Source organism: Streptomyces sp. NPDC059743 (assembly GCF_042732975.1).
Classification (GTDB): Bacteria; Actinomycetota; Actinomycetes; order Streptomycetales; family Streptomycetaceae; genus Streptomyces.
The window spans coordinates 1-55,308 of the sequence record NZ_JBHWGS010000030.1 but is presented as its reverse complement, the minus strand read 5'-3'; the positions used below and the strand labels follow the sequence as shown (position 1 = coordinate 55,308).

The window sequence follows — 55,308 nt, the reverse complement described above, 5'->3', positions numbered from 1 at the left end:
GGTCACACTGGCGCAGAAAACACCAAGCCACAGCACAACGATCCCACTACAACCGAAGAACCAGCCCAGGACACGAAATCCCGCTGGAGTACTAAGGCAGCACCACATCAGCCGTCATCGGGATTCTTCTTGATTCTTCTTGCGACGGTGCGACGGATCGAGGCAGGTAACACCAACCAGCGGATCGTTTCCGGTTCGCCGTGGCTTATTGCAGAACGGGGAGGTTGGCGGAGGTGTACTCGTCCGCGATGTCGAAAACGCTGGCGCAGCGCGGGCATTCGGCCTTGCCGAAGAGATAGGTGATTCCGTCGGCGAGCGTTCCTTGCCCGTCTCGGACGGCGGTCTCGTACATCCATCGGCCGGTGCCGGACAGTTCATCGGGGGCTGCACGCCGCAGGTCGCGCCGGTCGATGTCTCCCAGGTTCCAGTTCCGGATCGCCGAATAGCGTCCGTAGTCTCCGATGGCGATCGTCACGTCCACGGCACAGTGAGGGCAGGGCAGGTGGTAAAAGTCGTCAGTGAAGTCCCCCAGGACGGCTGCCCAGTGGTACTGCTCCGCGACCGCGAGCAGCGCGAGAAACGTCTCCAGGTAGTCGATCGGCCGTGATCGCAGGTATCGGTCCAGCAGCGCACGAAACTCCGTGATTGCACTGGCGCAGTTCGCCAGCAGGTGGTCGCAGCCGTGGTGCCCTGCCGCGCGTCGGATGATCGAGCCGGCCAGCCCGCGGGCCCGCGAGCTTCTCGCCGCGAGACGTACCAGGTGGGGCAGGGAGGCAAAGCTTGCGGGGAACACCAGGTCCTGTTCGAGGACCAGCCGGTAGTCCAGCTCATCCCACGCTTCGGCGTCGTCCTCGCGCTTCACCCGCTCCAGAAGCTCAGGGACGCGACCGACTTCCATGCGGCAGTCGTGCATCGGTGTCACGGAAACCTCAAGGGGGCCGTCGGAGGGACAGAGGACGGGCTGGGCGCGGAGGGCCCCGGGGGCGGGTCCTGGACGTCGTGGCCCCAAGCGCGCAGACCGTCGATCACGCATGTCCTGTGCCGGTGGTCGGTACTCGTGGCGAGGAGCTTGTGTGCAAGCGGTACAAGCTCAACCCGGACATCTTCGAGGGCGGGGTCCTCCGCGAGGGGTATGGCGGCGGCCAGAGCGGCGTGGCGCACGTCGGGGTTCTCATCGTGGAGGAATACGGCCACGGCACGGAAGAGCGCAGGGCGCATGGCGCGCACGCGTTCCATGTGCGGGTCTTCGAAGCCGTAACGCCTGGTGACCTCCAGGCACTCGTCGTTGGTGTCGAGCGCAAGGAGATGCAGCCAGTCCAGCAGCGCTGCGCGTAGCGGAAGTTGCCGTGTCTCCCGGCGGTGGCGCTGCTGGAGCTCGTATGTGCCGACCTCGGTGGTTCTCGGGTCGGACAAGATCGCGGCGATGTACAGGGCAGCAGGTGGCGTTGCCGGGTAAATGGTGTTCTGGTGGCGCACTGGCTCCAGACCGTGCTCAAGGGCCCGGGCTCGGACTGAAGGATCCGGGTGATGGAGTGCGGCCAGCGCGGCAGGGATGTCCTCGGCGGCCCCTCTTGCATGATCCAGAACGGCCCAATCGGTGTCGCGGAGCAGCGCCTCGGGCTCGGGTAGGTCGGCCACAGCCGAATCGCCCGGATGATTTTTTCCGATTGCCACCGACGAAGGCTACGCCGACCGCCGAAACTCGGGCCGACCAACTGCCGATCGAGGCTCTCCGAGGCTCTCCGAGGCCAGAGCGGATCGCATGAGCCGGGACACTCGCTGTCCGGTCTCGGATAAGTCCGGGTGAGGCATGGCCGCTGAGCTGCGGTGCCCGGACTTGAGTGAGACCGGTCTCGCAAGGTCGTCTCACTCAAGTCTGGGCAAACGGTCTTCTCGGTCAGATGTGGAGTTCGGACGGGAAGCCGGTCCAGCGCAGGTCTGTGGGCAGGTGCCGCATGTCGTTGCAGAACAAGAACCAACCTCTTCTGCTCTCACGCCGGAATGACCGCCTCGCCCAGCTCCCTCCCAAGGAAGCCGTCGGGAACATCATCAGTAGTCCAGAGCGTGCGAGATCCGTTTGCCCCGCTCGTCCTCCAAGAACAGCCACAACGGCTGCGACAGCAACCCCATCACCTGCGGCGTGAAGTCGAGCAGCATCGCGTGATCCCGCTCCAACCAGGACTCGAACCCCACGTGCCCACCGGTCGTCGACGACCAATACAACCCAGGGAAATGCCGCTGCCCGCGATAGGACGGGAAGCCGCGGACCGGCCGCCCGGCCTCGAACGGCACCGAGACCGCATCCGCCAACGGCAGCCGATGCTCACCCTCGTCATCCCGCCACCCGACCTCGAACCGGTCCACCGTGGGCAATGCCTGCTGGATCGTTCCCGCCATAGGAACCACTGTGCAGAAGCAGTGGGACCGAGAAGGAAGAACGGGACCAAACCCCTCATCCAGGTGATCGACCGGAGAACCTCACGCGGAGCACGTGGAGATGCCTGACGCCTCAGGACAAGCTGAGTATCTGCTCAGCTGCGACGTGACCTGTCTGCATGGAGGGCCCGGCGGAGCGCCTCCAACGGGTACGGAGTCTCCCTGTTCTCGTCCTGGATCTTGACGTAGAAGTCCGTCATCACTGCGGCGAGCGGTGCATGGCGGGAGAGGATTGCCCTGGCCTCTTGCGGCCCGTCCGGCGGGTCCTCTCCTTCCGCGCATGCGCGGATAAGTGCCTCGCGGTCTTTCCGGTCGTATCCGTATAGCTTCGTGATCAGCCTGTTCACCAGCCAGCTGCGCGTGTAGCAGCGGTCGTAGCTCCTGTGCAGTTCGAAGAAGCTGGTCTCGGACGGTGACAGATCGAATCGGGACGAGATGGCGAGGCCGTAGTCGGCGAAGTAAAGGCGTCGGCCGTCGACCAGGATGTTCTGAAAATGGGCGTCGAAGTGCAGAAGCCCACGAGCGTTCATGAAGGACGTGCCGGCCTCCAACTCGCCCTCCACCAGGGAACAAGCCCGGTTGGCGGACTCTTCACCAGTCTGTACCTGCTCGGTAAGCCACTCGTCGAGCGTCTGAGGGATGTACTCCAGGAACAGCGCGAGGCTCGCAGAGGACTGCTCAAGGGCCTCGATGCGACGGCGCACCTCCGGCCTGCCTCCCCAATAGGCCACGACCTGCTCCACGTCCGCGAGTTCCTCGGGAAGCGCGGCCGTGTCCGGCAGCACGCGCCAGTGGTACATCATCGGGAACCCTTGGTACTGCCCCCCGAGCACCCAGTTCGTCGTCATCGTGTGAACGGCGAGCTCCCGCCATGCCCCGAAACCAGGCCCCCCACCGACGCCGTACTGGCAGAAGGTAGGAATCCCGAACAGGTTGGCCGTGGATCGTGCGTGCTCCGGCAGCCGCTCCATATCCGTGAGCGGCACCCGCTTCACGAAGACCGGCTTCCCGTCAACCTCCAGTAGCGCAGACCTGCCGCCGATACCGGAGCCGAGGGGTGTGGCGGCGTCAACGAGCTCGCCCAGTCGACGATCACTTTGCAGGGCGAGGGACGTGGAGACTGTGCTGTAGGCGGCCAAGCGTGCGCTTTCCGGCATATCGAGATGCACGGCCGCTGCCTGCATTGGGATGCCGACCTCGTTTCCACCATGCACGCGAGTGCCCACCGGCTGCTGCCTGCGCACTGTACGCGAAGGCTGACAGGCCGGGCAGGGAGTGCCTTCGCCGAGCGACGTCCGTAGGGCAACCTGCGAGAGACCTCACTGTGCAGAACGACTGGGACCCGATCACTTCACCGAGCAGATCCACCGGGAAACCTGCACAAGTACTGGGAACGGACAATCACAGAGTGTCCTGTCCCAGATAATTGTAGGCAGGGCGAGGCTGTGACCAGCGGTGCTTACGGTTGGGTGGGACGTGGGTGCCTCCTTCTGTCCCGCCCAACCGTAAGCAGCCGTCACCTTGCCGAGTTTTTCCTGAGGTCAGGCCGCGATTCCTGCGAAGAAGACGAAGACGCCGCCGAGTGCGGCGAGCAGGAACGAGAGCTGGACGAAGCGATGCTTCTGCCAGGCGATTCGACTGGTGACAACAAGTTGGCGGGCCAAGACGGGTAGAACGTCTTCTTGTTGCAGGGCCTGCTCCAGGGTGGAGGCGTCCCAGAACTGCAGGTGGCCGAAGTAGACGAAGTTCTGCCCGGCTTCTGGTTCAACCTTTGATTTCCGGAGTCGCGGAACGACAACCAGGATCGCGAGAACGGCGCCGGCCAGGATCAACAGGGTGCCGATCCACAGCAGTGAGCGCGCGCCGTAGCCCTTGAGGCTGCCGAAGAGGTGATCTTTGTCGGAGAGTGCGACGATCCCGGCGAGTGCTGCGGATTCCAGGGTGAGCGCGAAGGATGCCTTCGCGTCCACTCTGGCGGTCCACTCCCCGATTGCCGTGTGGATCCGCCAGGCCGTTTCGCGGGACTCTGGGGTCGAAGTCATGGCTTCCAGTGCCAGGTTGACCGGTAGACGGACATGTCCTCGCCGCCCACCTTGAGGGTGGCGGGTCCGTCCCACATCAGTTTCTTGTCCTCGCCGCCGTACTTGGACTTGTCGTTCAAACTGTCGAAGACCGCCTTGGTGATGTAGGTCCGGTAGGCAGAGCGCACGTCGCTCAGCTTCGCTGCCACATTTGGTGAACGGCCGATCGAGACGAGGTCGTTGTGGCCGCGGACTCCACCTCGGACGACCAGCGCCTTGCCTGAGTCGATGCCCACGCAGTGCTTGACCACGAACCCTTTGTTCTTGATCGCGGGAAGGTTCGCTTCCACTTTGGGGCGGACGATCTGGTTGACCACGTAGTGGATCTGGAGGCCGCACTTCGCGGCCTCCGAGTTCTTGGAGTCTCCGACGAAGATGGCCATGACACGGTCACCGTCGAAGCTGCGGATCTCGCCGCCGCGCGCCCGGATGACCCGGCAGGTCGCGTCGAGGTAGGCGCGGATGACTTTCGCGGCTGTCTTCTTGGTGAAGTCGCGGGCGAGGCCGGTGGAATCGGCCAGGTCGGCATACAGGTAGACGGCGTCAAGTTCGACAGCGCCGTTCTTCAGTTTGACGTCGTCTGTGCCTGGGACGACTGTGCCGGTGCGCACGTCCCAGTCCGAGCACACCACATCCGTGACAGCAGTGCTGATGTCATCGGCAAGCCCCATCAAAGGCTCCGTTTCTTCGTGTTGCTAGAGGAACACCACGCTAGCAACGAGGTCTGACAATCGGCTCAGACCGAACTGTTCACCCTGCGCCACCCTGACATGGACCGCTGTCCTCGCCCTCGGCCTGCGGATCGGCCAGTCGGTCTGGACGGGGATCCAACAGGGCTTCGATATGCCTGGCTGTGGCCTCAAGGGTCGTGCTGAGCCAGGAGCGACTGGTGCCCCGTAGGGGTGCCTGCATCGGGAAGCGGCGGTGGAATTCAGCGAGGGCCTGTGTGACGACGAGGAGGTCGTCGCTGAGGATCGACCGTCGCCAATGGACCGATGCGAACAGGCTGATCAGGGTGACGTGTTCGGGGTATCCCGCTGCGATCAGCCATGGGGTTGCCTTGTCCGGTTCGGCTGCCGGTGCCTTGAACCGGACCATGTCGTGGAGGAGTTCGGCTCGGCGGGTGAGCCGGTAGTGGCGGTGGGCCAGACCGCTCCAGAGCTTGCCGGTCGCGTCGTAACAGGCACCGATGACGGTCGGACCGTAGCGCCTCTGGAGTCGCCGGCAGTGGCGTTGGGCGCGGATGACGTCGGGGGTTCGGGACAAGTCAAACTGCTGTTCGGGGGCGAAGACGTTCTTGCCAATCCAGAGGTTGTGGCGGAGGCAGACGTTGTCGTGGACGGAAGCCCAGACCTGGGCGGGGAGCGTCGAACCGGTGCGTGCAGGGACGCAGCGGCGGCAGGCCCAGCGGACCACGTGGTCGGGGGCCGGGGCGTGGGTTTTCCTCGTGGGCGAGACGTTCTCCGCGCGGAGGCCGGGGATGGCTCTGGCCAGGCTCTGCCGGGACTGGCCGCTGAGGATGCAGAGGGCATCGAGGTTGGTGAGGCGGGAGTTGAGCCAGAGCGAGGGAGAGCGCAGGCGGGCCAGGGGGACGCGGTTCGCGAGGGCCAGACGGTTCCAGTAAGACGATTCGCACTCGCCGGGGAACGGCGGCAGGGTGATGGGCAGCGGGCGGATGAGTGCCGGGTGGAATCCCATGGTTCAGCCGGTGCGGGTCAGAGAGTCGGTGCGTCCGCGGGCGGAGGACTCGCTGCTGTGGTCGATGCGGATGTTCTTGACCGTGGTCCGGGTGATGCGCTCGCTCCCGTCCAGGATCGCGGAGATTGACGACGCCCGGATGAGGTGGGAGAGGCTTCCGATCATGCCTCCGGTGCGCTGGTGTAGGTATTTAGCCATCTTCACCAGGGTGTTCGGCTCGTGCCGGTGCAGGCGGAGGGTGTTCTCCATGGAGGCGATCAGGGACCGCCACTCGGTGTTGAGGGGGAAGGGGCTGGTGCGGATGAGGACGCAGCGTCCGGCGAGCTGCTTGCCGCGGATGCCGGTGAACAGCCCGGACTGTTCGACGTTGATGCCGGCATAGACGAAGGTCGCGGGCAGGTGCTCGGTGAAGTATTTGAGGTGGTCGGAGAGGTCTTCCCCGGCGATGGTGGCGTGGTTGAGCAGGTGGATCTCGTCGACCAGGACCAGGTCCGTGCGGGCCTCGATCAGCACCTGGCAGACGGCGCTGGTGACGTCGATGGTGTTGTGCCTCGGGCCGATCACGGGCAGGCCGAGGAACCGGGCGAACTCCATGGCGAGTTTGCGCGGGGAGCCTTTGGGCGGGGCGGTGATGTAGACGACCGGGATGCGGTCGCTTCCCGGGTAGCGCTGCCGGACGCGCAGTTCGTGCAGGCGGCCGAGCTGCTTGAGCGCGGTGGTCTTCCCGGTGGTCCATTCCCCGGAGACGATGAGTCCGCGGCGGGCGCCGTGCTCACGCTGGTTGAGCAGGGTCAGCAGCCGTCCCTGGTGGGCGATGTCCTTGACCGTGGACGTGCGCACGACCTGGAGTTCGGAGTGGTAGGCGATGCGGGCCTCGTCGTAGGCATCCCGCATTGGCGGACTTAGGGCCTGCCACTGCTCATCGGGCAGCAGCTCGAAGACGGCCGGGTCCTCTTCGACGAACCGGCGCCAGCCCTCCAGGCGCGTGGACGGGTCCGTGCGGTCCTCGCCGGGCTCCAGCATGTCCTCGCCGTCCGGCTCCGGGGTGTTCACCACCACCGTTCGGCCTCCTTGCGTGCGTCGAATATCTCCAGCGGGATCACATCGGCGAGTTCGTCCTCGTCCGTCTGCACCGGTTCGGCGGCGGGCTCTTCGGCCGGCTCGTCGGGCCGGGGCCAGGAAGGCTCGGCGGTGGCCCGGGTCCGGGCGGCGACCTTGCGTCCCCGGCGCGATGCGCGGGACGCTTTCGCGGGTTTGTCCTCCGGGCCGTCGGTGGCGCGATCCAGCAGGGCGACGGCGGCCTGGGCGATCTCGTCCTCGGTCGCCGGGTCGGTGCCGCGCTGGGCCAGGATGCGGCGAGCGTGGTCCCAGGCGAGTTCGCCCATCGGTGTCGGGGCGGTGCGAAGGTGCCGCCAGACGGCGGTGATCCAGCCGCCGTCGTGGTGGTTGCGCACCCAGACGCGGGAGATGTCGTAGGGGTCGTAGTGGACCTCCCAGCTCCGCCCGTCCGGGCCGGTGCCGGACGGCTGGCGGCGGAACGGGTTCAACTCCGCGCTGTCGTAGGTGCGGTGGCCCAGACGGACACCGTAGGAGTTGATGCGCCGCCGGCAGCGGGACAGCAGCTCGATGTACTCGTCCGGGCTGAGCGCGACCGGGACATGTCCGGCCGCCGCGACCAGAGCGGCGTACTTCTCGTTCGGAGTCAACGCCGTGCCGGGCATCAGCGGGTCCCGCAGCCCGTCGTGCGGCCGGTTCTGCCAGTGGACGATCCACTCCTGCAACAACTCCTGGAGCTGATGGATCGTCCAGACCGCCTCCGCGGCCGGATCACTGCCGCGGTGTTCGGTGCTGCGTCCCTTGTGGCCGGGCAGATGCTGGACGAACATCGAGGCCACCGAGCCCAGCGTCCGCTCGACATGCGGCTTGTCCGTCGGGGTGTCAGGGTGGGCAGGCTGGAAGGAGATCCCCAGCGCCTGACAGGCCGAGCGGAACGTGTCGGAGATATAGGCCTTGCCCCGGTCACAGACGATCGTCTCCGGCGTGATCACCGGAACGGCCGCCGCCTGGGCCAGCCGTTCGTCCAGCGCCATGAGCGAAGCGTGCGGCAGCACCGAGCGGGACATCCGCAAAGCGTCTGCCCAGCCCGGCCGGATCGGCTCCGGCGTCATCGCCCGCGCCAGCAGCAGCGCGGCATCCACGGCCTTCGTCGACGGCCGCAGCACCGCTGCGGCCAGCGTGCGGGTCGCGATGTCCACGATGCCGGTCAGTTCGACGGTGTCCACCGTGCCGTCGTCGTGCACGACCAGCACATCCAGCGGAGTCGAGTCGATCTCCATCACCTCGCCCGGCCGGGCCGCGGTCAGCTGGCCGAACATGCCGTCCGGCTGCTTGGCCAGCGAACGGCGGGTGCGGGCCGAACCCAGCGTGTGACGGCCGGAGGCGAGCGTCTTCAGCAGCCGGTAGAAGGCTGTGCGCGACGGCAACGGCACCACCCCGGGCCCGTGCTCAGACTCCAACTCGCGTTCCATCCGACGCCGCAGCACCTGTGCGGAGACCGTGGAACGGCCCGTCTGCTCGTCCACGACCCTGCGCAGGGCCTCGACCACCCGCCGGTCCGCGCGGCCCGTTCCGTCCGAGACGGCCCGCAGCCGCGGGTCGACCAGCCCCAGCACCCCCTCATCCTCGAAGCGGCGCCTCATCCTCTGGATCAGCGCCAGCGATGTGGCATGCCCGGCCGCAGCCAGTTCGGCAGCCTTGGTCAGCTCCCGCTGCCGCAGCGATTTCACCGAAGGGTCGTAATCGGCCCGCACCGTCCCCTGCGGATCGTCCAGCGGGCGGCCCGTGAGCATCTCCACCAGGTGCCGCTGCCACCACTCGGCTCGCTCGACCGCCTTGGCCGGAAGTCCCTCCAGCACCCCGGCGGCCGGGACCACCGTCCGCGCCGAGGCGGGGGTGACCACCTCGAAGCCGGTGGAGGACAGCAGATGGGCCAGCATCACCACGCTCGCCGACTGTGCCTCGTCAACCAGCCGGACCGCGGTCCCCTCCAGCGCCACCACCGTGTGCACACGTCCGTCGAACCGGACCAGGTCACCTGCTCGCAGCAGCCGCGGACGTGACGCCATTCCCGCTCCCTTCCTCTGCCATGCCGAGCCGGACACGCGAGTGAGCCGACAACAGCCCGGCCTCCAGATCCACGGCCAGGACCCGACGCCAGAGCAGGTGGAACAGCACCGGCAGCACCCCGATCTGATCACCCACCCGCCGGGCACCGGCCAGCAGCCCGCCGCCGTCGGCGAACACCTCCACCAGGCGGGCAGCGACCTGCGGGCGGTGCACTCGCGGATGCCGGTAGCCGCCCAGCCACCGCACGTTCGCCATCAGCACCGCCTCCGGCGTGCCCACCCGTTGGAAGTCCCAGCCCACCGCTCGGCAAGCCGCCGCCGTCACGGCGAACTTCGCCGCGTCATCCGGCTCGATCCGCTCATCCGGACGCACATCCACCACCAGGCCCGTGCCGTCGGCGCGGCGGACGAAGAAATCCGGCGTATGCCGCACCCGCTTCCCATCCGTGCTGGTCCACGACAGCCGGAACGGCTGCGACGCCATGCCCGTCACCAGCGGATCGAAGTCGAGCAGCATCAGACGGTCGCGCTCCAGCCACGACTCATAGCCCACATGCCCGCCGCAGGTCGCCGACCAGTACCAGCCGCACCAGTTGCCCTGGCGTCGGAAAGCCGGGAACCGGCGCTCGGGCTGTACCGACTCGAACCGCACCGGCCACAACCGGCTCAAAGGCCCCCGTTCGCGGACCCCGGCTGTGCTGACGTACTCCAGCTCGATGTCCTCCGCCGACAACTCATCCGCATCCATCCCGGGCCTCCGGTACGACATCGACCAGCCACTTCGACCGTAGAAGCGGGGTGACCGCCGTACCTACACAAGACCGGAACACTCCAGAACTTGCCCACACATGACCGGGACGCAACCGCACATGCCTACGGAAGAGCAGGACTGCCCACACATCGCGGAGACAGGACACAGAGACAGGACAACTGGCTCAGTCACAGTTGCGTGGAACACTATTGCAAGCATGCGCTTGCAATAGTTAGCGGGCGGGCGCAGTATGGGGGTATGGCATCACTCAACGTCGGCAATCTCGGTGAGTATCTGCGTGAGCAGCGGCGCAGTGCGCAGTTGTCGTTGCGGCAGCTTGCCGATGCCGCCGGGGTGTCCAATCCGTATCTGAGCCAGATCGAGCGCGGGCTGCGCAAGCCGAGTGCGGATATTTTGCAGCAGCTCGCGAAGGCGCTGCGGATCTCCGCCGAGACGCTGTATGTGCAGGCCGGGATGTTGGACGAGCGAGGGCGGGAGGAGCTGGAGACGCGTGCCGTCATCCTCGCCGATCCCTCGATAAACGAGCGGCAGAAGCAGGTGCTGCTCCAGATCTACGAGTCGTTCCGCAAGGAGAACGCGCTCGACGCGGAGAGCGCAGAAGGTACGGAGAGTACGGACGGTACGGAGACCACGGAGCGGGCGGCCGGTGCGGATGTCGCCGCTGCCGGGGGTCCCACGGCCGACGGCAGTGCTGCCACTCCACCCGCAAAACCCTCACACTGAACTGATCCGGGAGGACACCAGTCATGGCCATCGTGGATGACCTGCGCAAGACCCTCACCGACCCGACGCCTCTCTACTTCGCGGCCGGCACCGCCGACATCGCCGTGGAGCAGGCCAAGAAGGTGCCGGGCCTGATCGAGCAGTTCCGGGCCGAGGCTCCGGGGCGGCTGGAGGCCGTACGCAACTCCGACCCCAAGGCCGTGCAGGACAAGGTCACCATCCAGGCCCGGGAGGCCCAGGCGACCGTGCAGGCCAAGGTCAGCGAGGTGTTCGGCTCGCTGGACACCGATCTGAAGAAGCTGGGCGAGAGCGCCCAGGACCTGGCGATGCGGAGCCTGGGCATGGCCGCCGAGTACGCCGTACGGGCGCGGGAGACGTACGAGAAGGTCGCCGAGCGCGGCGAGCAGACCGTACGGACCTGGCGTGGCGAGAGCGCCGAGCAGATCACCGAGATCGCCGTCGCCGTCGAGCCCGAGCCGAAGCGCGAGCCCAGGACGCACGAGTCCAGGACGCAGTCGAAGGCCACGTCCCGGCCGGCGCCGAAGAGTGAGCCGAAGGCCGCGCCGAGGCACAGCGAGACCAAGGCCGCGCCCAAGCCCGCCACGGCCAAGAGCACCACCGCCGCCAAGCCGGTCACGACCACGGCCGCGGCCAAGAAGACCGCCCCGCGCAAGACGACGACGGCCAAGAAGAGCACTCCGCCGTCCGCCAAGTGAGCCGAGCGGCAGCGCCGGCGGCCGGCAGCCCCGGCCGAACAGCGGCCGGCGGTCCCGAAGCGTAACGGGCCGGGCACCTCACGGGTGTCCGGTCCGTTGTCCAGGTACCTTGGCGTACGGGCCGCGAGATATCTCATCCACCCACGGGGTCATCCACCTACCAGGCAGGCGGTGTCAGCATGTTGCTCTCGGGTTTCGGCACATTCCTCTGGCTGCTCAATCTGGCGATGCTCGCCCTCGCCGTCGTCGCGCTGTTCCTCTCCGCGACGGCCCGTGAGGACGCCTACCGGGCCGCCGACAAGCAGACCAAGAAGTTCTGGCTCATCATCCTGGGGATCACGGTCGCCGTGAACCTCCTCGTGCCGATGCTGTTCCTCCAGATCGCCGGGCTGGTCGCCACGATCGTCTTCATGGTCGACGTACGGCCCGCCATCCACCAGATCTCCGGCGGCGGACGCCGTGGCGGCGGTTCCAGCAGCGACGGTCCTTACGGTCCGTACAACGGCGGGCGCTGAGACGGCAAACGCTGAGGCAGCAAAGAGGGAAAATCGTTGATCCCGGCGGATCCCCGGTGGATCGATCACGCGCCGCCGCGGCCCAGCAGCAGCACCGCCACATCGTCGGTCAGTTCGCCGCCGTTCAGCTCCCGCGCCTGAGCGACCGCCGACTCCAGCAGATCGTCGCCGGTCAGCCCGCGCGCGAGCTGCGCGTTGATCATCTCGACCATGCCGTCCTGGCCGAGACGCCGCGTGGCGCCGGGCGCCGCCCGGCCCTCGATCAGGCCGTCCGTGTACAGCATCAGTCCCCATGACGCGCCCAGCTCCACCTGCCTGCGCGGCCAGCGCGCCCGCGGCAGCAGTCCCAGCGCCGGGCCGCCCTCCTCCTCGTACGGGAGCAAGTGCGCCGCCCGCCCGTTCCGGGTGATCAGCGGCGAGGGATGACCGGCCAGACAGAGCCCGGCCCGCCGCCCGTCCGGCGTGATGTCGACCGTACAGAGCGTCGCGAAGATCTCCTCGCTCTCCCGCTCGTGCTCCAGCACCTGCTGGAGCGTGGAGAGCAGCCGGTCGCCGCAGAGTCCCGCCAGCGTCAGCGCGCGCCAGGCGATCCGCAGCTCCACGCCGAGCGCCGCCTCGTCGGGCCCATGGCCGCAGACGTCGCCGATCATCACATGTACGGTGCCGTCCGGCGTGCGGACCGTGTCGTAGAAGTCGCCGCCGAGCAGGGCCCGCGATCTGCCGGGCCGGTAGTGGGCGGCGAAGGTCAGATCCGAGCCCTGGAGCAGCGGAGTGGGCAGCAGACCACGCTCCAGCCGCGCGTTCTCCTGTGCGCGCAGCCGGGACTCGGTGAGCTGGCGCTGTGCGATGTCCGCCCGCTTGCGCTCGACCGCGTACCGGATGGCACGGCTCAGCAGCCGCCCGTCCAGTTCGCCGCGGAAGAGATAGTCCTGCGCACCGGCCCGTACGGCGCCCGCCGCGCGCTCGACATCGCCCTCCGCCGCCAGCGCGAGCACGGCATGGCGAGGCGCGAGCCGCAGTACGCGTTTGAGCGGGGCCAGATCGTCGCTGTCGCCGGAGCCGGGAAGGGCGAGGTCCACGAGGATGCAGTCGATGTCGTCCGTGAGCAGCCGCTCGGCCTCGGTGAGATTACGGGCCGTACGGATCCGGACGCGGGTGCCGGCGCCCTCCGGCAGCTCCGGAGCCGTGAACGTGCCCGCCGGGTCGTCGTCGATCACCAGCAGCGTGAGATCGCCGCCCTCGGTGGTCTTGCCGCCCTTGGCGCCTTTGGTGGTCTCGCTGCTCTCTGTGGTCTCGTCGCTTCCTGTGGTCGCGGCGCTCTCGGCGGCGGGCCGCCTCTCCACGGTCGAACCTGTGCGCTGGTGCGGTACGGGTACCGGTACGGGTGCCGACATCGGTCTGGGTTTCCTTCCCTCCCCCCGAGGGCGCGGGTGGCACGACGATCGACGTTCCACCAGACGGGGACCATAGCGTTAGCTCCCGCCCCAGTGGAATGGCATAAGGATGAAGAGCCACCGTCATATGCCGCCTGCCACACCGCATCCGTCGCGATTCGGGCATCGGTGGCCATGACATACATCACGTATGGCCTGGCCGCCGCTCTCTCCGTCACACGTGGAGCATGCGAGGCAGACCAGTGGAACAGCCATGGAACACCCGTCAAGCGCCCATGAAGCAGCCGTGAGGCGGCCTTGGTTCACGCGTGAGACCACATGCTCCTATGACCTCGTACATATGAGGTCATAGGAGGCCGTACGAGGCCCTAGGAGGCCGTACGAGGCCCTAGGAGGCCCTAGGAGGCCATGCATACGTGTACGGGGTCGTACGAGGGCATATGCGTACGGGATCTACTTGTCCGGGGGGATCTACTTGTCCGGGCGTACGACTCCGAGGATCTCCATCGAGCCCGCGCCCGCCAGCGTCACATTCCGCCCGGGCCTCGGCGCGTGCACGATCGCGCCGTCGCCGATGTACATCGCCACATGGCTGGCGTCCTGGTGGTAGATGATCAGATCACCGGGCCGCATATCCTTCACCGCGATCCTCGGCAGCAGCCGCCACTGCTCCTGCGAGGTACGCGGGATGGGCCGGCCGGCCGCCGCCCAGGCCTGTGAGGTCAGCCCTGAGCAGTCGTACGAGGACGGTCCCTCCGCGCCCCAGACGTACGGCTTGCCGATCTGCGCCGTCGCGAAGGCGATCGCCTTCTTGCCCACCGCGCTCGCCTGGCGGTTGATGTCCGTGACCGCGCCCGAGCCCAGCCAGGCGGACTGCGCCCTGAACGCGGCGTCGCTCTCCAACTGTGCCAGCCGCGCCCGTTCCTCCTTCTCCAGGCTCGCCTCGAGCTTCTTGGCGGCGGAGATCTGCTTGGTGATCTCCTTCTTCGCCTTCTGCTTCTTGACGCGGTTGGCTTCGAGCTGCTCCCACTGCGTGCTCGCGTCCACGGTGTAGGCCTTCAAGTCCTCCTGCGCCGTGGTGAGTTCGGCGATGAGATCCTTGGTGGCCTTCTGGCCCTGCTGTATTCGTCCTACGCCGTCCAGGAAGAGCTGCGGATCGTCGGTGAGGATGAGCTGCGCCTCGGGCGGCAGCCCACCGCTGCGGTACTGCGCGCGGGCCGCGGCGCCCGCCTGGTCCTTGAGCGCGTCGATCCGCAACTGGCCCTGCACGAGGTCCTCGGCCAGCGAGACGACCTCGGCGGACTGCTTCTTGGTCTGCTCGTCGGCGAGGTTGTACGCGTCGGTCGCGGACGCGGCCTTCTGGTAGAGACGGTCTATCTCTTTGCGTACGTCGTCGAGGGACTTCCCGTCCCGCGTGACCGCGCCTCCGGTGACCGACGAGACGCCCGGCGGGAGTTCGACCGGCGGCGGAGGAACGGCGGGCGGGGACGGCGCGTTGAGAGCGGCCGGCGCGGCGTTGGGAAACACCGGCGCGGGAGGCGGCATCGGCGCCGCGTACGCGTGGTTCAGCAGATTCGGCGACGCCAGGACGGCCAGGGCGCACACCACGGTGATCGCGGCAGCGGCACTGCGACGTCGGTTCACAAGCTCCCCCTCCGAACCAGCCGGGCCGCCCGCCCAGTTGGTCTAAAACGGCTCAAAACGCTCTTTCGTCGCCTAGCCGACTTACCGTCAGCAAGTGCTGTCGTCGTCGCGATCGTGTCATGTCCTCCGGCAAAGGGACAGAGGGGTCCCGCACCTCACAGGACTCATTCACCCCACTGTGGACGAACGGGCACCCAATGGTGTTCCCGTGGTCACATCCCGTTGCCCGGACCACCCGAACGAGGCGCCGGCACCACGGCAGAACCGGACCTGGCCGCGGCTTTTGATCCGGACCCGGACCTGGCCTTGGAGCCGGACCCGGCCTTTGACCCGGATCGGGTACCGGCCCCGGACCGAGGCGCCAGCGCCGCCCACTCCACCGTCACCTCGCCCTGCCGCCACCGGCGCGTGTCGTCCATGAGCGGCCAGCCGGCCGCCAGTTCCCGTACGGCCCTGACCCAGCGCTGCCGCGCGCCGAGCGACGCGTACGGAGCCGCCGCCGCCCACGCCCGGTCGAAGTCGCGCAGGAACGCGTGGACCGGCTCGCCCGGCACATTGCGGTGGATCAGCGCCTTGGGCAGCCGTTCCGCCAGATCGGACGGCCGGTCGAGCGAGCCGAGCCGCGTCGCGAAGGTGACCGTACGCGGTCCCTCCGGGCCGAGCGCCACCCAGACATGCCGTCGGCCGATCTCGTCGCACGTGCCCTCCACCAGCAGCCCGCCCGGCGCGAGCCGCGCGCACAGCCGCGCCCAGACCGCGGCGACCTCGCCCTCCTCGTACTGCCGCAGCACATTGGCCGCCCGTACGAGCACGGGCCGTACGCCGTCGCCGCCGTCCAGCGGCAGCTCGAAGCCGCCGTGCCGGAAGCGGAGCCCGTCACGCTCGTACGGGAGGGCGGCGGCGACCCGGGCCGGCTCGATCTCGATCCCGACGACCTCGGTCCGGGGATCGGCCGTACGCAGCCGCCGCAGCAGCTCGACCGCGGTCCAGGGCGCGGCTCCGTACCCGAGATCCACCACGACGGGCGCGCTCGCCGAGCGACGGAGGGCCGGTCCGTGTACGGCGGTGATCCAGCGGTCCATACGGCGCAACCGGTTCTGGTGCGTGGTGCCACGCGTCACGGTGCCCACCGGACGGGACGGGCTCGACGGGCGGGACGAGCGGGACGGCGAGACCGGGGGCACCATGGGACGAGGGTAACGACACGCCGTAACGGCGGGACGTACGGCGAGGGCAGGACGTACGACCTACCACCTACGGCGACGCCGACGGCCGCGCATACGACAACGGCGCAGCGCACACCGCTTTCCGAGGGTTGAGCCGCTCAACCCACCCGAGGGTTGAGCCATTCACCCCTGAGGGTTGAGCCGTTCACCGTAATGATTTGGCAAAGTGGAAATGGCGGCGGAAATGCAGGAGCCCATTCCGCTGTTGAGGGCCTCGGAGGGACCGCACACCCTCCTCTTCGCCGTGCCCCGAGCGGCTCCCCGAGCGAGAGGCCGTAGACGTGAGCCAGTACGTGTCCCGTATCGCCGGCACGTTCACAGGACCGGCTCGACCGCCCCGTCTCCGCCTCCCCGGCCAGCACCGCCGGCCACGGCGGATCGCCATGCTCAGCGTCCACACCTCGCCGCTGCACCAGCCGGGCACGGGCGACGCGGGCGGGATGAACGTCTATATCGTCGAGCTGGCCAAGCGCCTGGCCGCCATCGACATCGAGGTGGAGATCTTCACCCGTGCCACCGCCGGCGGTCTGGATCCCGCCGTGGAACTGGCTCCCGGTGTGCTCGTACGGCATGTCGACGCCGGCCCGTACGAAGGCCTGGCCAAGGAGGATCTGCCCGCGCAGCTCTGCGCCTTCACGCACGGTGTGATGCAGGCCTGGGCGGGCCACCGGCCCGGCTACTACGACCTCGTCCATTCCCACTACTGGCTCTCCGGCCATGTCGGCTGGCTCGCCTCCGACCGCTGGGGCGTCCCGCTCGTACACGCCATGCACACCATGGCGAAGGTCAAGAACGCCGCGCTCGCGGAGGGCGACAGGCCCGAGCCCGCGGCCCGTGTCATCGGCGAGACCCAGATCGTGCGCGCCGCCGACCGGCTGATCGCCAATACGGCGGAGGAGGCCGGCGAACTCGTCCGTTTCTACGACGCCGAACCGGCGAAGGCGGCCGTCGTCCATCCCGGGGTGAATCTGGACTGTTTCTGTCCGGCTGACGGCCGCGCCGCCGCGCGGGCCCGGCTCGGGCTGCCGCGCGACGCGTTCATCCCGCTCTTCGCGGGCCGTATCCAGCCGCTGAAGGCGCCGGATGTGCTGCTGCGGGCCGTGGCGGTACTTCTCGACCAGCTTCCGTCGCTGCGCGGGAGGCTGGTCGTACCGGTCGTCGGCGGTCCGAGCGGTACGGGACTGGCCAAGCCGGAAGGGCTCCAGAAGCTCGCCGCGCGGCTGGGCATAGCGGATGTGGTGCGGTTCCGGCCGCCGGTCGGCCAGGACCGGCTGGCGGACTGGTTCCGCGCGGCGTCCGTGCTGGTCATGCCCTCGTACAGCGAATCCTTCGGCCTTGTCGCGATAGAGGCCCAGGCGACGGGCACGCCGGTGGTGGCCGCGGCGGTGGGCGGACTGCCGGTGGCGGTACGGCACGGCGAGACCGGCTTCCTGGTGTCCGGCCATGATCCGGAGGCGTACGCGCGGGTGCTGCGGGAGTTCGTCGACCATCCGGAACTGGTCGACCGGATGGGCGCGGCGGCCTCGCGCCACGCCGAGTCCTTCGGCTGGGACACGGCCGCCTCGGCGACGGCGGACGTGTATCTGGCCGCCCTGCACGATCACCGCCGTCGCGTACGCTCGCACCATGGCTGACGTACGGCGGACCGAGGCGCAGCGGGCCGAGGAGCGGGCCGGGCAGCGGGTCGAGGAACGGGCCGCCGAGGAGCGGGCTGGACAGCAGGCCGAAGAGCGGGCCGCCGGGCAGCAGGCCGAGGAGCGGGCTGGACAGCGAGCCGCCGGGCAGCGGCCCGGGCAGCGGGCCGACGATCAGGTCGCGGACGCGAACTGCGTCATCGTACGGACACTGACCTGCGCCGAGCTGACATGGGAGAGCCCGGCGGCCGGCTCGTACGTCGTCACTCTGCCCGGCACCCGCAAGCTCTCCACCACCTGCTCCCTCCTCGTCGGCCGCCACGCGCTCTCCGTCAACGCCTTTGTGATCCGTCGCCCGGACGAGAACGCCGAGGGCGTCCACCGCTGGCTGCTGGAGCGCAACCTCAAGCTGTACGGCGTGAGTTACGCGGTCGACCGCCTCGGCGACATCTATCTGACCGGCAAACTCCCGCTGGCCGCCGTCACCGACGACGAGATCGACCGGCTGCTGGGCTCGGTGCTCGAAGCGGCGGACGGTGCCTTCAACACTCTGCTGGAGCTGGGATTCGCGAGCGCGATCCGCAAGGAGTACGCCTGGCGGGTGTCCCGTGGCGAGTCCACGCGGAATCTGGACGCGTTCGCCCATCTGACCCGGAACCCGTCGGCCTGAGTTCCGCCTGAGGTCCCGCCTGAGTTCCGTCTGAGTCGTGGCACGACTCTTCCCTGCCGCTCGTACGGCATGTCATGCTCACCCGCAGACGCACATCTGAACGTCGTTCATATATGTGGAGGAGCGTTATGGGCTACGGACAGCAGCAACAGTCGCCGCGCGCGGTCGGGAGGCGAACACTGCTGGGCAGCGCTGTCGCCGTGGCCGCCGCCGGGTTGACGACCACCGAAGCGTCAGCAGCGCCCGCGACACCCGGCGCGCCCCGCACGCCCCACGCACCCCGTACCTCTGCGCTCTGGCGCGAGTTCGCCGAGTCGCCGTACACCCATCCGCAGATCCCGTACGTAGGGAAGGCCGGGCAGCGCGCGGGCGCCGACCGCTTCCCGCGGCACCGCGTCGTCGCCGATGTCCGCGCGTACGGCGCCAAGGGCGACGGTTCCGTGGACGACGCGCCCGCGATCAACCGTGCCCTCGCCGCTGCCGGAGAACGCGGCGGGGGCACGGTCACCATCCCGCCCGGCACCTACCGCATCGACGACGTGATCCGGATCGCCCACAGCGATGTCGTCCTGCGTGGCGCGGGCAGCGGCCGTACCAAGCTCTACGCGACGAAGAGCCTCACCGAGCTGATCGGTCCGTACGGCAGCCGCTACGGCGGCGACAAGTCGAGCTGGTCCTGGGCCGGCGGGCTCATCTGGCTCTGTCCGCAGGAGCGTTGGGACTCGCTCACCTCCGCCATCAAGGAGCGCGCCTGGCCCTTCGAGGGCTGGACGGGCAACAAGCGCGACGAGTGGCGCACACTCACCGGCGTCGGCCGCGCCCGGCGCGGCGACCGGAGCGTGACCGTCCAGGACGCCTCCGCCGCCTCCGCCGCCTCGAAGCTGAGGCGCGGACAGCTCGTGCTGCTCCGGCTCGTGGACGACGCGGACCACACTCTCCTGGAGCACATGGCGGGCGGCGGACCGGGCACCGAGGCGTACGACTGGGACGCCATGACCAAGCTGACGTCGTACGTTCCGTACGAGTGGCCGGTACGCGTCATGTCCGTACACGGCAGAAAGGTCACGCTGGAGCGACCGCTCCCGCTGGACGTACGCCCGGAGTGGGACCCGCGCCTGACCACGCTGGTCACACCGCTGACCGGCTCGGGCGTGGAGGGCCTGACGCTGGAGGCGGCCGAGACGCCGCAGTCCGCGCATCTGCTGGACAAGGGATACAACGGAGTCGCGTTCCAGTGCGCGTACGACTGCTGGGCCGACGATGTCGTCGTACGCCATGTCGACAACGGCTTCGGACTGATCGCCGCGTCCGCCTGCACCCTGAGCCGTACGCGGGTCGCGGGCCGTGGTGCGCACCATCCGTACTACTGCCGCGAGGGCTCGCACGACAATCTGATCGAGGACTTCGTCATCGAGCGCCGTACGGTCCCGGCGCCAGCGGGCACACAGCTCCACGGCATCAATGTCGAGGGCCTGTCCAGCTACAACGTGTGGTCGCGCGGGCTGATGGAGATGGGCACGTTCGACACGCACCGCGGGATGCCGTTCGCGAACGTACGGACGGAGATCACGGTCACCAACGACGGCCGCCACGGCGGCGACGCGATCGCGGGACCGCTGTACGGGGCGCGGTTCACACACTGGAACGTCACCGTCACCAACGAGCGCGCGGGCCTGATCAAGATCGACGGGATCGCTCCGTACAGCGCGACGGCGGGAATCAGTGAGGTCCGCGAGTTCGACCAGATCGACGTACCGGACTTCACGGGCGAGCTGCACACGAGGCTGGAGGTGTACGGCCGCCCTGAGGACATCAGACCGCGCAACTTGTACGAGGCGCAGCGCGGGGTGCCTTCTTAAACGCGGGGTGCCTTCTTGAACATCGAGCTCTTCAAACATCATCGAGCTCTTCAAACATCAAGGCGGAGGTACGGCATCGATTCACTCGATCGAAGTGAGCGATCTTGAAAGCCCTTCCGCCGCAGCGCCGGGCCTGGAAGATCGGTTGGGCCGCCCGCAACGGGTGGTCCACACCTCATCGACCAGAGAACGGATTCCGACAACATGGCTGAAGCGCTCAAGTACGGCGACCGGATCCACCTGCAGAACGCGTACAGCAACTGGGGCGGTGGCTACCTCGACACCAACGGCCACAGCTCCGCCACCGGCGGTGTCTACGGCGTTTCCACCGCCGACAGCCCGAACCGGGGCGCGGGCACCGGCACCTGGGAGGTCGCCTCCGCCGACGGCAAGACCGCCGGCACGCCGGTCGCCAGCGGAGACCTGATCACCCTGCGCAACCTCTACTCGGCCGGCAGCTACCTGGACACCAACGGGCACGCCGCCGCGGAGCAGAAGAAGGCCGGCGCCAAGTACGACGTCTCCACCGCCAAGAACGCCGACCGCGGCACGGGTACCGCCGAGTGGCGGATCTTCGCCCAGACCTCCGACCCGCAGGACACCGTCGTCCACATCGGGGACACCGTCCACCTGTGGAACGTCTACGGCGGCAACGGCGGATTCCTGGAGACCAACGGCGGCGGCCCTGCCGGCGGCAAGTACGACGTGTGCACCAACGCCTACTACAACCGCGCCGCCAACGTCGCCGACTGGCGCATCTCCCGCGCCTGAACCACCGTCCTGCTCCTGCTCCTGCTGCTGGGACCGCACCGGCACGCCGGCCCGGTCGGTCCCACCAGCAGGCCTACATATGCGGCTGGATCGACCCGTCCCCCTGCACGCCTTCCCAGGCCGAGGGCCCGTAGACGACCTCGGTGACGGTTTCCTCGTCATGTTTCGTACGCCTGACGACCAGGGCCCCGCTGTCGTGCAGAAGGTACCGGTAGCGCACCGCGTCCTCGTCCTCGTACGAGACGACACGGCTGGACGGTTCGAGACCCGGCGGGATCGCTGCCGGAAGCATGGTGACGTGGACTGTCATGAATCGACTGTACGTCCGGTGACTGTTTGGGGAGCGTATGCGGGCTTATGCCCGGTCGGGGTCGGGTCGTCCGATGTACCCAAAGGAATCGTGCTCGGTGAGCGGGCTCCGGCCGTCGAGATGACCTTTCCTGTTGTGGAAAGGGGAGTTTCTTGACCCCTGGGCCATGGCCTCGCGAACATTGCACGGTACAGACGACTTGAGGGGGCAAGGATGTTGCGGAAACTTTCCGAAGATCCTGGCTGTGTGAACGGATCATGCCCTGCCTTATGGGCTACCGAGGATGCCGAGGGCTATGTGGTCCAGGGCTACGTCATCGCAGATCCTGAGAGGCTGGCACAGCTCGACCTGCCTGAAGGGGAAGCGGCCGTGCTGGTTCCGGCCGCTATGTTGGAGGGGTATTTCCGTGCTCAAAGGTGAGCAGTTCGGCCAGCTTTTTGCGGCCTTTCGACAGACGGCGTTCCGTCTGGAGACGCTGAGCGCGTACGACGTGGAAGACGAGAGGGGCGAATTCGCAGCGTTCCTGGCGGGCGAGCCGATGCCACCCGAGTGGAGCGACAACCCGTGGGTGCGATCCATGACCGATCTCGGAAAGTCCGTCTCCCGCGTGCATGTACTCCGCTCACCGCTGACGGATTATCTTCGCTACGAACTCGCCGCGTACCCCGGCAACATCACGGCCGGCGAGTCCATCGGGATCATCGACCTGGCACAGCAGGAGGTTCCAGGGCTGCCCGACCATGACTTCTGGTTGTTCGACGACGCCGAGGTCTACCGCATGCATTACACCGAAGGTGGACAGTTCCTGGGGGCCGAGCTGCTTCCGCCGGACCGGCTGGCCGAGTACCGGAAGTATCAGGACGTCGCCGAGGCGCACGCTGTGCCGTTCTCGGAGTACCGGAGTCGACCGCACTGAGTCACCAGAATCAGCAGACCGAGTTGGGAACGACCCTGCGGGCACTGAGGACGGCGTCGGGACTGACGGCCGAGACAGTGGCCCGTAGGGCCGCCATGTCTGCTGGAAAGCTGTCGAAGATCGAGACCGGCAAGGTGCGGCCGAACGTCACCGATGTTGAATTGATCCTCACGGCTGTCGGCGTGTCGGGTGAAGCCAAGGCAGGGCTTCTGGAAGCGGCGCGGGCCGACGCGACCGAGACCACGGCGTGGCGCGAGCTGCGCAGGTTGGGGCACTGGAAACACCAGCAAGCGATCGAAGCGGTCGAAGCACGGACAACGGTGCTCAAGTTGTTTCAGGGCCAAGCCATCCCGGGTCTGCTTCAGACACCCGAGTATGTGTCCGCCGTGTTCTCCCGGTCGCGCGAACTTCCGGACGAGGCCAAGGCCAGGACGATCGCCGCCCGGCTGGCGAGGCAGACCGCACTGTACGAACCCGGCCGCTCCTTCCGCTTCCTCGTCTGCGAGCACGTTCTGCGATGGCTGATCTGTGAACCGGTTGTCATGGCCGTACAACTCGACCGGCTGGTGTCACTGTCCCGTCTCCCCAACGTCTCGCTCGGTGTGGTCCCTCTGGCGGGCCGGATGCCGGACTTTCCCATGACCTGCTTCAGCCTCTTCGACGACCGGCTGGTGAAGGTCGAGACGTTCCACGCGGAGGTTACGACCAGCGAACCGCGAGACGTGCAGATTTACGCAGAAACGTTCGAACGATTCGCGTCGGTGGCGCTCTACGGAACTGAAATGCGAGCCCTGGTCGAGGGTATTCGCGACGAATTCTTTCGTGATCGGGAAAGATACTAGAGCCGCTTCCCTCCCAGTCCGACGATGAGTTGTGCACCGGATTCCGGTCCGGTCCGGCTCACGAACAACGGTCGGCAATTCCAAGGGAGGAACCATGGCGCAGTACCAGTTCAGGGCGGCTGCCGCATGCGGCGGACCCTGTACCGAGGGGTGCGTGGAGGTGGCGACGAACGTGCCCGGCATCGTCGCCCTCCGGGACACCAAGACCGAGGCGGTCATGCAGTTCACGCCGCAGGAGTGGAGCGACTTCCTGGTCGGCGCCAAGGGCGGAGAGTTCGACGTCACGGCCTGACCCGGAAGGACCGGCGGCCCTCGGCTCTCGGCCCGTGTGCGGGGGCCGGGGGCCGAGAGCCGCTTTCTGTTCCGTAGAAGCCGCTTCCCGTTCCGTGGAAACAGGAATGCCCGTCCCCCGGTGATGCCCGTCCCTCGGTAAAGACAGGAATCCCGTTGCACCACCATGGCTATCTCTGGGCGGGGGCGAAAGCGCGTTTCGATACGGAGAACATCCGGCGGCCCGCTTCATTCCTGGCGGAGCCGGCGCCAACCAGCCCCCTGGACGTTCTGGAACGGTATCGCCAGGCCGTCGCCGAATTCCCGGTGACGGACGTGCCACCGATCGAGACGGAACTGTGGCTGATGAAGCCGTCCAAGCTGATCCGAGGTACATGGGAGGAACCGAAGGAGGCGGGGAAGTGGCTGGGCGGACAACTCGCCGAGTACGCTCCACGGTTCGCGTCGGACCAGGACAGGGATCCGGCACGGCTGACCCTGCGTGTCGCCTCGGTAGTTGAACGCCTGGCGGCCGGCGGAGATGTATCACTCGGGTACTACCTGGGCCGGCCCAACTTCCTGAGCCTGGCTGTGGTGACGTGCTGTCCGAACCGCGCGGCCCCGGATCTCGGCTGCCCTGCGTCTCAGGCCGCGGGCCCATGGACGGCCCGCGGGCTCATGGACGGCCGTCGGTGACGGTGACCTCCTACGTGATGCCGGTGAAGGAACCACCATGCTCGGTGAGCGGGATCCGGCCGTCGAGATAGCCGTACAGACCGGCGGCGGGGTACTCGATGATGTCCTCGGGCAACGCATGCACGGAGAACCACCGGAGCCCGAGACACTTCTCGGGCTCCCGGTTCTCGGGCTCGCCCTCCCACTCGGTGGCCTCGAAGAAGAAGCCGATGCGCGTGACGTCGGGCGACTGCTGGTGATGCACGGTGTGTACGAGCCGCAGCCGCGCGGGATCGACCCGTACGCCGGTCTCCTCGTACAACTCCCGCGCGGCCCCGCCCCGCAAGGTCTCCCCGTGGTCGAGCTTTCCCGAGGGCATGTGCCACCGCCCGTACCCGTACGGCCCGCCGCGCTGCGAGAGCAGAAGCTTGTCGCCGCGCAGGAAGACATGCGTATCGATCACGGGCGCGGCGGGTGCGGGCGGGGCGGGTGCGGGCTCACCGGGTGCGGGCGGGGCGGGCCGTACGGGTGCGGGCGCGGGCTCGCTGGTCGCCGGGGCTTTCCTCCCGCGGTCTGTCATTTCCATGGCGCGCTCCTTCTGTCGGGCGCCCGCAGCCGCCCGGGGACTGCCCCCGGCCTGCGGCCGGCATGAAGGGTGGCGGGCGGGGGCAGCCGTTGGGCCTCTCCCAACTGGCATGGGAGGTGGGAGAGTTGCGCCGTTTTCGGGTACGGATCTGCCGAGAAGCCGACCCGGATGGCGACGCACAGCGACGGTAGCGTTACGCGATGGGCTGTGGCAAGGGTGCACCGGTTGGTTTTACGACGAGGAGCCTCTCGCTGGTTGGCGAGAGGCTCCAGGTGCGGGTGTGCGGGTGTGCGCTTCAGAGGGCGAAGTGGTCGAACTCGCCTGCTTTGACGCCCTTGATGAAGGCGGCGAATTTGGTGGGGCTGGTGGTGGTGACGGTGTCGGGGGCGTCGCTCTCGCGTATGAGGATCTCGCCGCTGTGTTCGGCAACCTCGACGCACTGCGGTCCGTTGCCGGAGAACGATGATTTCTGCCAGCGGATCTCTCTGCTCATGCCTCTGTCTCTCACAGGTCTCGTGCGATGTGATGGATGAAGCTGCGCGACTCATCAGGCTCCAGAGAGGCCTGCTCGGCAAAGTCGAGCAGCGTTCGATTATTCTCCAACTCGGTGACGGCATCAAGGAAGAGGTCGCCGTAGCCGCTGTCGATGTGAACGCTGTCGAGCTGCGGGATGGCTCCGCCCGCGTACAGCACGGTCCGGGTGAGATCGATGAAGTCTTCGTTGGTGAACGGGATGATCCGAAGCATTACCTCCGGCCGTTCGGACATCCTGATGAGGTGATCAAGCTGTTGACGTGCAACCTTCCGCCCGCCGATGCGCATTCGAAGGGCGGCCTCGTGCACGATGGCTTCCACTTCTGGAGGATTCTCGCGCTCAAGGATGGACCGCCGCCTCATGCGGTGCTCAAGTCTCGCTTGCACTTCGTTGGCGGGGAGCTTCGGACGCCCGCTGTCGAACAGTGCCCGAGCGTGATCCTCTGTCTGTAGGACGCCCGGGAAAGTAACTGGTTGTAGATACCGCAGATATTTCGCGTGGTGCTCCAGCTCGGCGATGTCCAGGAAGCTGGGCGGGAGGACGCCGCGATACTCGTCCCACCAGTGCTGGCCCCGGTGTTCGCGCGCGATCGCGCAGAGCGCTTCGATCAACTCGGCGTCGTCACAGCCGTAGAAGACCGCCAGCTTGCGGATCCGTTCCTCGCTGATGCCGTTACGGCCCGATTCGATGTGGCTGATCCTGGCCTGGTCCGTCGAGAGGAGGCCGGCCGCGTCGCGGGCCGTTTTGCCCGCCCGGTCGCGCAGCTTCCGCAACTCTCCACCAAGGCGAGCTTGGCGTGCGGTCGGATTGTCCCTTGGTGGCATGTCACCTTCCTTGTCTCGGCTCAGTGTTACGCGTAACAGTGCCATGGTCCACCCACTGTCACCCAAATGAGGTACCAGGGTAGACCGGTGCACACATGTGCTCTACGGTCGTCCCAGCACCGCGTCGCACGTCAGTAAGACCGAAGTGCAGCCGCAGGGGGACGTCTTGAGGCGTGCTCAGATTCGGCGGCCATTGCCACGCATGGCGGGCATCGCGGGTACACACCGCGTTGGGAGACGATGACATGACTGCTGAGAGCACGCTGGTTCCTCCTCTGTCGCCACCACCACCTTCCAGGTCCAACGGCCAGTCCTACCGGCTGGTTGTGCCGAATTCGGCGTGTGCGCCGAGGATCGCGCGGGACTTCGTCGGGTCGTTACTCCACATCACCGACCATCCCGCCCTCGCCGACGACGCCCGCCTCTGCGTGACCGAAGTCGTCACCAACTCCCACCGCCACACCGACTCATGGCAGATCCAGGTCGATGTGACGGTCCGTCGGAGGGAAGTGACGGTGTACGTCGAGGACAACGAGCCGCGAGCCCTGCCCGTACCGGGTGGGAGTGACGCCGGAGACGCTGAACATGAGCACGGTCGCGGCCTTCTGCTTGTGGAGAACCTCTCTGTCGGGTGGGGGATGACGATCTACGGGGGCTGCACGCCGGAGTCGAAGGTCGTCTGGTTCACACTCGCCGAGGCTGAGACCGAGGCCGGGACTGGGGCCGGGGCCGGGGCCGACAGTGCGGCCGATGGCGGGGCGGGCGCGTAGTGGAGCCCGTAACTGACCCTGTTCTGTGGGGAGTCGTGTCCATCGTCGTCAGTGTGACCGTCATAGCCGTGGGTGTGCTCTACGCGTCGATGGCGACCGCCGATCCTCTCGATCCCCTCGAACTTCCGGTGCCGGTGGATACGGAGGAGGGCTTCACGTACACCTGCCACTGCTACCGGGATCCCGTACGCGTGACCATCCGGTGATCGAGATGATCGAAGGAGGCACTTTTATGTTGCCGGACACCACCGTTTGACTCCCTTGTCGTAGTCGTAACGTCTGACGTTACGATTCCTTCCGGCAACCGGAGGAGAGCGTGGGGTGAGGGGCCGGTGAGTGCCAACAGCAGACTGACGATCGCGGCCCACGCCCTGGCGTGGATGGAGCTGAACAGCAAACGCTACGGCCGCGAGATTGCCACCTCGGAACAGATCGCGGGGAGCGTCAACACCAATCCCGTGGTCATCCGGCGCCTGCTCGCCGAGCTGCGCAAGGCGGGACTCGTGGAGAGTCGGCGCGGGGCAGGTGCGGGCTGGACGCTGGCGCGCGAGCTGAAGTCCATAACCCTGCTGGACGTGTACGAGGCCGTCGAGCCCGGCGCGCTGTTCGCGCTGCACCGGGCCACACCGAACCAGGAGTGCCCGGTGGGCTTCGGGATCCGGCCGACGATGCAGGGCATCTACGCCGGAATCGAGGAGACCGTGCGGACGGAACTGGCCCGCACCACGGTCGCCGACGTGCTCCGGGGTGTGCTGGCGGCCCGTTAGACAGGCGTGTTCTTCGCCCGCCGAGAGACGCGGGTGCGGGTTACGACCGAGGGGTAGTCGGGCCGAACCGGCAGGTTTGGTGTGGCGTGGGGGCCGCCCCTCTGTTTTTGATTGTGGCGGGGTCGTGCCGGGCGTCAAGGGCGCTCCTTCGTCGCGTCGGCTGCGCCGATTGCGCTGCGCTCCACCCTTGACACCCGTCCCGCCCCCGCTGAAGGCAGGTGGGAGGGGCGGCCCGGGGGAGGGGTCCCCGGGGGGCTCAGATATGGGTGCCGGTCTCTTCCCGGCCTGCGGGCCGGTGGGTGGTCTGCGCGGCAGTGGAATGGGGCGGTGACGGCACCGGCTCAGCGACTGACCGTCCGCTGCTTGCCGAGGTTCAGGACCGTGTCTGAGCTGAGTGGGTGGAGGGGTGGGCGGGGTCGTTGGGAAGGTAAGTGGGCCTGTGCGGGCTGTCGATGCGTCCTGAGGACGGGTTATCGCTACTGAGGACACAAGACCGGCCTCGGAGGACTCTCAACGGGAAGACAAATAGGGGCATATGGCATTACCCGGATGCGCCTTGAACCGGCCGGCGTGATAGATCCCGGCGCCCGCTCTGTTGTGCGAGCGGCACGGCGAGTCGGGCTCGGCGGCGCAGCGGGGGCAGGGGGGGCGGTTACGCGTCTGGGCGGGTGCCGCGTGTGGCGCCTGCTGATGCGGCCACCACGCACAGCACCGCGATCCACTGCGACCAGTGCAGCGACTCCTGGAGCACGATGAGGCCGATGAGGGCCGCCATCGCCGGTTCGAGGCTCATCAGGATGCCGAACACGCGCGGTGGGATCCTGCGCAGTGCTTCCAGATCCAGCGAGTACGGGATCACCGACGACAACAGCGCCACGCCGAGTCCCGCGACCAGGACCCACGGCTGAATCAGCGCCGTACCGCTGTCGGCCACGCCGAACGGCACAGCCACCAGTGCCGCGACGGCCATTCCCAGAGCCAGACCATTGCCTTCCGTGGTGTGGCGGCCCAGCGCCGCGCCGACCAGGATGTACAGGCCCCAGCACGTTCCTGCGGCGAGGGCGAACAGAAAACCGACAAGGTCGAGGTCGCCGCGTCCCTCCATCAGCAGGACCACACCGCCTGCCGCGAGCACGGCCCAGAAAGCGTCCAGCCATCGCCTCGACCCGGCCAGGGCCACCGCCAGCGGCCCGAGGAACTCGATGGTCACCGCGATCCCCAGCGGGAGCCGGGCCAGTGCCAGGTAGAAGCACAGGTTCATCAAGCCGAGAATCACGCCGTAGCTGAGCACCACTGTCCACGCGCGACGTTTCATGCGCAGCGACGGCCGCCACAACAGCATCAGCACCACCGCCGCGAAGAACAGCCGCAACGCGACTGTCCCGAAGCTGCCCACCGCGCTGAACAGGTGCTTGGCCAATGCCGAGCCCACCTGAACGCTGACGATGCCGAGCAGTACCAGTGCCGTTGGCGGGATCGCGGCGAAGGTACGTCCGGCCAGTCCGGTCAGGGAGGACGGGCCGCGTTTGGTCCTGTCGACGTTCGAGGTGGCCACGCGTGGAGTATCAACGACCGGGCACCGTGCGTCCCCTGATTTTCCCTCGCCACCGTCGCATTCGGCACGGACAGCAGCCCACTCGCGTCCTACGGACGCAAGAAGCGGATGGACCCCGGGCATCAGGCCATTTGATCCGCCTGGCCCGGGGCCCCGGTGGAGCGGCAGGCCGGTGTCCGTCCGCTCCTCGCGTCCATAGGACGCAGGAGACTGCCAGCCGGTGGCGGACACCGACTGATGCCCTATATGCCCCTGTTTGGCTGCCCGTTGGGAGTGCCCTGAGGTCGGTCTTGTGTCCTGGGTAGCGATAGGCCGTCCTCAGGACGTATCGACGGCCCGCACAGGCCCATCCCCCTTCCGGACAGCCCCACCCACCCCGCCACCCACACACCTCAGACACGGGACTGAACCCCAACCAACAGACGGGCCGTCTGACGCTAAGCAGGGCCCAGAAGCCCCATTCCACTGCCGCGCAGACCACCCGCCGGGCCGCAGGCCGGAAAGAAACAGGGCCCACAAGTGAGCTCCCCGGGGGACCCCTCCCCCGGGCCGCCCCTCCCACCTTCCTTCAGCGGGGGCGGGACGGGAGTCAAGGGTGACCGAAGGTCATCGCGCAGCGACGCGACGAAGGAGCGCCCTTGACGCCCGGCACGACCCCGCCACAATCAAAAACAGAGGGGCGGCCCCCACGTCGCCCAAAACCACCCGGCCCACCACGACTACCCCTTGGTTCTGACCTCCACCCGCATTCGGACCACCACAACTCGCCCCGCCCGATCCGTCGGCTCAGGATCGTTCGGTGAGCGATGGCGCGCGGCATCCCGGCCGGCTCGACCGGCGGCACTTTCTGGCGGGCACAGCCGTCGGCATCGCCGCCGGCGTCACTGCCACAGCACTCTCCGCCTGCGACTCCCCGCGAGGCGACGAGCCCGGGACCGCCACCCTCACCACCCCCGCCGTTGAGTCCATCGAGCGCGAGCGGCAGCGGCCCGGCAGCCCTGGCTGGCGTATCCGTTCCCAGGGCCCGCCCGACGCCGTGCAGGGCTTTGCCGACAAGGTGAGCGTCCTGCCCGGGGAGGAGTTCGGGCTGTACGTGTCGACCACCGCGCCCGGGTTCCGGGTCTCGGCGTACCGGGTCGGCTGGTACGGCGGCGCGCAGGCCCGGCGGGTGTGGCGTTCGGGCCGGGTGGCGGGCCGGGTCCAGCGCGGACCGCGTCTGATCGCCGCCACCCGGACGGTACGGGCTGACTGGGAGCGCACCCTGCGCGTCCGTACCGACGGCTGGCCGGAGGGCGCGTACCTGCTCCGGCTCGACGCGGAACACGGCCACCAGCGCTACGTCCCGCTGATCGTCCGCTCGGCGAGCGCGCGGGACAGGACCGTACTGCTGCACGCGCCCGCGACCTGGCAGGCGTACAACCTGTGGGGCGGCTACAGCCTCTACCAGAGCGAGGACGGCGCGTACCGGACACGTTCCCTCGCGGTCAGCTTCGACCGGCCGTACGACAAGAACGGCGCGGAGAAGTTCATGGTCTACGAGCGGGCGGTGGTGGTCCTCGCGGAACGGCTCGGTCTCCCGCTGGCGTACACCACCGGTGCCGACGTCCATGCCGCGCCCTCGGTGCTGGACGGCGCCACGGCCGTCGTCACACTCGGCCACGACGAGTACTGGACCCCTGAGCAGCGGCGATACCTCACGCGGGCGCGCGACGCCGGGACCAATCTGGCCTTCCTCGGCGCGAACACCTGCTTCCGCAGGATCAGGCTGGAACGCGAGGGTACGGCTGGGCCGAGCCCGGAGCGTACGGCTCGTATCGCCGCCGACACCACCAGCACCAGCGCCGCCACCACCAGCACCGCCCTCCGCACCGTCGTCTGCTACAAGACCGACTACCAGGACGATCCGTACCTGGTCGACCACCCTTCCACGGCGACGACCGACTTCCGCCAACCGCCCGCCGCCGACCCCGAATCCTCCCTGACCGGCGTCCTGTACGAGGGCTTCCCCACCGATGCCGCCTATGTCGTCCACGGCGCCGACCACTGGGTCTTCGAAGGGACGGGAGTGAAACGCGGCGACGCCTTCGCCCATCTCGTCGGCGTGGAGTACGACCGCGTCACGCCGGACGCGCCCACGCCCGCGCCGATCGAGATCGTCGCCCACTCCCCGTTGGTCTGCAACGGCCGGAAGAGCCACTCCGACTCCGCGTACTACACCGTGCCGAGCGGCGCGGGCGTCTACGCCTCCGGGACGATGCGGTGGGTGGAGGGACTGATGGCGGGGACGCGCGAGAACGGTCGTAACCACGGCATGGACGCGCGGACCGGCGCGTTCGTCACCCGTACCACCGAGAATGTGCTCCGCGCCTTCGCGGAGGGCCCGGCGGCGAAAACCAGACCGGCGCCGAGGGACAACGTACGAGACGTGTACAAGACCTGAGGACTGGCCATGCGGCCAGTCCAGTCACTCCAGTCGGTCCGCAGACTCGGCTACGGGTACGACGTCCCGTACGACAGGTCCGGCACCTGCCGCGCCCACCACCTCCTCCTTCTCCAACTCCTTCTCCAACTCCTCCTCCGGCTCGTCCGACAGCCCCCGCATCAGTAGCCAGTACCCCAGTCCCGCCACCGTCCCCAGCACCGCGCACGCGCCCCACAGCCACTCCGCGCCGAAGCGGTCGATGATCAGCCCGGACATCAGCGGAGCGACCAGGCCCGCCACCGACCAGGACATGGTGTACATGCCCTGGTACCGGCCACGGCCGTGCACCGGGGAGAGGCGTACTACCAGTCCGGTCTGGGTGGGCGCGTTGATGATCTCGGCGAGTGTCCATACGCAGACGGTCAGCGTGTAGAAGGCGAGCGACGACCCGGCGAACGCCGTCAGCCCGAAGCCGTAGCCCGCGAGGACCGACGAGAGGATCAGCAGCCGGCGTGGGTCGCGGTGCTGGATGAAGCGGGTGACCGGGATCTGCAGGACCACGATCAGTACGCCGTTGACCGCGACGGCCGTGCCGTAGTCGACGCTGCTGAAACCGGCGGCGCCCATGGCCACCGGCAGACCGACGAAGCCCTGCTGGAAGATGAGCGCCACGACGAAGGACAGGGTGACGACGCTCATGAAGCGCCCGTCCCGCAGGACGTCCCCGAGCCCGATGTCCGTACGGTCCGTACCCGTATCCGACCCCGCCTTCCCCCTCACAGACGTACGCTCGGACGTAGCCTCCGGCCGTGACTCCGGCAGCTTCAGAAAGACCAGCACGGCGCAGGCGAGCGTCATCGCGGCCTCGCCCAGGAAGCCCGCGAGATAGCTGTACTGCGCGACGAAGCCCGCGCCCGCCGAGGAGATCGCGAAGCCCAGGTTGATCGCCCAGTAGTTGAGCGAGAACGCCCGTACGCGGTCCTCGGGCCTGACGATGTCCGCCATCATCGCCTGTACGGCCGGGCGCGAGGCGTTCGAGGCCATTCCCACCAGGAAGGCGACGGCAGCGATCGACACCGGGTCCCGCATGAAACCGAGCAGAGCCACGGAGGCGGCCGTGGACGACTGCGCGATCAGCAGAGTGGGCCGCCGGCCGAGCCGGTCGGTCATCACTCCGGCGACCAGGGACGAGACGACTCCGCCGAGCCCGTGGAGTGAGGCGACCAGCCCGGCGTACGAGGCCGAGTAGCCTTGGTCCAGGGTGAGATAGAGCGCCATGAAGGTGGCGACGAAGGCGCCGAGCCGGTTGACCAGTGTGCTCGTCCACAGCCACCAGAACTCCCGTGGCAGCCCGGAGACGCTCTCCCGCGCGGCGCGTCTGACACCGGCGACCGACTTGGCGACAGACATTACGTTCCCCCCGAGGCCGCGGCCTCTCCCTTATGGCCGGCCGGACGGACGGCCGGACCGGCGCCCGGTAAGTGGCCGGGCAGCCAAGGGCAACTTACGTACGAGGGCCCGGCGGGCGCCAGTCAATTGACGGCCGTCCTCACGCTGCCCTCGGGCCGTCCTCGGGCCGTCCTCGGGCCGTCCGTCCTCGGGCTGTCCTCAATCGGGGCAGGGCCTCCAGGCGCCCAAGGCCCGTCCATTAGGCTCGGGCCCATGGCCGACGCACCGTACAAGCTGATCCTCCTCCGCCACGGCGAGAGCGAATGGAACGCGAAGAACCTGTTCACCGGCTGGGTGGACGTCAACCTCACCGACAAGGGCGAGAAGGAGGCAGTCCGCGGCGGTGAGCTGCTCAAGGACGCCGGCCTGCTGCCCGACGTACTGCACACCTCCGTCCAGAAGCGCGCCATCCGCACCGCGCAGCTCTCGCTGGAGGCCGCGGACCGCCACTGGATCCCGGTCCACCGCTCCTGGCGGCTGAACGAGCGCCACTACGGCGCGCTCCAGGGCAAGGACAAGGCGCAGACGCTCGCCGAGTTCGGCGAGGAGCAGTTCATGCTGTGGCGCCGCTCGTACGACACACCGCCGCCCGCCCTCGCGGACGGCGCGGAGTTCTCGCAGAGCGACGATGCCCGGTACGCCACGATCCCGAGCGAGCTGCTCCCGCGCACCGAGTGCCTCAAGGACGTCGTCGTACGGATGCTGCCGTACTGGTACGACGCGATCGTCCCGGACCTGCTGACCGGCCGTACGGTCCTGGTCGCCGCCCACGGCAACAGCCTGCGCGCCCTGGTCAAGCACCTCGACGGCGTCTCCGACGAGGACATCGCGGCCCTGAACATCCCCACCGGCATCCCGCTCGTCTACGACCTCGACGCCGACTTCCACCCCCTCACCCCGGGCGGCACCTACCTCGACCCGGACGCGGCAGCCGCCGCGATCGAAGCCGTCAAGAACCAGGGCAAGAAGAAGTAACCTCCTGCTCTGCCGCTCCGAGCCCCCTACTCGCGCCTTCCTGGCGCGCGGCCAGGGGGCTCTTTGCCATACCTGGGCCGTCTCTGGGCCGTCAGGTGAGTTGGTTCCGGCTGCTGCCTCACTTTTTCCCTGTGCCCCCGCATCACGAAAACTGCTGCTGCCGTCTCGGTCTCCCAACTGCGCCGACTGATGGAGAGCGGTGGGGACGTGAGCCGCACAGGCGACGGATCAGTGGGATGTAAGTGGACGTGCACGGGCGGTGGAGTCGGGTTGCCGGGTACCTGGGCAGAACCGCGCCAAACTTCTCCTTAACGCCTTTTTGCTGTGCAGGCAGACAGGTGGAGTGCAGCCGTACTCCGCGTGATCACCTTGCACTCGAAACCACAGTGTCGGAAGAGACATGGGGTTGGCTGTACGAGGGCCGCACTGGGACGAGAAGAGTCCTTCTAGGCTCCGAGCCCGGCCCGGTGCGGTTCAACCAGGCTGGTACCCGCATTACTTGGGCAGCCTGAGCAATACTCTTTCTACCGCTCGCCCATTGACAAGGCGTCGACCATCCTGCCCCTGTAGACGATTTCAAGCCCCCTGGCTGTGACCGCCCCCAGGCCGGGCAGGCCACCGGCCAAAACCGCTCCGCCGACCCTTATTTATGAAAGTCCTGATGGCTGACGACTGATCGGAGTAGGCTTCCTCGCTATGGCCAACGCGCAGCCCGTAGGGTTCTGGAGCTACACACACCGCGATGATCAGTTGGATGGCGGGCGGATCGTAAGGTTGTCCGAACGAATCGCTAATGCGTTCGAGATTATCACTAGTGAACCGCTCGAAATCTTTCTCGACAAAAAATCTATCGAGTGGGGCGACGCTTGGCGGTTGCGTCTTGATTCAGCTCTTACGGGCACTACATTTCTCATCCCGATCATTACGCCCAAGTTCCTGGGGAGTCAGGAATGCAGACGGGAAGTGATTAAGTTTTCCGGGCATGCAGCTAGCCTTGGGCTGGATGAGCTCCTCCTGCCCATCCACTACGTGAATGTTCCCCAGTTGACAGAAGGCCCAGAGAACCAGCCTGCTGATGAAGTCGTCGAGCTCATCGCCCGGCGGCAGTGGGTGGATTGGCGGGATCTCCGGCTGGAGGACGAAGACTCGCCCGGGTATCGGCAGGCGGTGCATAAGCTTGCTCTGCGGCTGAGCGAGATCATTGAGACAGTGCCTGCCGAAATGTCGGTAAAGGTACCCGCACCGAACCAGACTGCTGAAGAGCCTCCTGGCTTTATTGAGATCATGGCGGAGATGGAGGAAGCTCTCCCGGCTTGGATGGACACCGTTCAAAAATTCGCGGGAATTATTGCGCTCATCGGTGAGGAAACGAAGTGGGCGACTGGTGAGATGGCTACTTCCGATTCCAGGGGAGGCGGCTTCGCCGGACGTATGCGTGTGACGGAGGAGCTGGCTACTCGGCTGGTTGATCCCGTAGAGAAGGTTGACGCCCTGGGCTCGAAGTATTGGGCCGAATTGGCTGCGATCGACCCTGGTGTTATCGGCATCATCAGGCAGGTAGCGAAAGATGATCTTTCTGCCGAAGACAAGCAGACAGCTCGTGACTTTTTTAAGGAAATCAAGGAACTGGCTGCCGTTACAAGAGAGACAACCGGACACCTGCAAGAATTCTCCGACAATGTCGGGCAGGCGTCCCTAGGAAGCCGTCGGCTGCGGCCTCAGTTCAAGACGATTCAAGCTGCGGTACAGAAGGTTATCGACGGCCAGACGATCATCAACGAGTGGAGCCGGTTGGCTGAGGATGTCGATCTTGGAGACGATGAACAGTCCTAGCGGTTCTGGCCCTTTCTTTACGAGGCATCTAGCCGTACGACCAAGGGCAAGAAGAAAGAGTCGGAAAGCTGTAAGCCAATCTCAGCGGCTCCCGGCGGACTCCTGGTGGCTCCCAACCGGAGGAAGGGCCCTGCGCGTGGTGTGCGCGGGCCCTTCGTGTGCGTGGCCCGGGTGGGGCATGCCTAAGGTCGGCGGGTCAAGTGCATCGTCCAGTTTGTTACCCATGTCTTCTCGCCGTCTGCCGAGAACGCCTGTTCCCAGTGGGCCGTGGTCGGGGTGATGGACGACCAGATGAAGCGCGCGCGGATGGGGCGGTTCGCATGGGTGTCGTCGCCGTGGAACTCGCCGCGGCCGGCGGTGAAGCGGCCCACGACCGGAGGGAACAGGGTGCTGGTGCGTGAGCTGGACCAGTAGAGGGACCATTGCGCGCGTTCCGGGTCGTACAGGCGCAGGGTGAGGCCCGCGAAGCCCTTCGTCGGGAACTCGATCTCGTCGACGCTCGCTCCGCCGCCGAAGTGCCGGGAGGCTCGGCTGACGGCGGGGAACTCCTCCCAGGGGCTCGTTGCGTCGAGGAAGTCCGTGCGCCACCGGTTGGCGACGTCCCACTCACCGGCGAGGAAGTCAAAATCGCTCGGGATGTCGTTGGCGGCGCTGGTCATGTGCGGGCTCCCGTCGTGCCGTCGGGGAGTGAGTCGGCGAGGTAGGCGTCGAGGGCGGGACGTTCGGGCGTGAGGATGTGGCGGACCCAGGCGTCGCGTTCGTGGAGGAGTGGCGGCAGCTCCCAGACGCAGCCGATCAGTGAACGGTCCTGCCGTACGAAGTGCGTCGTGTCGTTGTCCGGGCAGCCGAGCGCCGGCTGGCCCGCCGCCGCGCCCGCGAAGTGGAGCGCGTTGTCCCAGACCCAGCTGTAGACGTTGAGGTACGCCCCGTCGTCCCCTCCCCTGTGGAGGACGACAAAGGTGGCCGGCGGTGTGCCGTCCGGTTGCGGGAGCAGCTCCGGGAGGATCGCGTACGCCGCCTTCTCGACCTCCGGATCGATACCGGCCGGGTCCGCGGTGACGTGGTAGCGCTTGATGTTCCGGCCGCCCACCTGGATCGGCGGCTCCACCCGGAGCAGTTTCTCTGTGAAAGCCATGGCTGGACCGTAGAACCGCTTCACTGACATCTTGTGTCAGTGAAGGTGAAGGTGTCAGTGAACGTGTCGGCGTCGGTTTCGGCGGAGTCCGGATGAAGTCCAGCCGTCTGCTGTCGATCCTGCTCCTGCTCCAGACCGGCGGCCGGATGACCGCCGCCCAGCTCGCCGAGGAGCTGGAGGTGTCCGTACGGACCGTCTACCGCGACATCGAGTCGCTGCACGCGGCGGGCGTGCCGCTGTACGGGGACGCCGGGCACGCGGGTGGCTACCGGCTGCTCGCCGGCTACCGCACCCGGCTCACCGGGCTGAGCGCGGGCGAGGCGGAAGCGCTGTTCCTGTCCGGCATCCCCGGGCCCGCCGCCGAACTGGGCCTCGGCCCGGCCCTTGCCGCCGCGCAGCTCAAACTCCGGGCCGCGCTCCCGGCGGAACTGCGCGCACAGGCCGACCGGATGCGTACGCGCTTCCATCTCGACGCGCCGGGCTGGTACGCGCGGGACGACGACGTGCCGTATCTGCCGCAGGTCGCCGACGCGGTGTGGCACAGCCGGATGCTCGACATCCGTTACCGCCGCTGGAAGGAGCCGACCGATGTCGACCGCTGCCTTGAGCCGTACGGTCTGGTGCTCAAGGCGGGCCGCTGGTACGTGGTCGCGGCGGCGCGTACGGGCGCGGACGCCGACGGGGCCGCTGGCGGGACCGGAGCGGCGGCGCGTACGTACCGTATCGACCAGATCCTCGAACTGGCCGTACGGGACGAGGAGTTCGAGCCTCCCGCCGCCTTCGATCTGGCCGGCTACTGGCAGCACCACCAGCAGGACTTCCATGCCCGCCTCCACCAGGGCGAGGCCGTCGTACGTCTCTCGCCGCGCGCCGCCGAGCGGCTGGCCGGGACAGCCGTGAGCGTCACCCCGGAGCCTGAGCCGGACGGCTGGATTCGTGCCGTCCTGCCCATCGAGTCGCTCGACCATGCGCACCGGGAGTTCCTCGCCCTGGGCACGGACGTCGAGGTGCTCGCGCCGCCCGAGCTACGGGCCCGTCTCGCCGAAACCGTCCGAGCCCTCGCCGCGCGCTACGACTCCAGTCCGCCCATCTGACGCACCGTACGAAAAGGCCCCGTCCGCGTGTGCCGGACAGGGCCCTTCGCTTGCTCATATCTCCTGCGTACGCAGCGGCTAGCAGCCGCCGCCGCACTGGCATGAGCCGCCCGACTGGCAGCCGCAGCCGCAGCTCGAGCCACAGCCGCACGCGCCGAGAATGGGCAGGTGCAGCGCTTCGGCCGGGGCTTCCGGGCGGGGTTCGGTCGTAGGGGAATCGGCCATGGGATCCTCCTCAAAGGCGTGCACGGATGGCGCCTGTGCCCATTGCATGCCCGCTGTGGCGGGCGCATCAACGGCGCATCTCCGGCGCATACGCGCAAACACCTCTGTGCGCCCGTCCATCTTTCGAGTGCACCGTGCCCGGGCGTACCTTGACGGCCGTACGTTGACGGCCGCGCCTTGACGACCGAACCCGCCGTGCCGAAACCGAACCCCCGTGCCGAAACCGACCCGCCGAACCCGCCGTACCGGCCCAGCCGTACCGGCCCCGCCTCCGCCTACGCTCCCTCGACCGGCGTCTCCGCCGGCTGGATCTCGTCCGCGTGCTCGCCCGTCACCAGGTAGACGACACGGTTGGCGACCGCCACCGCGTGGTCCGCGAACCGCTCGTAGTAGCGGCCGAGCAGCGTCACATCGACCGCCGTCTCGATGCCGTGCTTCCACCGGTCGTCCATCAGATGCTGGAAGAGCGTGCGGTGCAGCAGGTCCATCTCGTCGTCGTCCTGTTCGAGCTGGAGCGCCAGCTCGACGTCCTTGGTGATGATGACCTCGGCCGTCTTCGCCATCAGCCGCTGCGCGAGCTGTCCCATCTCCAGCAGCGTCGCGTGCAGGTCGTGCGGCACGGGCGAGCCCGGGAAGCGGAGCCGCGCCAGCTTGGCGACATGCTGCGCCAGGTCGCCAGAACGCTCCAGGTCCGCGCTCATCCGCAGCGAGGTGACCACGATCCGCAGATCGGTCGCGACCGGCTGCTGCCTGGCCAGCAGCGCGATGGCCCTGGCCTCCAGGTCGTGCTGGAGGTCGTCGACCCGCTGATCGGCGGCGATCACGCTCTCGGCGAGCTTGAGATCGGCGTCGAGCATGGCCGTCGTGGCACGGCCGATGGCGGAACCGACCAGCCGGGCCATCTCGACCAGGTCCTCGCCTATCGAGTCCAGTTCCTCGTGGTACGCGTCCCGCATGGGGTGTTCCCTCTCTTGACTTTGACCTGCTGACCTTGCTTGACCTTGACGTTCTCCACCCGGAGCCGGGCCGTCGACCACCCGGAGCCGGGCCGTCGACCGAGGGCCGGGCGTGGCTCCGGCCGGGCCCGAGCGCGGCTTCGACCGGGGCTTCGACCGGGGCTCGGCCCGCGATGTGGCCCCCCACGTTCCCACGTTCTGTCCGTTACGCGTCGGGCGCCTCCCGCACAAATGAACCAGCGCTATTCCCTTGGTGAACTCTGGGCGACGAGTGTCGGAGGAGACACCTCGACGGCTGGGAGACTGTCCTCGGGCGCCCGTAACCTGGTCGCATGGACGTGAACGCGGCGGTCGCCGCATTGGCAGCGATCGCCGGGGTGTGCACCGGCGTGATCGCCATGCTGGCGTTCCGCTGGAGCGAGCGCGACCAGGCACGGCCCACCCGTACCTCCCTGCACACGGACGCCGTGCTGCCTCCGGGTGTCGACACCGTGCTCTCCGTGCTGCGCTCCTCCGCCGTCGTGCTCGACGAGAGCGACTCCGTCGTCAAGGCCAGTTCTGCGGCGTACGCGCTCGGGCTGGTCAGAGGCGGCAAGCTCGCCGTCGAGCCGATGCTCCACATGGCGCGGGACACCCGGCGGGACGGCGAGATAAGGCAGGTCGAGCTCGATCTGCCCAGGCGCGGTACGGGCCGTGGCGAGGCGCTCGCCGTCTCCGCGCGCGTCGCTCCGCTCGGCTCCCGGCTGGTGCTCCTCCTGGTCGAGGACCTCACCGAGGCGCGCCGTATCGAAGCCGTACGGCGTGATTTCGTGGCGAATGTCAGCCACGAGCTGAAGACCCCGACGGGCGCGCTCTCCCTGCTCTCCGAGGCTGTCATGGACGCCTCGGACGATCCCGAGGCGGTCACCCGTTTCGCCGGCCGGATGCAGATCGAGGCGACCCGGCTCACCAATCTCGTACAGGAGCTCATCGATCTCTCCCGGGTGCAGAACGACGACCCGCTGGAGGACGCCGAGCCCGTACGCGTGGACGAACTCGTCGCCGAGGCCATCGACCGGTCCCGGCACGCCGCGTCCACCAAACAGATCACCATGGCGTCGGGCGGCACCGTCCATCTCCATGTGTGGGGCAATCGCGGCCAGCTCGCCGCGGCCCTCGGCAATCTCGTCGAGAACGCCGTCAACTACTCTCCGGCCCGTACGCGCGTCGGTATCGCCGCGCACCGCGTCTCCGCCACCGGCGGCGACCTGATCGAGATAGCGGTGACCGATCAGGGCATAGGTATCTCGGAGAAGGACCGGGAGCGGATCTTCGAACGGTTCTACCGCGTCGACCCGGCCCGCTCCCGGGCCACCGGCGGTACGGGGCTCGGCCTCGCCATCGTCAAGCATGTGGCCGCCTCGCACGGCGGGGAGGTCACCGTATGGAGCTCGGAGGGCCAGGGCTCCACCTTCACCCTGAGGCTGCCCGAGGCCGGCGCCGTACGGGATCGCTCATCCGTGATCCCTGACGACGACGACCGGACCGCCCATCACAGCGACACCGACACTGACACCGAGACCAGCCTTGAGCTGGATGATCCCCCGACCGTGATTGCTGCCCCGGAGGTCCTTCCGTGACCCGAGTGCTCGTCGTCGAGGATGAGGAATCCTTCAGCGACGCCCTTTCCTACATGCTCCGCAAGGAAGGCTTCGAGGTCGCGATCGCGACCACCGGGCCCGCGGGGCTCGACGAGTTCGAACGCAACGGCGCCGACCTCGTCCTCCTCGACCTGATGCTGCCCGGCCTGCCGGGCACCGAGGTCTGCCGTCAGCTGCGCGGCAGGTCCAATGTCCCGGTGATCATGGTCACCGCCAAGGACAGCGAGATCGACAAGGTCGTCGGCCTGGAAATAGGGGCCGACGATTATGTGACCAAGCCCTTCTCCTCGCGTGAACTGGTCGCCCGTATCCGCGCGGTGCTCCGCCGCCGGGGCGAGCCGGAGGAGGTCACGCCGGCCGCGCTGGAGGCGGGCCCGGTACGGATGGACGTGGACCGCCATGTCGTCACGGTCTCCGGCGGCAAGGTGGATCTGCCGCTGAAGGAGTTCGACCTGCTGGAGATGCTGCTGCGCAACGCGGGCCGCGTGCTGACCCGTATGCAGCTCATCGACCGGGTCTGGGGCGCGGACTACGTCGGTGACACCAAGACTCTCGACGTTCATGTCAAGCGTCTCCGCGCGAAGATCGAACCGGACCCGGGCGCTCCGCGCTATCTGGTGACGGTGCGAGGACTGGGCTACAAGTTCGAGCCGTAAACCGGCCCGGCCCTCCGGCCTCGCGGAATCCTGCTTTGCCGCGCGCGTGCGCCAGGAGCGTACGCGCGTGATCGTGCGTGCTTGCGCGTGCGCGTCTGTGCGTACGTGATTGTGCTCACAGCCGCGGTATTCAAAGCCGCAGCATTCACGGCCGCAGCTTCAAAGCCGCAGCGCTGTGGCGCCCTGCCCGGTCCTTCTCTTCCGGGCGGGACGCCACAGCGCTGCGTGCGTTGTGGCGCGTCCTGGCTTTACTGGCCCTGGCTCTGCCGGCTCTGCTGCCTCTAGTGCGTGGAGGCGGACGCGGAGTCCGACGGGCTCGATGTGTTTTCCGTGGTGGTGAGCGGCCCGCCGGCCGCGCCCGACTGTGCGTCCGCCGGAGAGCCGGAGACGGATCCGGCGGGCGTGCCCGACGCGCCCGGCGACGGCGACACGGGAGCCGAGAGCGACGGCGATGGCGACGGCAGGGCGCTCGGGCCGACGCCCTTGAAGTAGGTGTCCGACGGGAAGACGAAGGCGCGCAGACCCACGTCGCCGGTCTCGCTGAACGTGAACACGACCTGCTGGGCGTCGCCGTCCTTCGCGGCCTCGCGGCCGTTCTCGATCACGGCGGACGCGTTGCCCTCGCCGCCGAGCTGGACCCAGCCGCCGGCCGGCACGGTGATCGGTCCCGATCCCGTGGCGGGCGAGAGCTTCACGGCGGCGCTGGTGCCGGGCAGCGTGATCGAGTCGAGCGTCTGTCCGCTCCTGCCGTTGTTGAAGACCGTGCCGGTGACAACGGCGGGACCTTCCGCGTTGGCCTCGGGCTGGGTGACCACCGTCGCGTTCTGGATGGAGATATCACCCACGGAGGTGGCGGCGCTGTCCGGCTTGACGCCGAGCGTCTGCGCGTTGTTGCCTGCGCCGCACGCGGTGAGCGGGGCAAGCGAGAACACGAGGGCAGAAGCGGCGAGGACGCCGCGTCGAAGGCTGCGGCTCACGGCGGCGGCAACTCCTAGGACGTACGGACGGATAGGGCTCAGGGCTGGACAACACCGAGAACCTGGCGCGGTGTCGGCGGTACCGACGGTGCTCAAGGCCTTCAGCGGGCCTAGGTTACCGAGCCGTCGCCGGCGCCCCGCACCCGACCCGCCTCCAGCGCCCTGCCGCAGCGCCGTGCCGCGCGAGGCCGCCGCGCCCGGCCGGTTTCGCGCCGCTCCCCGGCCGCTCCCGCGCCGCTTCCCGGGCCGTTTCAAGACACCACTTCAAGACACGGCTTCAAGGCACCGCGCGGGCCGGATTCCGTATCCGATTTCCTGCTCGATCCCGTCGTTTCGCACGGCGTTCACATAATGCCGGTGATCAATTCCTCCGCGCGCCGCACATTCCTTACGAATACCGCCGCGCGAGCCCGGGGTGATCAAATTTGGAATCTCCCGCACTTCCATCCGTACGAGTGATCGACATCCGAACGGACTACGGGAAGTTTGACACCTGAAATCCGGCAAATCGGGACGTTCATCCACTCCGGAGGGTGTTGCACGGTGGGTAACGTGCGCGTTTCCGCGCGCCCGCGCAGCCGCTCCGACCTGCGAATACCCTCTTCCGGAAGCCGCCCGCAGCACGTTCCTGGCGCAGTTGTCAAGCCCCGAGAACCGTCCTGACCTGCGAAAACGCCATTCAGAAGATGCCATTCTCGTGTTACCCTGGATAGCCACGGAAGGGGTACCTGTCACATGACGTTCAAGGTTGGCGACACCGTGGTCTATCCCCATCACGGGGCCGCGCTGATCGAGGCCATCGAAACTCGCCAGATCAAAGGCGTGGACAAGACCTACTTGGTGCTCAAGGTCGCCCAGGGCGACTTGACAGTGCGTGTACCGGCGGACAATGCGGAGTTCGTCGGCGTGCGCGATGTGGTCGGTCAGGACGGGCTGGACCGGGTCTTCGAGGTGCTTCGCGCACCGTACGCCGAAGAGCCGACGAACTGGTCCCGTCGCTACAAGGCAAATCTCGAGAAGCTCGCCTCCGGCGATGTCATCAAGGTCGCTGAAGTGGTGCGCGACCTGTGGCGCCGGGAGCGCGAGCGTGGACTCTCCGCAGGTGAGAAGCGCATGCTCGCCAAGGCGCGGCAGATTCTTGTCAGCGAGCTGGCTCTCGCGGAGAACACGAATGAAGACAAGGCCGAGGCTCTGCTCGACGAGGTCCTCGCGTCCTGAACCATGACGTGACGCCACGTGCCGGTGGCGCATGCCGTACAACGCAGTGAATGCCGTGGTGCCCGCTGACCAGCTACGAGGGAAATGCTGTGTCGCCGGGCGCTGCGGCATGTCCGTACACCCGCACCTCGTACGACATCCGGCCCACATCCGCCGTACATGCACGCCCTGACGTCCGTACACCGTCCAGACGTCCGCACACCCGTCCGCGCACCGTCCGTCGGAGCCATCGGAGACGTCACACCGTGAGCTGTCACGCCGTCCACCGGAGAACTGCCCACCGGGGACGTCGGACGGTCCACCGGAGACGTCAGAGGTCTGAGGTTTCAGACCTCTCGCACCCGGGGACTCGCCGGGACTTCACCCGGGATCTCGCCATACCCGGGGCGGACCCGGGTATGCGGAGCCCCGGGCAGCCGGCGCGATCCGTCTCGACCGTGTGTCACGGAAGGGTCCGGTCAAGGCGTCGCGCCCGGCACGGTGTGGCCATACCCATGTCGGCCGAGGAAACAAACCTGCCGGAGTGCAACCGATGTCAGACGAAGCCCGCCCCCACCGCACCGCCGCGGTGATCCCCGCAGCAGGCCGGGGGGTACGGCTCGGCCCCGGAGCCCCCAAGGCCCTCCGGGCGCTGGGCGGCACACCGATGCTGATCCACGCCGTCCGCGCCATGGCCGCCTCACGCGCCGTATCGCTCGTCGTGGTCGTCGCGCCGCCCGACGGCGCCGCCGAGGTGAAACACCTCCTCGACGAACACGCCCTGCCGCAGCGCACCGACTATCTCGTCGTCCCGGGCGGCGAGACACGCCAGGAGTCCGTACGGCGCGGAATCGAGGCCCTGCCCGACTCCATCACCGCCGTACTCGTCCATGACGCGGCGCGCCCGCTCGTACCTGTCGACACCGTGGACGCCGTGGTCGAGGCCGTACGGGACGGCGCGCCGGCCGTCGTGCCCGCGCTGCCGCTCGCGGATACGGTCAAACAGGTCGAGCCGCGCGAGAAGGGCGAGCCCGAACCGGTCGTCGCCACGCCCGAGCGGGCCCTGCTGCGCGCCGTACAGACTCCGCAGGGCTTCGACCGCGCCACGCTCCAGCGCGCCCACGAGACGGTCGCGGCGGTCGGCGACGGCGCGACGGACTGCGCCGGTATGGTCGAGCGGCTCGGCGCGCCTGTGGTGGTCGTGCCAGGACACGAGGAGGCGTTCAAGGTGACCAGGCCGCTGGATCTGGTGCTGGCGGAGGCGGTACTCGCCCGGAGGAGGGCCAACGATGGCTACTGAGTCTTCCGGGCCTTCCGTGCCCGAGGGGTCTTCCGGGCCTGAGGGATCCGGGGCGGGCGGGGCCTCCGGCGCGGGCGCTTCCGGGCCGGGCGCATCCGTCGCGGGCGCTTCCGGCGCGGGCGGTACGGCGCACTCCGTGCCCGTACGGCTGCCGCAGGTGGGCATCGGCACCGACATCCACGCTTTCGAGGAGGGCCGCGAGTTGTGGTGCGCGGGCCTGCTCTGGGAAGGCGAGGGCCCCGGTCTGGCCGGTCACTCCGACGCGGACGTCGTCGCCCACGCGGCCTGCAACGCGCTCTTCTCGGCCGCCGGTCTCGGCGACCTCGGCGCGCACTTCGGCACCGGGCGCCCGGAGTGGTCCGGCGCCTCCGGGCTCAGCCTCCTTACGGAGGCGGCCAGAATCGTGCGCGAGGCGGGCTTCACGATCGGCAATGTCGCCGTACAGGTCGTCGGTCTGCGGCCGAAGATCGGCAAGCGGCGCGAAGAGGCGCAGAAGGTGCTCACCGAGGCCGTCGGCGCTCCGGTCGCGGTCTCCGCCGCCACCTCCGACGGGCTCGGCTTCACCGGGCGCGGCGAGGGACTGGCCGCGATCGCCACGGCTCTGGTCGTCCGTACGGACTGATCGAAATACTCCGCGTGGGGTACGAGTTGAGGGAGTGTCAGCCTCGGCGCCAGGTCGGGCATCGAGGCACCACTTCGATCAGGTTTCGATCAGGTCAGGCATCTCCACATCTCCATCAGGTCAGGCATCAGGAAGGCAGTCATGGCAGCCGCACTCTCCGACAAGCTCAAGGAACTCCTCGACGGACCCGTCTTCGTCGACATCGCCACCATCCAGCCCGACGGCAGCCCGCAGGTGTCGCCGGTGTGGGTGAAGCGCGACGGTGACGATCTGCTCGTCTCGACCACCGTCGGCCGCCGCAAGGAGCAGAACCTGCGCCGCGACCCACGGGTGTCGGTCGTCGCGCGGCCCGAGGACGCGCCGTACCTCTACGCGGAGATCCGCGGCTCCGCGACGCTCACCACGGAGGGCGGCCAGGAGCTGATCAACGAGCTGTCCCTCAAGTACACCGGCAAGCCGTACGCGGAGTTCAACCCGGCATCCAAGGAGGACGCCGAGCGGGTGGTCGTCCGTATCACTCCGCGCAAGATCGTCGGCCGTCTCTGAGCCCACCGGCGCAAACGTCTCAAACGTCGCGAAATTCGACCGTTGACTTTGCCGGACGGGCATGAACGTCACGCTTCTGTGTCCCCGTGGCCCAAAGGGTCGCGGGGCACCACCCCAGGAGCACTACCCTTGTCGCGTGACTATTCGGCTGTACGACACCGGCGCCCGGCAGATCCGTGATTTCAACCCGCTCACGCCGGGCTGTGTCTCGATCTACCTGTGTGGCGCCACCGTGCAGGCCGCTCCGCACATCGGGCACATCAGGTCGGGACTGAACTTCGACATCATGCGCCGCTGGTTCACTTACCGCGGCTACGACGTGACATTCATCAGGAACGTCACGGACATCGATGACAAGATCATCGCCAAGTCGGCCGACCAGGGCCGCCCGTGGTGGTCCATCGGGTACGAGAACGAGCGCGCCTTCAACGACGGCTACGACGTCCTCGGCTGCCTGCCGCCCACCTACGAGCCTCGCGCCACCGGCCATATCACCGAGATGATCGAGATGATGCGCGGCCTCATCGAGCGCGGCCACGCCTACGAGGCGGACGGCAACGTCTACTTCGACGTCCGGTCCTTCCCGGATTACCTGGAACTCTCCAACCAGGACCTGGACGATCTGCGCCAGCCGTCCGGCGAGGGCGAGACCGGCAAGCGCGACCAGCGCGACTTCGCGATGTGGAAGGCCGCCAAGCCTGGCGAGCCGAGCTGGGAGACGCCCTGGGGCCGCGGCCGGCCCGGCTGGCATCTGGAGTGCTCGGCCATGGCCCACAAGTACCTGGGCAGCGTCTTCGACATCCACGGCGGCGGCATCGATCTGATCTTCCCGCACCACGAGAACGAGATCGCGCAGGCCAAGGCGTACGGCGACGAGTTCGCGCGGTACTGGGTGCACAACGCCTGGGTCACCATGAGCGGCGAGAAGATGTCCAAGTCGCTCGGCAACTCGGTGCTGGTCTCCGAGATGGTCAAGCACTGGCGTCCCATCGTGCTGCGCTACTACCTCGGCACACCGCACTACCGCTCGATGATCGAGTACAGCGAGGAAGCCCTGCGCGAGGCCGAGTCCGCGTTCGCGCGGATCGAGGGCTTCGTCCAGCGCGTCACCGAAAAGGCCGGGAAGGCCGTCGCTCCCGCGCACGAGGTCCCGCCCGCCTTCGCCGAGGCCATGGACGACGATCTGGGCGTTCCGCAGGCGCTCGCGATCGTCCACACCACCGTCCGGCAGGGCAATTCCGCGCTGGCCGCCGACGACAAGGAAGCGGCCGTCGCCCGGCTCGCCGAGGTACGGGCCATGCTCGGCGTCCTCGGTCTCGATCCGCTGGACCCGCACTGGGCCGGCGAGACCGACCGCGGCGAGGATCTGCACGGCGTTGTCGACACGCTCGTACGACTGGTGCTGGAGCAGCGCGAGGCGGCGCGCGGACGCAGGGACTGGGGCACGGCGGACGCCATCCGGGACCAGCTCCAGCAGACCGGACTCGTCATCGAGGACAGTCCCTCGGGACCGCGCTGGACGCTGGGACCGCGCTGACCTGCACCGATGTGCCGCTCGGTATTGCCGGGCGGCACACTTGCGTACGCTGACACATAAAACTGACTCATGAAACTTCTTGACCCATAAAACTTGACGCACACCCACGTCTTGAGCACTTCTGAAGCACTTAGGCAACGAAACAGGTAGGTCATGGCCGGGAACAGCCAGCGCAGGAACCGCCGCACGTCCAACAAGAAGGGCGCGCAGGTCGGCAGCGGTGGCAAGCGACGCCGCGGACTCGAAGGCAGGGGCCCGACTCCGCCCGCGTCCGCCCGCAAGGGCCATGCCCAGAACCGCGTCGCCAACGCCAAGGCCAAGCAGGCCGCCCGGCGCCAGGTCGCCCGGCGCGGCGGCAAGGGCACCAGCGAGATGGTCGTCGGCCGCAATCCCGTCTTCGAGGCGCTGCGCGACGGCGTACCGGCGGTGACTCTCTACGTCCAGCAGTTCATCGACAACGACGAGCGCGTCCGTGAGGCGCTCCAGCTCGCGGCCGACCGCGGCGGCATCCATCTGATGGAGGCGCCCAAGCCGGAGCTGGACCGGATGACGAACGGTCTGAACCACCAGGGCCTCGTCCTCCAGGTCCCGCCGTACGAGTACGCCCATCCCGAGGACCTCGCGACGGCGGCCTTCGACGACGGCGAGGACCCGCTGATCGTCGCGCTCGACGGCGTCACCGACCCGCGCAACCTCGGCGCGGTCGTCCGCTCCGTCTCCGCCTTCGGCGGGCACGGTGTCGTCGTACCGGAGCGGCGTGCCGCCGGGATGACCGCCGGCGCCTGGAAGTCCTCGGCGGGCACGGCGGCCCGTACGCCGGTCGCCCGCGCGACCAATCTCACGCGCGCTCTGGAGTCGTACCAGAAGGCCGGTCTCGTGGTCGTCGGGCTCGCGGCGGACGGTGAGCACGAGGTCGGCGAGCTGGAAGCGCTCGGCGGGCCCGTCGTCATCGTCGTCGGCAGCGAAGGCAAGGGCCTGTCGCGGCTGGTCGGGGAGACGTGTGACTTCCGGGTACGGATCCCGATGCCGGGCGGCGCCGAGTCGCTGAACGCGGGCGTCGCGGCCGGAGTGGTGCTGTACGAGGCGGCGCGCCGACGGGCGTGAGGCCGTTCTCCGGTGATGGCTGACTGAGCAGGCCTGACGGGTCGGCTGACGCGTCGCCTGACGGGTCGCTTGACGGGTCCGGGGAGCGGTGCGGTTGATGATCTTGACGGGTCTCGGACATTTACCGCGCGTCAAGGCAGTGTCCTAAACACAAGTCACTCGGTTAGATGAGTGTGGACACCAGAACGCCCCGGCCCGGGTTCGACGATCAGCCTCCGCTGAGCATGCTCAAGGTGGATTGCGATCCCGCGCAGGTCATCGTGAACCACGCCAGCTTCCGGGTGAAGCTCGCATCGCCCCAGCGCACCGGCCCCGCGCGCGGCGCGGCGGACACCGCGCGCATCCGCGCCATCGGCGGCGGCGCAGGCGGAGGTGCCACCGGCGGTGGCGTCGGCGGTGGCGGAGGCCGCCGCAGGGCTCCCGTCGTCTGGAGCGGCAAGTCCGCCCCGGGCGATCCCGGCGCGACCGGGCTCCTCCAGGCCGTACGCAACTCCTCCGTGCCGCCCACGGGCGGCTACCGGGACGCGCGGGAGGCGCGTGACGCGCGTGATGTGCGTCCTGTGCCCGGCAGGCCGGGGATGTCCGGTGTGGCCGGCCGGCCCGCCGTACCGGAGATGGGGTACGACACCGGCGTCACCCAGGTCATTCCGCGGCTCGACCTCGACGGCGAGGCGACGATGCCGACGCCCGTCGTCGGCCCGCAGAGCCGTGGTCACGGCCCCGGCTCTGGCTCGGGCGGCGGTGCCGGCACCCGGTCAGGCATCACGCCGTTGCTGCCGCCCATGCGGCAGGCGGTCGGCGCGTACGACACGCCGGAGCGGACGATCGATCCGGACCTGGAGCTGGACTCGGACCTGGACCGGGACCTGCATCGGGACCTCGATCGAGACCTGGACCGAGACCTGGACCTGGAGCCGTACGCGGAGCCCGGCGCCGATCCCGACGACCACCGGCGGCGCGACCGGCGCTATGCCGCGACCGGTGTACGGCCCGGGGACGCGGCCGGCGTCCGGCACGCGTACTACCCGGGCCGCCGGATGAACCTCGGCGTGGTGCTGCTCCCGCTCCGTATCTTCCTCGGCTTCATCTCCATCTACGCCGGTATGGGCAAGCTCTGCGATCCCGTCTACTTCGACGGCGGCGAGCGCGGCTCGATGGTCAAATGGCTCAACTCGCTGCATCCCTGGGCGCTCGCGGAACCTCTGCGCGACTTCGCGCTCTCCCACCCGGTCGGCGCGGGCCTCAGCGTCGCCTTCCTCCAGATCGTGGCGGGCGTACTCACCGTCCTCGGGCTCTGGCAGCGGGTCGCCGCGTGCTTCGGCGCGCTGCTCTCCGCGGCGCTGCTGCTCACCGTGAGCTGGCGGACCGTTCCGGCGTACGACGCGCCCGACATCATCTATCTGGCCGCCTGGTCACCGCTGATCATCGCGGGCGCGCCCGTCTACTCGGTGGACGGGCGGCTCGCGGGCGAGGCCTGGCGCACGCTCGGACCGCGCTCCGAGATCTGGGACCTGCGGCGTCGCGTACTGCGGCGGGGCACGGTCGTCGCGACCGTCGTCATCGGGCTCACGCTGCTGGTCGGTTCGGTGCTCGGCGGGGCTGTACGGTCCTCCGACATGGTGACGGTGCCGGGGCCGAACGTCGACCCGGTCAACCAGCTCCCGGGCGAACCGCTGCCTCAGAAGCCGGGCCGCGGCGGCAGCAGCGCGTCCGGCACGCCGAGCAGCGGCGGTACGACGGAGGGCCGACGGTCCGAGCCGTCCGCGACCCGGTCGGGCACGCCCGAGGCCCAGCAGCCGACCACGGGCGGCGGCACGGTCCCGGAGACGGCCGGCGGCGCGGCCAGCACCGGCCAGAGCCAGCAGCAACAGCCCAGCCAGACCCAGGGCACGACGGGCCGCCAGGCCCCTCAGACCGCCCAGCAGGCCCCGCCGCCGTCCAACAGCCAGGGCCCGTCGACCACGGGCGGCACGGGCGACGGAAGCACGGGTACGACCAGCGGCGACGGCGGTGGCTCCTCGACGGGCGGCTCCACCACAACCGGCGGCAACCGCAACCCCATCGGCGGCCTCCTGGGCTGACGCGGCACGGCGCCCGATTCGGCGGCGCGGGGCGCCGGGCCCGGTCGGCTGTCCCAGGCCCGGAACCGGACCTGCCGACCGGGCTGGTGTTCAGCAACCGCCTTCAGGGGTGGACCGGGGCCCGGAGCTCGGGCCGGGTCCGGCCAGCCGGAGCCCTGGAGACTGCGCCGGTCTGCGCCGGTCAACGGCGGGTCGAGACCGGGCCCCAGAGGGCTCGGGGACAAACGTGCCGACCCGTCGGTCAGTTCCGTTGTGGCGCGCCACAACGTGGCCCCAGGCCCCAGGGCTGCGGCCCCCGCGCGGGCCCGTCCGTATCGCCTCCTGAGCGGGCCTTCGCGGGCGGCCCGCACGGCTCCGGTACAGCTTCGGCGGTACGGGCCTGCGCGCAGCGGTCCGAGTTCGGGTCAACGGCCCCCAGGCAGGCCCGGTACGGCCCACGCACGGGCCCGCATCGCCTCCGTGCGGGCTCGGCGCGGGCACCGTACAGCGTCGCGCCGCCAGGCCCGCGCGGCGGGTTTCAGCGTCAGCGTGGGCCCGACGCCAGTTCCTTCGCCGCCTCCGTGAGGTCCTTCGCCGTGTCGATGGCCCGCCAGTACGCGCCGTGCGGCAGCGGAAAGCCCGCGAGGCGGCGTTCGCGTGCCAGGCGCGGGAACGTTGTGCGCTCGTGGTCGCCGCGTTCCGGCAGCAGTTCGGCGAAGCGCGGGGAGAACACATACACACCCGCGTTGATCAGATAAGGCGACGGAGGCGCCTCGATGAAGTCGAGGACATGGCCGAACTCGTCCGTCTCCACGGCACCCCACGGGATCCGGGGACGGGCCAGGGCGAGCGTCGCCGTCGCGTCACGCTCGGCGTGGAACGCGGCCATCTCGCGCAGCGAGAAACGTGTCCAGATGTCGCCATTGGTGGCGTACCAAGGCTGCCCTGGGGCAGGGAGCTTGGCGGCGGCGTACTTGAGGCCGCCGCCGCGCCCCAGGGGCTCGGGCTCCACCACGGTCGTGACACGCAGCGGAAGATCCGCCGAGTCCAGCCATTCCTGGAGGACTTCGGCGAGATGCCCGCACGAGACGACGGCGTCGGTCACGCCCTCGGCGGCGAGCCAGGCGAGCTGATGGCCGATGATCGGGGTCCCCGTGCCGGGAATCTCGACCATCGGCTTGGGACGGTCATCGGTGTACGGGCGCAGCCGCGACCCCTGGCCGCCCGCGAGGACCACGGCCTGCGTCGGAAACGTATGCATACCGTGAACGATAGGCGGGGAGGGACGGCCGACGGGCCGCGGCCGACGATCGGCCGGCGGTCGTCTGACGTCCGGTCGGCGCCCGGCCGACTGAGCCGACTGACGTCCGGCCGACTCTCCGCGGTCAGCTTCCCGCGGCCTGCTGGGACACGCCGTACGCGAACGACGTGTCGCACACGGGCCGAGAGAAGGACTGCGCGCGGGTGGGACCGTACGTCGACACGGCCGCACGGCCCAGGGCCCGCGCGATCGACATGCAGTGCCTGGCGAGCGACGGACGCTCCTCGACCTGCCGCTGAAGGTGCGTCAGGGCGATGCCCGGATCCTTCTCCTGAAGTTCCACGAGAAGCTGCTCGCGCAGAATATCCTGGGGCGTACGGGACTTGGCCCGCACCGAGGCGGTGTCCGAGGAGGCGGTCAGGACCTGCGACTCGGCTGTGCTGGACGCCCACGGAACACGGGCGACCGCGAGGGTCCCGGAGAGCACCAGGACGACGGGCAGTACGAGAGCGAGAGTTCGGCCGATACGGCGGGCTGAGTGGGTCACGCAGGCGAGCGTAGCGGCCAGTGATGATTTGGCGACATTTAGTCACTCTCCCGAGGGATGGTTCGACCGCACTTTTCGAATCGGCGTTGACGGGCCCGTCCGAAATGACCTGTGTGCCGGGGTATTTATCGACACGCGGCGCGCGGCAAACGCGGACGGCCCCGCACCGGAGTGGTGCGAGGCCGTCCGAAGATCAACCGCTTCGACCGGTTCAACCGCTTCAACCGGTTCGGTCGGATCAACCGGTTCAGTCGGTTCAGTCGGTCAGGCGCTCGCCGGTCGAAGTCGAGAAGACATGCGTCTCACCGGCGCGCGGCACGACGTGCAGCTTGGCGCCCTTCTCCGGCACGGCGCGGCCGTTGACGCGGACGACGATGTCCTTCTTCTCGTTGCCGAGGTCGGCGGTGCCGTACACATAGCCGTCGGCGCCCAGCTCCTCGACGACATTGACGACCACGGCCAGACCGGCCGGCGCCTCCTTGGAGAGCGTGCCCGAGGTGCTGTCCTCGGCGAGATCGAAGTGCTCGGGACGGACACCGACCGTCACGGTCTTGTCGCCCTTGTCCGCGGCGGCGGCGAGCGCCTCGCGCGACACCGGCACCACGCTGTTGCCGAACTTCACACCACCGTCGGTGATCGGCACCTCGACCAGGTTCATGGCCGGGGAGCCGATGAAGCCGGCGACGAACAGGTTGTTCGGGCGGTCGTACATGTTGCGCGGCGAGTCGACCTGCTGGAGCAGCCCGTCCTTGAGGACCGCCACCCGGTCGCCCATGGTCATGGCCTCGACCTGGTCGTGGGTCACGTACACCGTGGTGATGCCGAGACGGCGCTGGAGCGACGCGATCTGCGTACGGGTCGAGACACGGAGCTTGGCGTCGAGGTTCGACAGCGGCTCGTCCATGAGGAACACCTGCGGCTCACGCACGATGGCGCGTCCCATCGCGACACGCTGCCGCTGACCACCGGAGAGCGCCTTCGGCTTGCGGTCCAGGTACTCGGAGAGGTCGAGGATCTTCGCGGCCTCCTCGACCTTCTTCCGGATGTCCGCCTTGTTCACACCGGCGATCTTGAGCGCGAAGCCCATGTTGTCGGCGACGGACATGTGCGGATACAGCGCGTAGTTCTGGAACACCATGGCGATGTCCCGGTCCTTCGGCGGCAGATGCGTGACATCGCGCTCACCGATACGGATGGCGCCCGCGTTGACGTCCTCAAGACCCGCGAGCATGCGCAGGGAGGTCGACTTGCCGCAGCCGGAAGGACCGACGAGGACGAGGAACTCGCCGTCCGCGATCTCGATCTCGAGCTGATCGACGGCGGGCTTCGTGGAACCCGGGTAAACACGGGTTGCCTTGTCGAACGAGACAGTTGCCATGACGATATGTCCCTCCACCGGCAGGAACGTGCCGGACGATCCGAGTAAAGGAATGGTTCCTCCGCCGAAGGGCGAAGGATGGGTCTAGTCCACCTGGTGAACTCCAGGTGACGCTACCTCGCGATTCCGGATCTGTCAGTACTCCGGCCCTCACCAATTCCCTGCCCGACCGCCGGTCGGGCAGAGCACTCCACTTTTGACCTCTCCAACTGCGGGCGGCCAGGCAGAGCGAGGTCCTTTTGACCGTGTCTACGCCGGTGCGGGGTAGAGTAACGATCTTTTGACCGTGTCCGCGCTTGGCCGAGCAAGGACAGAGCTCCGGCTTTTTGACCGTGTCCGCACTGCGCACCAAGTGGCGACGGCTAGAGCACAGGTCTTTTGGCCTCGCTCACACCGACAGCGTGGACTCACCGCCCTCGCGGGCGGCAGTTCCTGCTTCGACACCCATAGCCGGTCGGCCGCGATTCTCAAGAATCACGCCCGGACGGTCTTACGCGGGCTCCACAGGCATTCCGGCCGACGGCCCGTCGGTCCGTATCTCCGTGTCGCAACAATCACAACCACCGTTTACACGGTGAGCAAACAGTCCTCCAGCTCCGACGCCTTGATCACCGGCGGTGGCACCCGGCCCGGCGGCAGTGCCGACGCGATCAGCCAGTACAGCCGCATTCCCTCGTCCCGGAGGTTCACCGCCGCGTTCACATCTCGGTCATGGATCACGCCGCACTCCGCGCACGTCCAGGCCCGTACTGACAGATCGAGCCGCGGACCCTTTGTATGACAGGACGAGCAGCGCCGCGTGGATGGAAAGAAACGGTCAACAATCACCAGCGTCCGCCCGTACCACTCACACTTGTAACGGAGCTGACGCAGCAGCTCGCCCCATGCCGCATCCTGGATCGACCGGCTCAGCTTGGCCTTGCGCCGTCTTCCTTTGCCCTTCGCCGGGCGCAGCAGGGTCACGATGGACAGATCCTCCACCACGAGTCGGGTAGCCGGGACGCATTGCTGCGTCCCGGCCCCCTCAGAACCGGACGTGCGACTCACATCGCATCCGGCTCAAGCAAGCCCCACGGACAT

At 68.2% G+C, this 55,308-nt stretch carries 52 protein-coding genes and 1 pseudogene; 26 read left to right on the top strand and 27 right to left on the bottom strand.

The window, feature by feature from the left end; translation table 11 throughout:
- Positions 1–205: 205 nt before the first annotated feature.
- The 10 genes from ACFV6H_RS36760 to ACFV6H_RS36715 form a co-directional block, all read right to left on the bottom strand.
- Entirely contained in the window at positions 206–922 is a 717-nt protein-coding gene (locus tag ACFV6H_RS36760; RefSeq protein WP_385551101.1) for a hypothetical protein, read from the bottom strand.
- Positions 919–1,674, bottom strand: coding sequence for a hypothetical protein (locus ACFV6H_RS36755; RefSeq protein ID WP_385551099.1), 756 nt, complete (start codon positions 1,672–1,674; stop codon positions 919–921). The genes ACFV6H_RS36760 and ACFV6H_RS36755 overlap by 4 nt, the downstream gene beginning before the upstream one ends.
- A gap of 375 nt (positions 1,675–2,049) precedes the next feature.
- Positions 2,050–2,397, bottom strand: a complete 348-nt coding sequence (locus ACFV6H_RS36750; RefSeq protein WP_385551097.1) for a TnsA-like heteromeric transposase endonuclease subunit — start codon at positions 2,395–2,397, stop codon at positions 2,050–2,052.
- 134 nt (positions 2,398–2,531) lie between these two features.
- Entirely contained in the window at positions 2,532–3,593 is a 1,062-nt protein-coding gene (locus ACFV6H_RS36745) for a protein kinase family protein (protein WP_385551105.1), read from the bottom strand.
- A 384-nt stretch (positions 3,594–3,977) separates the two neighbouring features.
- Positions 3,978–4,406 carry a Pycsar system effector family protein gene (locus ACFV6H_RS36740; protein ID WP_385551095.1) on the bottom strand — a complete coding sequence of 143 codons (429 nt, stop codon included), beginning with the start codon at positions 4,404–4,406 and terminating at the stop codon, positions 3,978–3,980.
- A gap of 68 nt (positions 4,407–4,474) precedes the next feature.
- Positions 4,475–5,188 carry an adenylate/guanylate cyclase domain-containing protein gene (locus ACFV6H_RS36735; RefSeq protein WP_385551093.1) on the bottom strand — a complete coding sequence of 238 codons (714 nt, stop codon included), beginning with the start codon at positions 5,186–5,188 and terminating at the stop codon, positions 4,475–4,477.
- Between the two features lie 79 nt (positions 5,189–5,267).
- Positions 5,268–6,215, bottom strand: a complete 948-nt coding sequence (locus ACFV6H_RS36730) for a hypothetical protein (RefSeq protein WP_385551091.1) — start codon at positions 6,213–6,215, stop codon at positions 5,268–5,270.
- A 3-nt stretch (positions 6,216–6,218) separates the two neighbouring features.
- Complete coding sequence (locus tag ACFV6H_RS36725; protein WP_385551089.1) at positions 6,219–7,274, bottom strand: TniB family NTP-binding protein; 1,056 nt, start codon at positions 7,272–7,274, stop codon at positions 6,219–6,221.
- Positions 7,265–9,340, bottom strand: a complete 2,076-nt coding sequence (locus ACFV6H_RS36720; protein ID WP_385551087.1) for a Mu transposase C-terminal domain-containing protein — start codon at positions 9,338–9,340, stop codon at positions 7,265–7,267. Before ACFV6H_RS36720 ends, ACFV6H_RS36725 begins: the two co-directional genes overlap by 10 nt.
- Entirely contained in the window at positions 9,306–10,088 is a 783-nt protein-coding gene (locus ACFV6H_RS36715) for a TnsA-like heteromeric transposase endonuclease subunit (RefSeq protein ID WP_385551085.1), read from the bottom strand. Before ACFV6H_RS36715 ends, ACFV6H_RS36720 begins: the two co-directional genes overlap by 35 nt.
- A gap of 261 nt (positions 10,089–10,349) precedes the next feature.
- Between ACFV6H_RS36715 and ACFV6H_RS36710 the strand changes: the two genes are divergently transcribed.
- From ACFV6H_RS36710 to ACFV6H_RS36700, 3 genes are all read left to right on the top strand, one after another.
- Complete coding sequence (locus tag ACFV6H_RS36710) at positions 10,350–10,835, top strand: helix-turn-helix domain-containing protein (RefSeq protein ID WP_385551083.1); 486 nt, start codon at positions 10,350–10,352, stop codon at positions 10,833–10,835.
- A gap of 23 nt (positions 10,836–10,858) precedes the next feature.
- Positions 10,859–11,551, top strand: coding sequence for a hypothetical protein (locus ACFV6H_RS36705; RefSeq protein WP_384791683.1), 693 nt, complete (start codon positions 10,859–10,861; stop codon positions 11,549–11,551).
- 179 nt (positions 11,552–11,730) lie between these two features.
- Positions 11,731–12,066: a DUF2516 family protein gene (locus ACFV6H_RS36700; RefSeq protein ID WP_066951427.1), complete on the top strand. Its 336-nt coding sequence runs from the start codon at positions 11,731–11,733 to the stop codon at positions 12,064–12,066.
- A 65-nt stretch (positions 12,067–12,131) separates the two neighbouring features.
- Here the strand turns inward: ACFV6H_RS36700 and ACFV6H_RS36695 are convergent, their stop codons facing one another.
- The 3 genes and pseudogenes from ACFV6H_RS36695 to ACFV6H_RS36685 all read right to left on the bottom strand — a co-directional run.
- Complete coding sequence (locus tag ACFV6H_RS36695; RefSeq protein ID WP_385551081.1) at positions 12,132–13,460, bottom strand: PP2C family protein-serine/threonine phosphatase; 1,329 nt, start codon at positions 13,458–13,460, stop codon at positions 12,132–12,134.
- A 471-nt stretch (positions 13,461–13,931) separates the two neighbouring features.
- Positions 13,932–15,104: an NlpC/P60 family protein gene (locus ACFV6H_RS36690; RefSeq protein ID WP_385551079.1), complete on the bottom strand. Its 1,173-nt coding sequence runs from the start codon at positions 15,102–15,104 to the stop codon at positions 13,932–13,934.
- A gap of 353 nt (positions 15,105–15,457) precedes the next feature.
- Positions 15,458–16,291 (bottom strand): annotated as a pseudogene (locus ACFV6H_RS36685) (class I SAM-dependent methyltransferase); the annotation flags it as partial.
- Between the two features lie 320 nt (positions 16,292–16,611).
- On the opposite strand from ACFV6H_RS36685, the gene mshA reads away from it, so the two are divergent.
- From mshA to ACFV6H_RS36665, 4 genes are all read left to right on the top strand, one after another.
- Positions 16,612–17,964, top strand: a complete 1,353-nt coding sequence (gene mshA / locus ACFV6H_RS36680; protein WP_385551077.1) for a D-inositol-3-phosphate glycosyltransferase — start codon at positions 16,612–16,614, stop codon at positions 17,962–17,964.
- 199 nt (positions 17,965–18,163) lie between these two features.
- Positions 18,164–18,634, top strand: a complete 471-nt coding sequence (locus ACFV6H_RS36675) for a YbjN domain-containing protein (protein ID WP_385551103.1) — start codon at positions 18,164–18,166, stop codon at positions 18,632–18,634.
- Between the two features lie 128 nt (positions 18,635–18,762).
- Positions 18,763–20,493, top strand: a complete 1,731-nt coding sequence (locus ACFV6H_RS36670; protein WP_385551075.1) for a glycosyl hydrolase family 28-related protein — start codon at positions 18,763–18,765, stop codon at positions 20,491–20,493.
- A gap of 204 nt (positions 20,494–20,697) precedes the next feature.
- Complete coding sequence (locus ACFV6H_RS36665) at positions 20,698–21,264, top strand: hypothetical protein (RefSeq protein WP_384791701.1); 567 nt, start codon at positions 20,698–20,700, stop codon at positions 21,262–21,264.
- Positions 21,265–21,337: 73 nt separating this feature from the next.
- Here ACFV6H_RS36665 and ACFV6H_RS36660 read toward each other — a convergent pair whose 3' ends face one another.
- Positions 21,338–21,574, bottom strand: a complete 237-nt coding sequence (locus ACFV6H_RS36660) for a hypothetical protein (RefSeq protein ID WP_384791704.1) — start codon at positions 21,572–21,574, stop codon at positions 21,338–21,340.
- Between the two features lie 406 nt (positions 21,575–21,980).
- Here ACFV6H_RS36660 and ACFV6H_RS36655 point away from each other — a divergent pair, with 406 nt between their 5' ends.
- The 3 genes from ACFV6H_RS36655 (at position 21,981) to ACFV6H_RS36645 (ending at position 23,624) form a co-directional block, all read left to right on the top strand.
- Positions 21,981–22,490: a DUF6879 family protein gene (locus ACFV6H_RS36655; RefSeq protein ID WP_385551072.1), complete on the top strand. Its 510-nt coding sequence runs from the start codon at positions 21,981–21,983 to the stop codon at positions 22,488–22,490.
- 23 nt (positions 22,491–22,513) lie between these two features.
- Positions 22,514–23,332 carry a helix-turn-helix domain-containing protein gene (locus tag ACFV6H_RS36650; RefSeq protein WP_385551070.1) on the top strand — a complete coding sequence of 273 codons (819 nt, stop codon included), beginning with the start codon at positions 22,514–22,516 and terminating at the stop codon, positions 23,330–23,332.
- A 94-nt stretch (positions 23,333–23,426) separates the two neighbouring features.
- On the top strand, positions 23,427–23,624 hold the full coding sequence (locus ACFV6H_RS36645; RefSeq protein WP_385551068.1) for a DUF397 domain-containing protein: 198 nt from the start codon (positions 23,427–23,429) through the stop codon (positions 23,622–23,624).
- Between the two features lie 684 nt (positions 23,625–24,308).
- On the opposite strand, the gene ACFV6H_RS36640 is transcribed toward ACFV6H_RS36645, so the two are convergent.
- The 3 genes from ACFV6H_RS36640 to ACFV6H_RS36630 all read right to left on the bottom strand — a co-directional run bounded on the left by ACFV6H_RS36640 (position 24,309) and on the right by ACFV6H_RS36630 (position 26,222).
- Positions 24,309–24,863 carry an NUDIX domain-containing protein gene (locus tag ACFV6H_RS36640; RefSeq protein WP_385551066.1) on the bottom strand — a complete coding sequence of 185 codons (555 nt, stop codon included), beginning with the start codon at positions 24,861–24,863 and terminating at the stop codon, positions 24,309–24,311.
- 295 nt (positions 24,864–25,158) lie between these two features.
- Complete coding sequence (locus ACFV6H_RS36635; RefSeq protein WP_385551064.1) at positions 25,159–25,356, bottom strand: DUF397 domain-containing protein; 198 nt, start codon at positions 25,354–25,356, stop codon at positions 25,159–25,161.
- Between the two features lie 11 nt (positions 25,357–25,367).
- On the bottom strand, positions 25,368–26,222 hold the full coding sequence (locus tag ACFV6H_RS36630) for a helix-turn-helix domain-containing protein (RefSeq protein WP_385551062.1): 855 nt from the start codon (positions 26,220–26,222) through the stop codon (positions 25,368–25,370).
- 245 nt (positions 26,223–26,467) lie between these two features.
- Between ACFV6H_RS36630 and ACFV6H_RS36625 the strand changes: the two genes are divergently transcribed.
- From ACFV6H_RS36625 to ACFV6H_RS36615, 3 genes are all read left to right on the top strand, one after another.
- Entirely contained in the window at positions 26,468–26,992 is a 525-nt protein-coding gene (locus ACFV6H_RS36625; protein WP_385551060.1) for an ATP-binding protein, read from the top strand.
- A gap of 35 nt (positions 26,993–27,027) precedes the next feature.
- The gene (locus ACFV6H_RS36620) at positions 27,028–27,198 is read left to right on the top strand and encodes a hypothetical protein (RefSeq protein ID WP_385551058.1); all 171 of its coding nucleotides are present in this window, start codon (positions 27,028–27,030) and stop codon (positions 27,196–27,198) included.
- Positions 27,199–27,324: 126 nt separating this feature from the next.
- Complete coding sequence (locus ACFV6H_RS36615) at positions 27,325–27,759, top strand: Rrf2 family transcriptional regulator (protein WP_384982830.1); 435 nt, start codon at positions 27,325–27,327, stop codon at positions 27,757–27,759.
- Between the two features lie 652 nt (positions 27,760–28,411).
- Here ACFV6H_RS36615 and ACFV6H_RS36610 read toward each other — a convergent pair.
- On the bottom strand, positions 28,412–29,314 hold the full coding sequence (locus ACFV6H_RS36610; protein WP_385551055.1) for a DMT family transporter: 903 nt from the start codon (positions 29,312–29,314) through the stop codon (positions 28,412–28,414).
- A gap of 799 nt (positions 29,315–30,113) precedes the next feature.
- On the opposite strand from ACFV6H_RS36610, the gene ACFV6H_RS36605 reads away from it, so the two are divergent.
- A complete protein-coding gene (locus ACFV6H_RS36605) occupies positions 30,114–31,754 on the top strand; it encodes a N,N-dimethylformamidase beta subunit family domain-containing protein (protein ID WP_385551053.1) in 1,641 nt (546 codons plus the stop codon).
- 24 nt (positions 31,755–31,778) lie between these two features.
- Here the strand turns inward: ACFV6H_RS36605 and ACFV6H_RS36600 are convergent, their stop codons facing one another.
- Positions 31,779–33,146, bottom strand: a complete 1,368-nt coding sequence (locus tag ACFV6H_RS36600) for an MDR family MFS transporter (protein ID WP_385551051.1) — start codon at positions 33,144–33,146, stop codon at positions 31,779–31,781.
- Positions 33,147–33,398: 252 nt separating this feature from the next.
- Between ACFV6H_RS36600 and ACFV6H_RS36595 the strand changes: the two genes are divergently transcribed.
- Entirely contained in the window at positions 33,399–34,160 is a 762-nt protein-coding gene (locus ACFV6H_RS36595) for a phosphoglyceromutase (RefSeq protein WP_385551049.1), read from the top strand.
- 696 nt (positions 34,161–34,856) lie between these two features.
- Positions 34,857–35,993 (top strand): TIR domain-containing protein, encoded by a 1,137-nt coding sequence (locus ACFV6H_RS36590; protein ID WP_385551047.1) that lies wholly within the window; start codon positions 34,857–34,859, stop codon positions 35,991–35,993.
- Between the two features lie 182 nt (positions 35,994–36,175).
- On the opposite strand, the gene ACFV6H_RS36585 is transcribed toward ACFV6H_RS36590, so the two are convergent.
- Both ACFV6H_RS36585 and ACFV6H_RS36580 read right to left on the bottom strand, forming a co-directional pair.
- Positions 36,176–36,652: a hypothetical protein gene (locus tag ACFV6H_RS36585; RefSeq protein WP_385551045.1), complete on the bottom strand. Its 477-nt coding sequence runs from the start codon at positions 36,650–36,652 to the stop codon at positions 36,176–36,178.
- Entirely contained in the window at positions 36,649–37,128 is a 480-nt protein-coding gene (locus ACFV6H_RS36580) for a hypothetical protein (protein ID WP_385551043.1), read from the bottom strand. The genes ACFV6H_RS36585 and ACFV6H_RS36580 overlap by 4 nt, the downstream gene beginning before the upstream one ends.
- A 92-nt stretch (positions 37,129–37,220) precedes the next feature.
- Here ACFV6H_RS36580 and ACFV6H_RS36575 point away from each other — a divergent pair, with 92 nt between their 5' ends.
- The gene (locus ACFV6H_RS36575) at positions 37,221–38,222 is read left to right on the top strand and encodes a helix-turn-helix transcriptional regulator (protein ID WP_385551041.1); all 1,002 of its coding nucleotides are present in this window, start codon (positions 37,221–37,223) and stop codon (positions 38,220–38,222) included.
- Positions 38,223–38,722: 500 nt separating this feature from the next.
- Here the strand turns inward: ACFV6H_RS36575 and phoU are convergent, their stop codons facing one another.
- Positions 38,723–39,403 carry a phosphate signaling complex protein PhoU gene (phoU, locus tag ACFV6H_RS36570; RefSeq protein WP_066949703.1) on the bottom strand — a complete coding sequence of 227 codons (681 nt, stop codon included), beginning with the start codon at positions 39,401–39,403 and terminating at the stop codon, positions 38,723–38,725.
- 332 nt (positions 39,404–39,735) lie between these two features.
- On the opposite strand from phoU, the gene ACFV6H_RS36565 reads away from it, so the two are divergent.
- Complete coding sequence (locus ACFV6H_RS36565) at positions 39,736–41,022, top strand: cell wall metabolism sensor histidine kinase WalK (RefSeq protein ID WP_237539717.1); 1,287 nt, start codon at positions 39,736–39,738, stop codon at positions 41,020–41,022.
- A complete protein-coding gene (locus ACFV6H_RS36560; RefSeq protein ID WP_046498012.1) occupies positions 41,019–41,699 on the top strand; it encodes a response regulator transcription factor in 681 nt (226 codons plus the stop codon). The genes ACFV6H_RS36565 and ACFV6H_RS36560 overlap by 4 nt, the downstream gene beginning before the upstream one ends.
- A gap of 281 nt (positions 41,700–41,980) precedes the next feature.
- Here ACFV6H_RS36560 and ACFV6H_RS36555 read toward each other — a convergent pair whose 3' ends face one another.
- A complete protein-coding gene (locus tag ACFV6H_RS36555) occupies positions 41,981–42,676 on the bottom strand; it encodes a DUF461 domain-containing protein (RefSeq protein ID WP_384982796.1) in 696 nt (231 codons plus the stop codon).
- Between the two features lie 735 nt (positions 42,677–43,411).
- Here ACFV6H_RS36555 and ACFV6H_RS36550 point away from each other — a divergent pair.
- From ACFV6H_RS36550 to ACFV6H_RS36520, 7 genes are all read left to right on the top strand, one after another.
- Positions 43,412–43,894, top strand: a complete 483-nt coding sequence (locus tag ACFV6H_RS36550; protein WP_003953493.1) for a CarD family transcriptional regulator — start codon at positions 43,412–43,414, stop codon at positions 43,892–43,894.
- Positions 43,895–44,426: 532 nt separating this feature from the next.
- Positions 44,427–45,173 (top strand): 2-C-methyl-D-erythritol 4-phosphate cytidylyltransferase, encoded by a 747-nt coding sequence (gene ispD / locus ACFV6H_RS36545; protein WP_093604226.1) that lies wholly within the window; start codon positions 44,427–44,429, stop codon positions 45,171–45,173.
- Entirely contained in the window at positions 45,163–45,795 is a 633-nt protein-coding gene (gene ispF, locus ACFV6H_RS36540; RefSeq protein ID WP_385551037.1) for a 2-C-methyl-D-erythritol 2,4-cyclodiphosphate synthase, read from the top strand. The genes ispD and ispF overlap by 11 nt, the downstream gene beginning before the upstream one ends.
- 141 nt (positions 45,796–45,936) lie before the next feature.
- Positions 45,937–46,341 (top strand): PPOX class F420-dependent oxidoreductase, encoded by a 405-nt coding sequence (locus ACFV6H_RS36535; protein ID WP_384982790.1) that lies wholly within the window; start codon positions 45,937–45,939, stop codon positions 46,339–46,341.
- A gap of 136 nt (positions 46,342–46,477) precedes the next feature.
- Positions 46,478–47,878, top strand: coding sequence for a cysteine--tRNA ligase (cysS, locus tag ACFV6H_RS36530; protein ID WP_093604232.1), 1,401 nt, complete (start codon positions 46,478–46,480; stop codon positions 47,876–47,878).
- A 153-nt stretch (positions 47,879–48,031) separates the two neighbouring features.
- Positions 48,032–48,982: a 23S rRNA (guanosine(2251)-2'-O)-methyltransferase RlmB gene (rlmB, locus tag ACFV6H_RS36525; protein WP_385551034.1), complete on the top strand. Its 951-nt coding sequence runs from the start codon at positions 48,032–48,034 to the stop codon at positions 48,980–48,982.
- A 167-nt stretch (positions 48,983–49,149) separates the two neighbouring features.
- Positions 49,150–51,063 (top strand): DoxX family protein, encoded by a 1,914-nt coding sequence (locus ACFV6H_RS36520; RefSeq protein WP_385551032.1) that lies wholly within the window; start codon positions 49,150–49,152, stop codon positions 51,061–51,063.
- Between the two features lie 523 nt (positions 51,064–51,586).
- On the opposite strand, the gene ACFV6H_RS36515 is transcribed toward ACFV6H_RS36520, so the two are convergent.
- From ACFV6H_RS36515 to ACFV6H_RS36500, 4 genes are all read right to left on the bottom strand, one after another.
- The gene (locus ACFV6H_RS36515) at positions 51,587–52,303 is read right to left on the bottom strand and encodes a nucleotidyltransferase family protein (protein ID WP_093600779.1); all 717 of its coding nucleotides are present in this window, start codon (positions 52,301–52,303) and stop codon (positions 51,587–51,589) included.
- Between the two features lie 124 nt (positions 52,304–52,427).
- On the bottom strand, positions 52,428–52,850 hold the full coding sequence (locus tag ACFV6H_RS36510; protein ID WP_093600776.1) for a hypothetical protein: 423 nt from the start codon (positions 52,848–52,850) through the stop codon (positions 52,428–52,430).
- A gap of 256 nt (positions 52,851–53,106) precedes the next feature.
- Positions 53,107–54,228: an ABC transporter ATP-binding protein gene (locus ACFV6H_RS36505; RefSeq protein ID WP_384982782.1), complete on the bottom strand. Its 1,122-nt coding sequence runs from the start codon at positions 54,226–54,228 to the stop codon at positions 53,107–53,109.
- A gap of 567 nt (positions 54,229–54,795) precedes the next feature.
- Positions 54,796–55,209: an RNA-guided endonuclease TnpB family protein gene (locus ACFV6H_RS36500; protein WP_385551029.1), complete on the bottom strand. Its 414-nt coding sequence runs from the start codon at positions 55,207–55,209 to the stop codon at positions 54,796–54,798.
- Positions 55,210–55,308: the final 99 nt, after the last annotated feature.

What these genes read in the sequence shown, in the direction of transcription:
- ACFV6H_RS36550 (WP_003953493.1), top strand. Translation starts at nt 43,412, where the DNA reads ATGACGTTCAAGGTTGGCGACACCGTGGTCTATCCCCATCACGGGGCC.
- ACFV6H_RS36585 (WP_385551045.1), bottom strand. Translation starts at nt 36,652, where the DNA reads ATGACCAGCGCCGCCAACGACATCCCGAGCGATTTTGACTTCCTCGCC.
- ACFV6H_RS36715 (WP_385551085.1), bottom strand. Translation starts at nt 10,088, where the DNA reads ATGGATGCGGATGAGTTGTCGGCGGAGGACATCGAGCTGGAGTACGTC.
- ACFV6H_RS36750 (WP_385551097.1), bottom strand. Translation starts at nt 2,397, where the DNA reads ATGGCGGGAACGATCCAGCAGGCATTGCCCACGGTGGACCGGTTCGAG.
- ACFV6H_RS36590 (WP_385551047.1), top strand. Translation starts at nt 34,857, where the DNA reads ATGGCCAACGCGCAGCCCGTAGGGTTCTGGAGCTACACACACCGCGAT.
- phoU (WP_066949703.1), bottom strand. Translation starts at nt 39,403, where the DNA reads ATGCGGGACGCGTACCACGAGGAACTGGACTCGATAGGCGAGGACCTG.
- ACFV6H_RS36735 (WP_385551093.1), bottom strand. Translation starts at nt 5,188, where the DNA reads ATGGGGCTTGCCGATGACATCAGCACTGCTGTCACGGATGTGGTGTGC.
- ACFV6H_RS36595 (WP_385551049.1), top strand. Translation starts at nt 33,399, where the DNA reads ATGGCCGACGCACCGTACAAGCTGATCCTCCTCCGCCACGGCGAGAGC.
- ACFV6H_RS36745 (WP_385551105.1), bottom strand. Translation starts at nt 3,593, where the DNA reads ATGCCGGAAAGCGCACGCTTGGCCGCCTACAGCACAGTCTCCACGTCC.
- ACFV6H_RS36645 (WP_385551068.1), top strand. Translation starts at nt 23,427, where the DNA reads ATGGCGCAGTACCAGTTCAGGGCGGCTGCCGCATGCGGCGGACCCTGT.
- ACFV6H_RS36660 (WP_384791704.1), bottom strand. Translation starts at nt 21,574, where the DNA reads ATGACAGTCCACGTCACCATGCTTCCGGCAGCGATCCCGCCGGGTCTC.
- ACFV6H_RS36625 (WP_385551060.1), top strand. Translation starts at nt 26,468, where the DNA reads ATGACTGCTGAGAGCACGCTGGTTCCTCCTCTGTCGCCACCACCACCT.
- rlmB (WP_385551034.1), top strand. Translation starts at nt 48,032, where the DNA reads ATGGCCGGGAACAGCCAGCGCAGGAACCGCCGCACGTCCAACAAGAAG.
- ACFV6H_RS36720 (WP_385551087.1), bottom strand. Translation starts at nt 9,340, where the DNA reads ATGGCGTCACGTCCGCGGCTGCTGCGAGCAGGTGACCTGGTCCGGTTC.
- ispF (WP_385551037.1), top strand. Translation starts at nt 45,163, where the DNA reads ATGGCTACTGAGTCTTCCGGGCCTTCCGTGCCCGAGGGGTCTTCCGGG.
- ACFV6H_RS36705 (WP_384791683.1), top strand. Translation starts at nt 10,859, where the DNA reads ATGGCCATCGTGGATGACCTGCGCAAGACCCTCACCGACCCGACGCCT.
- ACFV6H_RS36575 (WP_385551041.1), top strand. Translation starts at nt 37,221, where the DNA reads ATGAAGTCCAGCCGTCTGCTGTCGATCCTGCTCCTGCTCCAGACCGGC.
- ACFV6H_RS36520 (WP_385551032.1), top strand. Translation starts at nt 49,150, where the DNA reads ATGAGTGTGGACACCAGAACGCCCCGGCCCGGGTTCGACGATCAGCCT.
- ACFV6H_RS36505 (WP_384982782.1), bottom strand. Translation starts at nt 54,228, where the DNA reads ATGGCAACTGTCTCGTTCGACAAGGCAACCCGTGTTTACCCGGGTTCC.
- ispD (WP_093604226.1), top strand. Translation starts at nt 44,427, where the DNA reads ATGTCAGACGAAGCCCGCCCCCACCGCACCGCCGCGGTGATCCCCGCA.
- ACFV6H_RS36730 (WP_385551091.1), bottom strand. Translation starts at nt 6,215, where the DNA reads ATGGGATTCCACCCGGCACTCATCCGCCCGCTGCCCATCACCCTGCCG.
- ACFV6H_RS36665 (WP_384791701.1), top strand. Translation starts at nt 20,698, where the DNA reads ATGGCTGAAGCGCTCAAGTACGGCGACCGGATCCACCTGCAGAACGCG.
- ACFV6H_RS36600 (WP_385551051.1), bottom strand. Translation starts at nt 33,146, where the DNA reads ATGTCTGTCGCCAAGTCGGTCGCCGGTGTCAGACGCGCCGCGCGGGAG.
- ACFV6H_RS36580 (WP_385551043.1), bottom strand. Translation starts at nt 37,128, where the DNA reads ATGGCTTTCACAGAGAAACTGCTCCGGGTGGAGCCGCCGATCCAGGTG.
- ACFV6H_RS36630 (WP_385551062.1), bottom strand. Translation starts at nt 26,222, where the DNA reads ATGCCACCAAGGGACAATCCGACCGCACGCCAAGCTCGCCTTGGTGGA.
- ACFV6H_RS36710 (WP_385551083.1), top strand. Translation starts at nt 10,350, where the DNA reads ATGGCATCACTCAACGTCGGCAATCTCGGTGAGTATCTGCGTGAGCAG.
- ACFV6H_RS36695 (WP_385551081.1), bottom strand. Translation starts at nt 13,460, where the DNA reads ATGTCGGCACCCGTACCGGTACCCGTACCGCACCAGCGCACAGGTTCG.
- ACFV6H_RS36515 (WP_093600779.1), bottom strand. Translation starts at nt 52,303, where the DNA reads ATGCATACGTTTCCGACGCAGGCCGTGGTCCTCGCGGGCGGCCAGGGG.
- ACFV6H_RS36565 (WP_237539717.1), top strand. Translation starts at nt 39,736, where the DNA reads ATGGACGTGAACGCGGCGGTCGCCGCATTGGCAGCGATCGCCGGGGTG.
- ACFV6H_RS36670 (WP_385551075.1), top strand. Translation starts at nt 18,763, where the DNA reads ATGGGCTACGGACAGCAGCAACAGTCGCCGCGCGCGGTCGGGAGGCGA.
- ACFV6H_RS36640 (WP_385551066.1), bottom strand. Translation starts at nt 24,863, where the DNA reads ATGGAAATGACAGACCGCGGGAGGAAAGCCCCGGCGACCAGCGAGCCC.
- ACFV6H_RS36535 (WP_384982790.1), top strand. Translation starts at nt 45,937, where the DNA reads ATGGCAGCCGCACTCTCCGACAAGCTCAAGGAACTCCTCGACGGACCC.
- ACFV6H_RS36700 (WP_066951427.1), top strand. Translation starts at nt 11,731, where the DNA reads ATGTTGCTCTCGGGTTTCGGCACATTCCTCTGGCTGCTCAATCTGGCG.
- ACFV6H_RS36635 (WP_385551064.1), bottom strand. Translation starts at nt 25,356, where the DNA reads ATGAGCAGAGAGATCCGCTGGCAGAAATCATCGTTCTCCGGCAACGGA.